The organism is Bacillus sp. MN7755 (assembly GCF_054771475.1).
Genome location: NZ_BTRL01000015.1, coordinates 1 through 53,791, shown reverse-complemented (window position 1 = coordinate 53,791; position 53,791 = coordinate 1). Strand labels below are relative to the sequence as shown.

Sequence of the window (53,791 nt, the reverse complement as noted above, 5' to 3'; positions counted from 1 at the left end):
TGGAGGAGGTCAAGGGAATACAACTCCACCAGCGACAACACAACCAGATACAGGTGGTAATGCAGGAGAAGTCCCTGCTAATAATGGACAATAAGAAAATTTCATGAAAATATTAAAAAGCACTTAAGGTTTGTAAAAATTACAATCTTAAGTGCTTTTTTCATTTAAATACAGTAGCTACGAGATGATGTATTTTAAATATTAAAATGTACCATAGAAGTTTTGGGGAAAAATTGAAGGGGAATGATGAAAAACTTGAGACTGAGGTAGTGGAGGATAACTGTGGCTATGAAAGGTGGTACTACTTGGATGTGCGCCATGATGTCAAAATGAGGGAGTAACTTGATCGGGAATTTGATATTGTTGCCATGTTGCGGGAAGTTCAATTCCTACATCGGAACTAGCAGTATGAACTGCAGGAACGTGTATCCCAGGAGTCGAAGGGACTACGGCAGTTACTCTTGAAGATACCCACATAAAATAATCAATCCTAATTTGTGATAATAAAGTAGTATATTCTTTTCACACATATAAAGGTACATATAGATAGGACTTTAGGCTAAAACATACGTATAAAGTTGTAAGACCAATTTAAAATGATGATGGACCATTTATTATAAAAAGATACGTCTATTTACGGAAGGCAAAGGAACAAAGAAGCTGTAAAATGGAGGTGTTAATTGCAATAACTTACGTGTTTATGGAGGAATTCTAATGGAAAGATTATGGACGAAATCATTTATTCAAATGACTTTCGCAATGTTATTTTTATTTACAGGATTTTATTTACTTGTTCCAACGCTCCCGCTCTTTATTAAAGAGATAGGTGGCAATGAATCACAAGTTGGACTTATGATGGGAATGTTTACAATAGCTGCAGTTGTAATACGACCGGTTATTGGAGGGATGTTAGATCGATATGGTAGAAGATCTTTTATTATTTTCGGACTCATCTTTTTTGGGTTAACGATGTATTCTTATAATTTAGCGTCGACTATTGTCCTTTTAGCTGTTTTACGTGTTATTCACGGAGTAACATGGGCTGTTTCTACAACAGCTGTTGGAACAGCGATAACTGATATGATTCCAGATTCACGCCGTGGTGAAGGCATGGGTTGGTATGGGATGGCTATGACAATTGCAATGGCAATCGGCCCGATGATTGGATTATCGGTTGTACAAAATTATTCATTTCACGGCCTTTTCTTGTTAGCAACTCTTTTATCCTTTATGGCAGTCGTATTATCGTTAATGACGAAAATGCCATTTACAGCACAAAAAGAAAAAGGGAAAATGCAATTGTTTGAAAAATCCGTTTTATCCATTACGATTGTCGTTTTCTTTTTATCATTTGCATATGGAGGGATTACGACGTTTTTACCGCTATTTGCATCGTCAATTGATGTGAATCCTGGGACATTCTTTCTTGTATATGCAGTTGCATTAACAATTATAAGACCAATTTCAGGGAAACTATTAGATAAATTTGGAGAAGTATTCATCATACTCCCAGCATTATGCATTACTATTTTAGCTATCGTTGTATTAACTCTTTCAAATGGTTTGACGGGTGTAATGATTGCAGCGATATTATACGGTATTGGATTTGGCTCAGCACAACCAGCTTTGCAAGCGGCGATGCTTACAATAGTTGATTCGAGCAAAAGAGGGGTTGCTAACGCTTCATTTTTTACTGCATTTGATTTAGGAATTGGATTGGGTGCAATTTTACTTGGAGTTGTTTCGCAAATGTTTGGTTACCGTATTTTATTTGCGGGTAGTGCAATTTCAGGATTAATTGCTTTAATTATTTTTATCGTTCTTGTAAAACAACGATTAAGTAAAAAAGAATTTGCGTAAACTGGAGGAACAAAGATGAAAATTTCAATTGATCATAAAGCTCTACAATGGTTTAAAGAAGAGTTACGTATAAAGCATGGTGAATCTATACGGTTTAATGTAAGATACGGTGGAGATAGCTCGATTCAGCCTGGCTATTCTTTAGGGATTGTTGCGGAGAAACCAGATGGGGGAATCGTGTCAGTTGAGAAAGAAGGCATTCTATTTTTTGTGGATGTTGATGATCTTTGGTACTTTCAAAACTATGATTTAGTTGTAGATTATCATGAGGAAACAGAAGAAATTCAATTTAATTACGTAAAATAATAACTTTATTAAAAATAAATAAATTGTATATGAAAATTATATTTAGAGAATAGTGAAATAAATATAATGCAAAAAACGAGCTGTATATGTTTACAGTTCGTTTTTTTATTTAGTAAAAGGAATTATAGAATAGATATATTTAATGGGATTATATGAATCAACTTTATATTTTGTTTTAAAGATAGATAGAGAGAAGTCTGTCCTTTCTTTATAAAATATGAAAATTATTTTTGAAAAATTGTATTGTTACATCGATAAAAGTATAGGAAACTTATCATTATAAAATAAATTGAAATCTTCTAAAAACTCTGATACATTGAAATAGAAATGTAGTTTCACAACATTGTAAAGGCTTACAGTTATGTGCACGAAGATCTATTAGGATTGGAGGAAATAATGATGAAAGCTGAAGAAAAATTTTCCCCGGGATTAGATGGTATAGTGGCAGCGGAGACGAAGATCTCGTTTCTTGACACAGTGAAAGGTGAAATTGTAATTCAAGGGTATGATTTAATCGAACTCTCAAAAACAAAAGAGTATTTAGACATTGTGCACCTTTTATTGGAAGAACATCTACCGAATGAAGATGAAAAAGCAACACTTGAAAACAAATTAAAAGAAGAATATGCGGTACCAGAAGGTGTATTCAACGTATTAAAGGCATTACCGAAAGAAACGCACCCTATGGATGGATTGCGTACAGGTGTGTCCGCACTAGCTGGTTATGATAATGATATCGAAAACCGTTCATTAGAAGTAAACAAAAGCCGTGGGTACAAGCTGTTAAGTAAAGTACCAAACATTGTAGCGAATAGCTATCATATTTTAAATAATGAAGACCCAATCGAACCTCTTAAGGAATTATCATATAGCGCGAATTTCTTCTATATGTTAACAGGTAAAAAACCAACGGAACTTGAGGAGAAGATCTTTGATCGTTCCCTTGTTTTATATAGTGAACATGAAATGCCAAACTCTACATTTACAGCACGCGTTATTGCATCAACGCAATCTGACTTGTATGGTGCTTTAACTGGTGCGGTTGCATCACTAAAAGGAAGCTTACATGGTGGTGCAAATGAAGCGGTTATGTACATGCTTTTAGAAGCTGGTAATGTTGAGAAGTTTGAAGAGTTGTTACAGAAGAAATTATATAACAAAGAAAAAATTATGGGCTTTGGACACCGTGTTTATATGAAGAAAATGGATCCAAGAGCTTTAATGATGAAGAAAGCTTTAAAGCAGTTATGTGATGTCAAAGGTGATTATACACTATATGAAATGTGTGAAGCTGGAGAAAAGATTATGGAGAAGGAAAAAGGAATTTATCCAAACCTTGATTATTATGCAGCTCCAGTATATTGGATGCTTGGTATTCCAATTCAACTTTACACACCAATCTTCTTTAGCTCTAGAACAGTAGGACTATGTGCGCACGTGATTGAGCAACATGCAAATAATCGATTGTTTCGTCCGCGTGTAAATTATATTGGCGAGCGACATGTGCTTAGTAAATAAGAACAACTGGGGAGTTGTTAGCGCCGCCCGCCAGATGGGTGTTTGACCGACACCCATCATTAATAATAACGAATTTTCGACAGAAAGGGAAGATTAGCATGATTAAAACAAATGAAATTAAACAAAAAGATGCATTATTAGAAGAAATTACGGATTATGTATTAAATAAAGAGGTTACTAGTGCAGAAGCATTTAGTACTGCTCGCTATGTATTATTAGATACACTTGGATGCGGAATTTTAGCACTTCAATATCCAGAGTGTACGAAATTATTAGGACCAGTTGTACCAGGAACAATCGTGCCAAACGGTACACGTGTACCAGGAACGTCTTACGTACTAGATCCAGTGAAAGGTGCATTCAATATTGGATGTATGATCCGTTGGTTAGACTATAACGATACTTGGCTTGCAGCAGAATGGGGACATCCATCTGATAACTTAGGCGGAATTTTAGCAGTTGCAGATTATATTAGCCGAGTTCGTATTTCAGAAGGAAAAGAGCCGTTAAAAGTACGTGAAGTATTAGAAATGATGATTAAAGCTCATGAAATTCAAGGTGTACTTGCTTTAGAAAACAGCTTAAACCGTGTTGGTCTTGACCACGTATTATATGTAAAAGTAGCAACAACTGCTGTAGTTGCGAAAATGCTTGGTGGAACACGTGAAGAAATCTTTAATGCATTATCGCATGCGTGGATTGATAATTCTAGTCTTCGTACATATCGTCATGCTCCAAATACTGGATCACGTAAATCATGGGCAGCAGGTGACGCAACGAGCCGCGGTGTTCATCTTGCAATGACTGCTTTAAAAGGTGAAATGGGTTACCCTACAGCATTATCTGCACCAGGCTGGGGATTCCAAGATGTATTATTTAATAAACAAGAATTAAAATTAGCAAGACCATTAGAGTCTTATGTAATGGAAAATGTATTATTTAAAGTATCATATCCAGCAGAATTCCATGCACAAACAGCTGCAGAATGTGCTGTAAAATTACATCCGGAAATTAAAGAAAGATTAGATGAAATTGACCGAATTACAATTACAACTCATGAATCAGCAATTCGTATTATTGATAAAGAAGGTCCATTAAATAACCCAGCTGATCGTGATCATTGCTTACAATACATTACGGCAATTGGTTTATTAAAAGGAGATATCGTTGCGAATGATTATGAGGATGCAGTAGCAAATGATCCACGTGTAGATGAATTACGTAATAAGATGGTTGTTGTTGAAAACAAACAGTACAGTTTAGATTACCTTGACCCGAACAAGCGCTCAATCGCCAACGCTGTTCAAGTTCATTTCAAAGATGGCACTGTAACAGAAAGCGTGGAATGTGAATATCCACTTGGTCACCGTTTCCGTAGAGACGAAGCAATTCCAAAAGTTGTTCAAAAATTCACTGCAAATATGGCAGGTCATTATTCTAATAAGCAACAAGAACAAATTCATGAAGTTTGTTTAAATGAAGAAAAACTAGAAAATATGAATGTAAACGAATTTGTAGATCTATTCTTAATTTAATAATAGGGGGAATCTAAAATGGCTTGGGTTGTGGATAAACAGTCAACACAAGAAGAGCTTGCGAATCGCTTCCGAGCTTTAGTAGAAGCAAATGAAATTTTACAAATTCCAGGTGCTCATGATGCAATGGCAGCTCTTGTTGCGAAAAATACAGGTTTTTCAGCTCTTTATTTATCGGGAGCTGCTTATACTGCAAGTAAAGGGCTACCAGATTTAGGAATCGTGACGTCTACTGAAGTAGCAGAGAGAGCAAAAGATTTAGTAAGAGCTACAGATTTACCAGTTCTTGTTGACATTGATACTGGATTTGGTGGTGTACTAAACGTAGCGAGAACAGCGGTAGAAATGTTGGAAGCAAAAGTAGCAGCTGTTCAAATTGAAGATCAACAATTACCAAAAAAATGTGGACATTTAAATGGTAAGAAACTTGTTACGACAGAAGAATTAGTTCAAAAGATTAAAGCAATTAAAGAAGTTGCACCAAGCTTATATATTGTAGCGCGTACAGATGCTCGCGGCGTAGAAGGCTTGGATGAAGCGATTGAAAGAGCGAACGCCTATGTAAAAGCAGGTGCAGATGCGATATTCCCTGAAGCGCTTCAATCAGAAGAGGAGTTCCGTCTATTTAATAGTAAAGTAAATGCACCTTTACTTGCGAATATGACTGAGTTCGGGAAAACACCGTATTATAGCGCAGAGGAATTTGCGAATATGGGCTTCCAAATGGTTATTTATCCTGTAACTTCACTTCGTGTTGCAGCGAAAGCGTATGAAAATGTGTTTACTTTAATTAAGGAAACAGGTTCTCAAAAAGATGCACTTTCAAATATGCAAACGAGAAGTGAGTTATATGAAACAATTTCATATCATGACTTTGAAGAACTAGATACTGGAATTGCAAAAACAGTATTATCAGAGGAACAATAGATAAAACAACTAAGGCGATGAGAATACATCTTTGGCAAAACGAACTGCTTGATGTGAAAATTCATCGCCTTCTGTTTTCAAAAATAAGATATTCCACTCATCGTAGACGAGCATATGTAGTAGCAAGTAAGGCCGAAATGATAGGGGGATTCAGATGGAGAAAACGAAGTTACCGTGGGATGAATTTTTTTCACTTAATAAAGATGTGAATCATGCTTTCTTTACGCCAGAAGATTTTTCAGGAGATGAAGATTTAATCGCAAAAACGACAGAACAATTCGTTAAACAAGAAATTATTCCACAAATGGAGAATATTGAACAACATAACTATAAAGTTTCTCGTCAATTATTTGAGAAAGCTGGAGAACTTGGATTATTAAGTATCGAGGTCCCAGAAGAATATGGCGGATTCGAATTAGGAAAGGCAGTTTCAGGGCTTGTAGCAGAAAAAATGGGATACGCTGGTGCATTTAGCGTTTCATTTAATATACACGCTGGTGTAGGTACATTGCCTTACATATATTATGGAACGAAAGAACAAAAAGAAAAATATTTGCCGAAAATTGCATCAGGAGAATGGGTTGGTGCTTATGCTTTAACAGAGCCAAATGCCGGTTCTGATGCATTAAGTGCAAAAACGAGCGCAGTATTGAATGAAGATGGTACTGCTTGGAAGTTAAATGGTGAGAAGCAGTGGATTACAAATGCTCATATGGCAGATGTATACGTTGTTTTTGCGAAGACAAATAAAGGAATGACAGCGTTTATTGTCGAAAGAACATGTGAAGGTGTATCCATTGGACTAGAAGAAAAGAAAATGGGAATTAAGGGTTCTTCAACGGCAACGCTTATTCTAGAAGATGTAGTAATACCTGCTGAAAATGTTTTAGGGGAAGTTGGGAAGGGGCATCACGTAGCTCTTAATATTCTTAACTTTGCTAGACTAAAGCTTGCTTTTGGAAATATTGGAACAGCAAAACAAGCAATTGGTTTGTCGGTTCAATATGGAAAAGAGCGAAAACAGTTCCAAACGGAATTAGTAGATTTTACGATGATTCAAGAGAAAATTGCAAATATGATCATTGCTACATATGGAGCAGAAAGTGCAGCTTATCGTACAGCAGGTGTAATTGATGAAGCAATTCATGAGAGTGATGAAGATCTTATGAAGAAAATGTCTCAATTTGCAGTCGAATGTGCACTGAATAAAGTGAACGCTTCTGAAACACTTGCTTATATCGTAGATGAAGCTGTACAAATTCATGGTGGTTACGGTTATATGCAAGAATATGAAGTAGAACGATTATATCGTGATGCTAGAATTAGTCGTATTTTTGAAGGAACGAACGAAATTAATAGATTAACAGTTGCCAAAATGTTAATGAAGCAAATCGAGCAAATAGAAGATACTGAAGTAGAAATTGATTTAGCGAATGTAGAAAGAAACCATCGTTACATTTTATTAGCGAAAAAATTGTTGAAACAATCTTTGAAAACGCTCTCTAAAACTCCAGGATTAAAAATTGATCAAGAGCAAGAATATTCACGTGTATTATCAAATATGTTAACGGACGTGTACGTCATGGAATCAGCATTTTTACGTATGAGTAAAGCAATTAGTAAAAATGGTGAAGAGAAAGAGCGTACGAAACAAATGATAACTGACGTTATTTGTGAAGAAGGTTATCGCAAAGTAGAAGAAGCGGCGATTTCTATACTTTCAGCGGCTGTCACAGAAGAACAAGATAGACACGTGATTTTAACTGAAATTCGTCAATTATTAGTGCCTTTATACACGAACGTATTTACAAAAAAGAGAGAAATTGCGAAAGCTATTATAAATCGCGGAAAGTATATTGTGTAAATAGGAGGAAAGCGATATGAAAAAGATTGGTTTTATCGGTTTAGGTAACATGGGTCTTCCGATGTCTAAAAATTTAGTTAAATCAAGTTACACAGTATATGGTGTGGACTTAAATAGAGATGCTGAAGCTTCCTTTGAAAAAGAAGGAGGAATTATTGGCTTATCAATCTCAAAACTAGCAGAAACATGCGATGTGATTTTTACAAGTTTACCTTCACCTCGTGCTGTTGAAGCAGTATATTTTGGACAAGAAGGATTATTTGAAAATAGTCACTCGAATGTAGTTTTAATTGATACAAGTACTGTATCTCCACAGTTAAACAAACAGTTAGAGGAAGCTGCAAAGGAAAAGAAAGTAGACTTCTTAGCAGCACCTGTTAGTGGTGGGGTAATTGGAGCCGAAAACCGTACATTAACGTTTATGGTTGGTGGATCAAAAGAGGTATATGATAAAACGGAATCTATCATGAGCGTACTAGGAGCGAATATTTTCCATGTTAGTGAGCAGATTGATAGTGGTACAACAGTTAAATTAATTAATAACCTATTAATTGGTTTTTATACAGCTGGTGTGAGCGAAGCTTTAACATTAGCGAAAAAGAACAATATGAATTTAGATAAAATGTTTGATATTTTAAATGTAAGTTACGGTCAAAGTAGAATTTATGAGCGCAATTATAAAAGTTTCATTGCATCAGAAAACTATGAGCCAGGCTTTACTGTAAATTTATTAAAGAAAGATTTGGGATTTGCAGTCGATTTAGCGAAAGAAAGTGAACTTCACTTACCGGTAAGCGAAATGTTATTAAACGTATATGAAGAAGCAAGTGAAGCTGGGTATGGTGAAAACGATATGGCTGCTTTATATAAGAAAGTTAGTGAACAATTAATTTCTAATCAAAAATAATAGATTGATAAACATCATAAAAAAAGGAGAGAATATAATGATTACAACTGAAATTAAACGAGTGAAAAATCATATTAATGGTGAGTGGGTAGAATCTACTGGTACAGAAGTAGAAGTAGTTCCAAATCCAGCAACTGGAAAAATTATCGCTTACGTTCCACTATCTCCGAAAGAAGATGTTGAAAAAGCGGTTGAAGCAGCAAAAGTAGCATATGAAACATGGTCTAAAGTACCAGTTCCGAATCGTTCAAGACAATTATATAAATATTTACAGCTTTTACAAGAAAACAAAGAAGAGCTTGCAAAAATCATTACGCTAGAAAATGGTAAAACATTAACGGATGCAACTGGTGAAGTACAACGTGGTATTGAAGCAGTAGAACTTGCAACATCAGCACCAAATTTAATGATGGGACAAGCACTTCCGAATATTGCTAGCGGCATTGATGGATCAATTTGGCGCTACCCAATTGGAGTTGTCGCTGGTATTACACCGTTTAACTTCCCAATGATGATTCCATTATGGATGTTCCCACTTGCAATTGCTTGCGGTAATACATTCGTATTAAAAACATCTGAAAGAACGCCACTTTTAGCAGAGCGACTTGTAGAGCTATTCTATGAAGCTGGTTTTCCAAAAGGGGTATTAAACTTAGTACAAGGCGGAAAAGATGTTGTAAATAGCATTTTAGAAAATAAAGATATTCAAGCAGTTTCGTTCGTAGGATCTGAACCAGTAGCTCGATACGTATACGAAACAGGTACAAAACACGGGAAACGTGTACAAGCGTTAGCTGGTGCGAAAAACCACGCGATTGTAATGCCAGATTGCAATCTTGAAAAAACTGTACAAGGTGTAATTGGATCTGCATTCGCAAGTAGTGGAGAGCGCTGCATGGCATGTTCAGTAGTAGCGGTAGTTGATGAAATTGCAGATGAATTCATCGACGTACTAGTAGCTGAGACGAAGAAGCTAAAAGTAGGTGACGGTTTCCACGAAGATAATTATGTTGGACCATTAATTCGTGAATCTCATAAAGAGCGTGTATTAGGCTATATTAATAGCGGTGTAGCAGATGGAGCAACATTATTAGTAGATGGCCGCAAAATTAAGGAAGAAGTTGGTGAAGGTTACTTTGTAGGTGCGACAATCTTTGATGGCGTAAATCAAGAAATGAAAATTTGGCAAGATGAAATTTTTGCTCCAGTATTAAGTATCGTAAGAGTTAAAGATTTAGAAGAAGGTATTAAACTAACAAACCAATCTAAATTTGCAAATGGTGCGGTTATTTATACGTCAAATGGTAAACATGCACAAACATTCCGTGATAACATCGATGCTGGTATGATCGGTGTAAACGTAAACGTTCCGGCACCAATGGCATTCTTCGCATTTGCAGGAAACAAAGCTTCATTCTTTGGTGATTTAGGTACAAATGGTACAGATGGCGTTCAATTCTATACACGTAAAAAAGTTGTAACTGAGCGTTGGTTTTAATAAAGAGTAGAAAGCCAAATCGGTTGTTAAATGAAAAACACCACTCTAAAGATGTGGTGTTTTTCGTCTTGTTAATTACTTTTTTCAAAAGCTAGTTTAATACCAAAACCAATTAAGACGATTCCAGTTAACCCTTGAATATAACGTTGCGTCTTCGGTTTTTTCATAAAAGCACTAATTTTATCAATTAAAAATATATAAAAAGCGAACCATATAACTGTTAAAATAAGATAAGTAAGGCCCATTACGAGAAGTTGGATAAACGTGTTATGATTTGGATTTAAAAATTGCGGTAAAAAAGTTAAAAAGAAGACTGCAATCTTAGGATTTAATAAATTTGTAAGAAACCCTTGGCGAAAACAAGAAGTATGCTCGTTTGCATTATTCAAAGAAATATCGTTCGTATCAACGCTTTCTTTGTTTCTAACTGCTAAAAGGGCTTTAATACCAATATAAATTAAATATAGAGCTCCAACGTACTTGAAAATAGAAAATAAAAGAGCTGATTTTACAATAAGTGCGGAAAGTCCGATTACTGCTGCTAAAGTATGAATCAATAGTGCAACGCATGTACCGAACACTGTTTTCACTCCACCGACTTTACCGGCAACTAATGTATTTTTTGTAGCCATTGCAGTATCAGGACCGGGTAAAATAATAAGACAAATAGACATAATGATGAAAAGAAAAAAATTTTCAATCATAGTCGCTCCTCCTTTTTTATTTTTAGAATATTTGATTAAAATTAGTGTAGCACACATTTTGATTTAATAAAATTAAATTTTATTAAAAAATATTAAATGATAAAGAGGCTATACAGTAGTGGAATTCCACTACTGTATAGCCTCAATTTTATCCCGCATGAACGGACGATTGGTAAGGGGTAATAATAAGTGGGCGATGAATCCCACTTATTAAAGTTTCTCTTTACGCATTAAGTAAGTTAAAGAACCGATTTACATCTTCTTCTGAAACATCACTTAACTGCTTATATTTATAATTCGGATTTTGATCTTTATCAACGACAACGGATCGTACGCCTTCAAAGAAGTCTTCATGTCTCATGAAATTCTTAGCAAGTACCAGGTCAGTAGCGAAACATTCTTCAACGGACTTATCTTGTCCATCAATAAACTGTTTTAATGTTACTTTTAATGAAATAGGGGATTTTGATAATAGTGTTTCTTTCGTTTTTAAAGCAAAGAAACTTTGATCTTTCTCCAATGAATGGATAATTTCCTCAATTGTATCGAAAGCAAAATGTGAATTAATTTCTTCTAATGAAGGAGCAAGCTCGCTTTCTAATTTTGAAGTAGTTGCAAATGTACGAATGACTTCTTTTAAATTAGTATGTACATCGTCTTCTTTATGCCAATTTACACTTTCAAGTTCAGTAAGGAAATTTGGTAATGAATCAGATGTCATAAAGTAATCAGCAGCGTTTATAAATAATACGTCAGCAGCTTTTAAAATAGATGCTGTTAAAGCAACATATCGGCCAGCAAACCCTGGAGCTTTATTTAAGAAATAAGCAGCACCGACGTCTGGGAAGAAGCCAATATTCATCTCTGGCATTGCCCATTTCGTACGCTCAGTTACAATTCGATATTTCGCACCATTTGTAAGACCGACACCACCACCCATTACAATTCCATCTAAACAAGCGATGATTGGTTTTTTATATTGATAAATATATGTATCAATTTCATACTCTTCTTCAAAAAAACGTTCCGCATGTTGCAATGCAACTTCATTTGAACGCGCTTCATAAAGAGTTTTAATGTCTCCGCCTGCACAAAAACCTTTTGTGCCAGCTCCTTTTAATACGATAAGCGCAATTCGCTCATCATTTTCCCACTCTTTCAGTTTTTGCCCAATTGGTTGTAACATGTCATAAGATAAAGAATTAAGTGCTTTTGGGCGGTTTAAAGTAATTGATGCAACGCCGTTTTCACTAACAGAAAATAAAACGTGTTCAGTCATAATTCATCCTCCCTTATATATCTTCTTATTCTTAATTCTTGATACGTACTGAAATGTCCTTTATAAATTTTGTCTAATGTTGACGGTACATGTTAATTTGTCCACTGCATATTTTGACGAGTTATATTTGCAGGATTTTGGAGGTTGAAAATGAATATTACAACATTACTGTAATTGTAATTATTTGAATTTACCATGATAAACACGCTATTATATATGTGTAAATTGTACATCCTCACTTTAAAAAGAGTATTTGAAGTGATTAAAATGAAAGAAAAATTGCTTTTCATTAGAAATAGAGAAAGGAGAAATCGGAATGCCAGTACCTTTACTATTGTCGGTGATTATTTTGTCTTCTTTAATAATAGGGATAACTCAGTATTTTCATCATACAGATACGACAGAGGAAGTGAAGGATAAAGTACGGCTTGTATTTCCGATTTTTATCATATCTCTTTCTTTTTGCATTCTATTAAATAAGGATGGATACATTGTTGCAGTATTTTCATTTTTTGTAGCAATCGTTTTAATTACAGTTTTATATTATGTAATGAAAGACTTTATACAAAAATAAAGATGTCGCAGTAGACATTTTTATTTTTGTAACGAATAAAATTTCACATACCGTATTATATATAAATAAAAAACATTTAGAAATAGAAAAGTATGTACTTTGCCGTGTATTTACTTGTCAATCTTGCATAGCCAATATACTATTAATATTGTAGAGAGAGATTAGAAAAAGGGGTTGTATCTATCATGAAATTTGAGATGCACACAAAAATTATTTCAAATGAAAAAGAAGTAAGATTACATATAGAAGAAAACATATTTCAATTAAAATTGGATGGTTATCACTTATTTACAATTCAAGAAATATTACCTTTATATAAATCAAATGAAGAAAGAATTGGCAGTGCAATGATACAAAAGTTAGAGTGGGAAAACGGGAAAACTACAATTAACTATCAACTTATATCACTAAAATCAGTAAATTAAAAGGAGCAGGAAACCATGAAGTTATTTCATACAGCGGATTGGCATTTAGGAAAGCTTGTTCATGGCGTGTATATGACTGAAGATCAAAAGATTGTATTAGATCAGTTTGTACAAGCTGTTGAAGAAGAAAAACCAGATGCCGTAATTATTGCAGGGGATTTATACGACCGAGCAATTCCACCTACGGAAGCAGTAGACTTATTAAATGATGTGCTGCAAAAAATAGTGATTGATTTACAAACACCAGTTATTGCGGTTGCAGGAAACCATGATAGTCCGGATCGTATTCATTTTGGAAGTAGTTTAATGAAGAAACAAGGATTATTTATTGTGGGACAATTTCAATTTCCGTATGAGCCAATTATATTAAATGATGAATATGGCGAGGTTCACTTCCATCTCGTTCCATATGCGGATCCAAGTATAGTTAGACATGTATTGAAAAGCGAAGACATACGTTCTCATGATGATGCGATGCGTATTTTTATGAATGAGCTTTCTGAAACGATGGATAAAGAAGCTAGACATGTATTTGTTGGTCATGCATTTGTAACTTCTGCAGGAGAAGCGGAGGAGAATACAAGTGATGCAGAACGACCACTTTCAATTGGGGGTGCTGAATACGTAAATAGTCATTATTTTGATAAGTTTCATTACACAGCGCTTGGACATTTACATCAAGCGCATTTCGTACGTAATGAGACAATTCGATATTCAGGTTCGCCACTTGCGTATTCTATTTCTGAAGAAAAACATAAAAAAGGTTATTATATTGTGGAACTGGACGAAACAAGGGAAGTAACAATTGAAAAAAGGTTACTTACACCACGTCGTAAAATGCGAACAGTAGAAGCAAAAATAGAGGAATTATTACAAAATCCAGTAAGTGAAGATTACGTGTTTGTAAAATTATTAGATGAAAATCCTGTCTTGCAGCCAATGGAAAAAATACGCTCTGTATATCCAAATGCAATGCATGTTGAAAGGTCCATTCAAAGACGAGAGTTCACAGAGTCAAATGAAGTAACTGTTTCAAGACATAAAACGGATGATTTATCTCTTTTAAAAGCTTTTTATAAAGAAATGAAAGGCTTAGATTTATCAGAAGAGAAAGAGCGTCTATTTGTAGAAGTATTACAAACAGTGCAAGAACGGGAAGGTGAACGAGGATGAGACCGATTCAGCTAATTATGACGGCATTTGGGCCATATAAACAGAAAGAAGTAATCGATTTTGATGACCTCGGAGAGCATCGTATTTTCGCCATTTCTGGGAATACTGGAGCTGGAAAGACAACGATTTTTGATGCGATTTGTTATGTGTTATATGGTGAGGCAAGCGGAGAAGAACGTAGTGATACGAGCATGCTTCGCAGTCAATTTGCTGATGATAATACGTATACAAGTGTAGAACTAACCTTTCAGTTAAAAGGAAAACGTTATGAAATAAAACGACAACTTGGGCATAAAAAACAAGGGAACAAGACGATCACGGGACATGCAGTAGAACTATATGAAGTGATTGATGAAGAGAAGGTTCCAGCTGTTGATCGTTTCCATGTAACGGATGTAAATAAAAAAGTAGAAGATTTAATTGGTTTAAGTAAACATCAATTTAGCCAAATTGTTATGTTACCGCAAGGGGAATTCCGAAAACTATTAACATCTGAGACAGAAAATAAAGAAGAAATTTTGCGTCGTATTTTTAAAACGGATCGTTATAAGTTAATGCGTGAGTTACTTGATCAAAAACGAAAACAATGGAAAGACGTCTTACAAGAAAAGCAGAAAGAGCGAGAGTTATACTTCCGTAATGTTTTTAAATTACCAATCCGCGATGGAGCATTATTAGAGACATTAGTAGAACAAGAACATGTAAATACACATCAAGTAGTAGAAGCATTAGAGCAAGAAACAAATGCGTATAAGGCAGAGGTTGAGCAATTACAAGTAGAACAAGATGTTCAATCAAAGCAATTAAAGGATGCTGAAACACGTTTTCATGCAGCGAAATCTGTAAATGAGAAATTTATAGATTTGCAACAAAAGAATGAGAAATATAATACTTTACAAGAAAACCGTACAGTAATTGAAGTGAAAGAAAAATCTTTTAAACGTGGGGAACAGGCGAAGCGCTTATTACCATTTGAACAATGGCACGAAGAAGCAATGCAAAATGAGCAGAAGGCTGAAGGTTTATTAAAAAAGATAATCGCTAAAAAAGAAAATATAATGAATAGCTTTGAACTTGCTCAGGAGAAATATGAAGCAGTAAAGAATAAAGAACCTGAGAGAGAAGATGCAAAAAAACTAGTTCAAAGATTAGAAGAGTTACAACCGATTATTGCATCATTAGCTAAGAAACAGTTGAATTTACAAAATGCGGAAATTCAAATAGGGAAATTAAAGGAAAGTATGCAAAACTTAGATCGACAATTAGATGAGCATACAAATCAAAAACAGCTAATGTCTGGTGAATTACAGCAATTAGAACGAGCACTTGAGCAATATGTAGCTAAAGTAGAAGAACTAACGAATATGCGAGAAGATGCAAAAGTTTTAAAGCAAGCATATGATGTTTGGCAAGAGAAACAAAAATTTGAACAAGAAAAAGAAGCGGCATATTATAAGATGCAATTGGCAGTTAATGCATATGAAAGTATGGAACGCCGCTGGTTAAGTGAACAAGCTGGAATATTAGCCCTTCATTTACATGATGGTGAATCTTGTCCAGTATGTGGTAGTACGGACCATCCGAAAAAAGCTACAGAGCAAAGTGATGCGATCGATGAAAAAGAGTTAAGTGATTTAAGAGACAAGAAGAATATTGCTGAAAAATTACATGTCCAATTAGAGGAGAAATGGAATTTCTATCATCTTCAATATGAACAGGTAATAGAAGAAGTTAAGAAGCGAGGCTACCACTCGGAAGAATTAGTTGAAACATACAGTGCGCTTGTTCAAAAGGGAAAACAATTAGCAACTGAAGTGAATACGTTAAAAGAAAGTGAAGAAACGCGTAAGCAAATTGCTGTGAATATAAAAAGCGTAGAAGAAAAAGTAGATGCACTCCAGAAACAAAAGCGTGAAGTAGAAACAGTGCAGCACCGTACAGAAATGGAGTGTATGCAGCTTCGTACGTCATATGAACATGATAAGAAAAATATTCCAGATAACTTACAAACAGTACAAGCTTGGAAAGTACAGTTTGATCAAGCTACGCATGAACTCAGATTAATGGAAGACGAATGGAAGAAAGTGCAGGAAGCGTATCAACATTGGCAAAATGAACATATACGTATTCAAGCAGAACAGGAAAGTGCTTCTAATCAATTTGAAAGTGCAAAATTGAAGAAAGAAGAAACTTTCGCACGCTTTATGAAAGAGCTTGAGCAGAGCGGATTTACAGATCAAATTACGTATAAAGAAGCTAAATTAAGTAATGTCGAGATGGAGATGTTACAAAAAGAAATTCAAGGTTATTATTCATCTCTTGAAGTGCTTGCAAAACAAATTGAAGAGTTACATGCGGAATTAAAAGATAAAGAGTATATGGATATTACAGCGTTAGGTGAACACATAACAGAATTACAAATTAATCTAGATATCATTAAAGAAAAACGTCAACGTGCACAAACTGCGGTAACATATATTTCTGATTTACATGAAAATATTAGACGAATTGATGAGCAAATTCATGAGGAAGAAAAAGCTTTCCAAGAACTTGTTGATTTATATGAAGTAATGAAAGGTGATAACGAAAGTCGTATATCATTTGAACGTTACATCTTAATAGAGTATTTAGAACAAATTGTTCAAATTGCAAACGAACGATTACGTAAATTATCAAACGGACAATTTTATTTAAAACGAAGTGAACGAGTAGAAAAGAGAAATCGTCAAAGTGGATTAGGGCTAGATGTATACGATGCATACACTGGTCAAACACGCGATGTAAAAACATTATCTGGCGGCGAGAAATTTAATGCATCCCTTTGCTTAGCACTTGGAATGGCAGACGTCATTCAAGCGTATGAAGGTGGTATTTCCATCGAAACGATGTTTATCGATGAAGGATTTGGTTCATTGGATGAGGAGTCATTAACAAAAGCAGTTGACGCTTTAATTGACTTACAAAAATCAGGCCGATTTATCGGTGTCATTTCACACGTTCAAGAGCTGAAAAACGCAATGCCAGCTGTATTAGAAGTAACGAAGCAGAAGGATGGGTGTAGTCAGACGCGGTTTGTGGTGAAGTAACACCTTTAATCTGTCTAATTTATCCAGCATTTTTAACGATATTTTAGGCCTGAGTCACACTGGCGGTCACATTTTTCGAATACTTCGCTGAGTTTTTCAATTACAGAATGTTGCATATCGGGTGCTACGAGAATCGAACGTGGAAGGAAGAGTTAGGTTGAAGTCGGTGTATTTATCACTAGCGTTTTCTTTTTCGTATTCTATAAACTTACGATGAGACTTTAGTTCTTCAACCAAAATTGGCGGAAAGTAAATTGTACTTATACTAGTAATAAAATAAAAACAAGCTCTCCATACTGAGAGCTTGTTTTTATTTTTACGATTGTGAAAATAAGAATTCAGGGAATTCAACTGAATCAGGTGAATTCCTTACATGTTTTTGGATAGCACCAACTGCTTTAAGAAAATAATAATTTGCCCCTTCACCTTTAGCTGGTTCTAATTCTACAGATTTTTTTTCTAGTTTATTAAATTGAATTTTCCCTGCTTTTTCTTCATCTTCACAAGGGAAAAAACGATAAACGACTTCCTCTTTATTTTCATACTCTTTAAATAAGTCTACACAAACTCCCATATTATCAATCTCCTTATTGGTTAAAATTATAAGATAAAAAGAAAAAGTGTAAATACAGAAATTTTAGATTAGTGCAATGATATTTATGTAAAATAAAATCTACCTTATTGTAAATAAAGCCTATGTATACGCGAAATTTTTACAATTCTTCCGATAGTACTTATGTGAACGATCGTAATAATAGTTTGACATATTAAGCGCGTACCTCCTTTTTAGTACATGCTATGCGGAGAATGAAAGCTGTGTTTGGGCAGTAAAGTGTGATGTGTAGATAGGGGAAAAGAATCATGCTCAAAGTATTGTTTATGATTTTCTAGTATAGAACTTATTATAATAAAATAAATGCCACCTCTTTATAGAGGAGGCATTTATTTGTTATTTAGAATTAGATAACTCACTTAGGAGTTATCTGTAGAAGGCGGTGTATTCTCCAAACGATTATAAGCTTTAAAAGCCGAATTTGCTGATATAACACCACCCACTAAAAATAAAGCTGACCCACTGACCAATATGATATGACTAACATACGTTTCACGTGATTCTTCAACTTCTTCTTGTAACATTGTTGGCATTTGAATTCCCTCTAAACAACATTTATTTTGTAGATATTATATACAAACGCCTAAAATATGTTAAAATCACTGGATAGTGTTAGGAGGAAGTATATAGTTAGAGGTGAATTGTTTGGAAAATCTTCATTACAAATTTATGCTAACTTCACATAGAGCACATATTAACATTGTATTATGTATATGTACCAAATAAATAAAGTGAATTGAATGTATTTCTGTTTTTAAAAATTTAAAATTCTATTATTTTTATATAAAGGTTTCACATCGGAGTTTTAAATATTTTGGAAATAGATCTAAATAAAAGGAATTCATATAAAAGGGGAATGTCTTATGACAACATATACGAGTGAAATGAGAAAAGGTTCAGTTTCAGAAGAAGATGTAGATATTTTAAAAATTATGGCACACCCAATCCGTTTACAAATTGTAAATGAATTAAGTACGAGAAAAACTTGTAATGTAACGCAATTAACAGAATTACTGAATATTCCACAATCGACTGTTTCGCAACATTTATCAAAAATGAAAGGTAAAGTGTTACGAGCTGAGAGAAGAGGTTTAGAAATTTATTATCACATTAACAATTTAAAAGCGAGTAAGATTGTAAGTGTTTTAGGATATATAAACTAATGAAGTGTTTTCATATAAAATAGCCGCTGCTGGTAAGCAGTGGCTATTTTTTGTTGTATTATGTATTCGTATTTAAAATTTTATAGTTTTTATGATTTACAATTGTTCGATCAAATTCAAAAGTACCACCGCTTACATCTGTAATTTCAACTAAGACCGATTCAGTATATAGTTTTAGTACAGATCCTGTAATCTTTAAATTATTTCGTTGAAAAAGTATAGTATCCCCTACGTTTGCTTTCATAGTACCTCCTCATTAAAGACAGAAATATTTTTTTATTATATATATTAAACCACGTATAGGTATATTAGTGAATATTTAGTTTTATTTATCAAAAAAATATTTGTGGTTTTTTTAAATAAAGTACATCGTAGTGTGAAAAAAATTTTCTGTTTGTATGGGAAACTTAAAGTTTTACAATCTAGCAATGGTATAAAATGAGACATAATTTTTATAAAAGAAGATGATAAAAAAGTTGTAAGTAGCATTGAAGCTAACCATTATAAAAACTACTTACGTATTTAATCAGTAGTTTTTTGTATTTCGTCCTTCGTTTTCTGTAACTGATTCCATGTTTTTGACGCTCTATCTTGTAAGTGCTTACATAATCGGGAACATCTTATACAATGAAGGTGTTAAATCAAAAGAGGTGACCAAAATGAACATAAAAAAACAAGACTTAGCGAAAAGCATTGAAATAGAAAGAGGAGGCGGAAAGGTATGAAAAAATCAACTGTTAATCCATGGCTTGTTGTCCTTGGCACAGTCATAGTACAAATGGGGCTTGGAACGATATATACATGGAGTTTATTCAATCAGCCTTTAGTTAGTAAATACGGTTGGAGTCTTAACGTAGTTGCTATAACTTTCTCAATTACTAGTCTTTCCTTAGCATTTTCAACTTTATTTGCGAGTAAATTGCAAGAAAAATGGGGACTTCGTAAACTTATTATGGTAGCTGGACTAGCATTAGGACTAGGATTAATACTTAGTTCACAAGCTTCCTCATTAATATTGCTTTATGTACTAGCAGGAGTTGTTGTAGGGTATGCAGATGGTACAGCATATATCACTTCACTATCCAATTTAATAAAGTGGTTTCCAAAGCGAAAAGGTTTAATTGCTGGTATTTCTGTCTCTGCATATGGTTCAGGTAGCTTAATCTTTAAATACGTTAACGCACAGTTGATTGAATCAGTTGGTGTATCACAAGCGTTTATATACTGGGGTTTGATTGTTACAGCTATGATTGTAATTGGCGCTTGCTTAATCCATCAAGCTTCAGATCAAGGAGCAGTTCATGAAACGAAAACTCAGGAATATACAACGAAAGAAATGTTAGGCACAAAACAAGTATACTTATTATTTATTATGTTATTTACATCATGTATGAGTGGCTTATACTTAATTGGTATGGTAAAAGACATCGGTGTTCAACTTGTAGGACTTAGCGCAGCAACAGCAGCTAATGCAGTGGCTATGGTTGCAATATTCAACACATTAGGTCGTATTATTCTAGGACCATTATCGGATAAAATTGGCCGTTTAAAAATCGTTACTGGTACTTTTGTTGTTATGGCGAGTTCAGTCTTAGTTCTAAGTTTTGTAGATTTAAATTATGGTATTTACTTCGTATGTGTAGCAAGTGTAGCGTTTTGTTTTGGTGGAAATATCACTATTTTCCCAGCTATTGTTGGTGATTTCTTCGGTATGAAAAACCATAGTAAGAACTACGGAATTGTGTATCAAGGATTTGGATTTGGGGCGCTTGCAGGTTCCTTTATCGGTGCACTTCTAGGTGGATTCAAACCAACCTTCATGGTGATCGGTGTATTATGTGTCGTGTCATTCATTATCGCAATTTTAATTCAAGCACCTAAACAGAAAAAAGAACAAGAAGAAGAGTATCGCAGCGTAGCATAAGTATATAAATCTTCTATAACACTATAATTACGAAAAAGCATCCTGTTAAATAGGGTGCTTTTTTTGAGTTATTTTAACAAGGTTAAATTACTTTTTGGTTTTTTTTGCATATGAAAGCGAGTGAAATATCCATTTGGATTATACTGGAATATAATAAATCGATACATCGTATTTGAAATATGTATTAAATCTTAAATAATAAAGAAAACATTCATTGATGTTTGCAAGATATATTTTCAGAAAAATATTGAGAAAATAAATACTTGAGTTTTTCAGAAAGCATTATAAATAAACGTATCTATAGTTTATATTCTTCAATTTTAAAATGAGGAGTTTGAATTTTATTTATAATGTAAGTACTTATCAATACTTTTAGATGTAATTGTATTGAAAATCACTAAAATATTTTATCTGAAAAATAAAAATAGGTTGACAAGTTCATTGAGAAAGATTATCATTTCGATGTAAGAACGTTAAATGAAAAACATTATCAATGAATAATATTTTAATGAAAAGTACACTTGACCAATTAGTTTAGTAAGTGTATTATTTTTTACATCGATAACGATAATCATTATCATTATTTGTTTAATTAGATTAATTTTCAAATGAAAGGATAGAGGAAATGAACTTAGGGGAATTTGATGGGAAAACTGTTTTAGTAACAGGTGCAGCTCAAGGTATAGGTAGTGTTGTTGCCAAAATGTTTTTAGAAAGAGGAGCTACAGTTATTGCGATTGATCAAAATGAAGAGGGGTTAAACGTACTTTTTAATAAAAATGAATTAAATGAAACACGTATGAAAACACTTCGTTTAGATGTGAGTGATAGTACCGCTGTTGAAGGTATAGTAAAGCGTATTGAAAATGATATAGCACCAATAGATATATTAGTAAATGTTGCTGGGATTTTACGTATGGGAGCGATTCACTCTTTAAGTGATGAAGATTGGAATAAAACATTCTCTGTAAATTCTACGGGAGTTTTCTATATGTCCCGGGCAGTAAGTAAATATATGATACAAAGAAAGTCAGGGGCAATTGTTACAGTTGGTTCAAATGCAGCAAATACCCCGAGAATGGAGATGGCAGCGTATGCTGCATCAAAAGCTGCCACGACGATTTTTATGAAGTGTTTAGGTTTAGAACTTGCAGCGTACAATATTCGCTGTAATTTAGTATCACCAGGTTCTACTGAAACTGAGATGCAAAGATTACTATGGGCTGATGAGAATGGAGCTAAAAATATAATTGCTGGTTCTCAAAATACATATAGACTCGGAATTCCATTACAAAAAATCGCACAACCTTCAGAAGTTGCTGAAGCAGTGTTATTTTTAGCTTCAGATAGAGCAAGTCATATTACAATGCATAATTTATGTGTCGATGGCGGTGCTACGTTAGGAGTTTAATAAAAAATTCAGGAGGTAATTATACTATGAATGAACATACAGCTGTAAAGGAATTGTCAGAAAAACTTTTAGAAGATTATAAGACTGAATCTTCATTCTTTTTTGCTTCACCAACTCGAACGATATTAGCAGAAGGAGAGTTTACTACAGTAAAGCATCCTGAAATTGAAAGTTTCCCAGAGCTTGTGCAAGCGACATTAAGTAATGCGAAACAAGCTGGAAATCCAAATCCTATCGTTGTGGGTGCTTTGCCATTTGATCGTAGAAAAGAAGTCCAACTTATCGTACCAGAATATAGCAGAATTTCTGAGCGTTTACAATTGGATACAACAAATCAGCTTGAAATAAATGAGAACTTAACATTTGAAATGACGCCAGTACCAGACCCTGAAGTGTATATGAAAGGTGTGAAGAAAGGAATTGAAAAAATACAGGACGGTGATTTAAAGAAAATCGTTCTATCTAGATCGTTAGATGTTAAATCTTCCGAAAAGATTGATAAGCAAAAACTTCTTCGAGAATTAGCAGAACATAATAAGCATGGTTATACATTTGCTGTGAATTTACCGAAAGATAAAAAAGAGAACAGTAAGACGTTAATTGGAGCAAGCCCTGAATTACTTGTTTCACGTAATGGTATGCAAGTTATTTCTAACCCGTTAGCTGGTTCAAGGCCACGTAGTGAGGACCCAGTAGAAGATAAAAGAAGAGCAGAGGAATTACTTTCTTCTCCAAAAGATTTACATGAACATGCGGTAGTAGTTGAAGCGGTTGCCGCTGCACTTCGTCCGTATTGTCATACATTACATGTTCCAGAAAAGCCATCAGTTATTCATAGTGAAGCGATGTGGCATTTGTCTACAGAAGTGAAAGGTGAACTTAAGGATCCAAATACTTCTTCTTTACAATTAGCAATTGCCCTTCATCCTACGCCAGCAGTTTGCGGAACTCCGATGGAAAAGGCAAGAGAGGCTATACAGCATATTGAGCCATTTGACCGCGAGTTCTTTACAGGAATGCTAGGGTGGAGCGATTTAAATGGAGATGGTGAATGGATTGTTACAATTCGCTGTGCTGAAGTGCAAGAAAATACACTTCGATTATTTGCAGGAGCGGGAGTTGTTGCTGAGTCAAAACCAGAAGATGAGTTAGCAGAAACCTCTGCTAAATTTCAAACGATGTTGAAAGCTTTAGGGTTAAATGATAGTTCACTTAATGAAAAATAGGGGGAAGAAAAAATGTTAGAAGGTTATACGGAATGGCCAAAAGAATTTGCAAATCGTTACCGAGAAGAAGGCTGTTGGCTTGGAGAAACATTTGGTTCGATGTTAAAAGAGCGTGCTGAAACATATGGAGATCAAATTGCAGTTGTAAGTGGTAATACGCATATAACGTATAGTGAGCTGGATAAAAAGGTAGATCGCTTAGCTGCAGGCTTACTGAATTTAGGAATAAAGAAAGAGGACCGAGTTGTAATTCAGTTACCTAACATTATCGAGTTTTTTGAAATATGTTTTGCGCTATTTCGAATTGGAGCGCTTCCTGTCTTTGCACTGCCTTCACATCGAAGCAGTGAAATTAGTTATTTTTGTGAGTTTGGCGAGGCGAGCGCTTACGTTATTTCAGATAAGGCTCTCGGTTTTGATTATCGAAAACTAGCAAGAGAAGTGAAAGAGAAAGTGCCAACTTTACAACATGTAATTGTAGTGGGAGAAGAAGAAGAGTTTGTGAACATAAATGATCTGTATATGGATCCCGTCTCATTACCAGAAGTTCAGCCAAGTGATGTTGCATTTCTCCAATTATCAGGAGGGACAACCGGTCTTTCTAAATTAATTCCTAGAACACATGATGACTATATTTATAGTTTACGTGTTAGCGCTGAAATTTGTAATTTGAATGCAGAAAGCGTCTATATGGCAGTTCTTCCAGTAGCACACAATTACCCAATGAGTTCTCCAGGGACATTTGGAACTTTCTATGCGGGTGGAAAAGTGGTATTGGCAACTGGTGGTAGTCCAGATGAGGCATTTGCTCTTATCGAAAAAGAAAAAGTTACAATTACAGCGCTCGTTCCGCCATTAGCAATGATATGGCTTGATGCTGCATCTTCTCGTAATAACGATTTATCGAGCCTAGAAGTAATTCAAGTAGGTGGTGCTAAATTTAGCGCTGAAGTTGCAAAACGTATACAACCTACATTTGGATGCAAGTTGCAACAAGTTTTCGGTATGGCAGAAGGGTTAGTAAATTACACAAGATTAAATGATCCGGAAGAAATCATTATTCATACACAAGGTAGACCGATGTCTATATTTGATGAAGTAAGGGTCGTTGATGAAAATGATAACGACGTTAAATTAGGTGAAATAGGTAGTTTATTAACACGAGGGCCATATACAATTCGTGGCTATTATAAAGCAGAAGAGCATAATGCAAGATCATTTACAAAGGATGGATTTTATCGTACAGGTGATCTTGTAAAAGTAAATGAACAAGGTTACATCATTGTAGAAGGAAGAGATAAAGATCAAATTAACCGTGGTGGTGAGAAAGTAGCTGCGGAAGAGGTTGAAAATCATCTATTAGCACATGATGCAGTACATGATGTAGCGATTGTATCTATGCCTGACGATTATTTAGGAGAACGTACTTGTGCATTTATTATAGCTCGTGGACAAGCTCCGACTGTAAGTGAATTAAAAATGTTTTTAAAAGAACGCGGTATAGCAGCTTATAAGATTCCAGATCGAATTGAATTTATTGAATCATTCCCGCAAACAGGAGTCGGAAAAGTCAGCAAAAAAGAACTACGTAAAGTCATTGCTGAAAAACTTACTACAGTAAAACAATAATAAAAACCGGAAGGAAGTGATTAGATGGCTATTCCATCTATTTCAGTATATAAAATGCCAATTGAATCAGAACTACCAAAAAATAAAGTGAATTGGACACCAGACCCGAAACGTGCAGTACTTTTAATTCATGACATGCAAGAATATTTTCTTGATGCATATAGCGATAAAGAGTCACCGAAAGTAGAACTCATTTCAAATATCAAGGTGATAAGAGAAAAATGTAAGGAACTTGGCATACCAGTTGTTTATACAGCACAACCTGGTGGACAAACGTTAGAACAACGAGGGTTATTACAAGACTTCTGGGGTGACGGTATTCCTGCTGGACCAGATAAAAAGAAAATTGTCGATGAACTTACTCCTGACGAGGATGATATATTCTTAACAAAATGGAGATATAGTGCATTTAAAAAGACAAACCTATTAGAAATTTTAAATGAACAAGGAAGAGATCAACTCATTATTTGCGGTATTTATGCGCATATTGGCTGCCTTTTAACAGCTTGTGAAGCTTTTATGGATGGAATTCAGCCGTTCTTTGTAGCAGATGCAGTTGCTGATTTTTCACTAGAGCATCATAAACAAGCATTGGAGTATGCATCTAATAGATGTGCAGTAACGACATCAACAAACCTACTATTAAACGATTTACAAAGTGTAAAAGGTGATGAGAGTGAAGGAATCACTATACAGGAAGTGCATGAACTAGTTGCACAACTACTTCGTGAGCCAGTAGAGAGTATTGATATTGATGAGGACTTACTAAATAGAGGGCTTGATTCGGTCAGAATTATGAGTTTAGTAGAGAAGTGGCGTCGTGAAGGGAAAGAAATCACTTTTGCAGATTTAGCAGAACGCCCAACTGTTTCCGATTGGTACAGTTTACTATCTTCACAAACAGCACAGGTGCTGTAACAAATAGACTACATAATAAAGGGGTAGTAAAGAATGCCTAACAGTCAAAAGATTCGTCATTCGTTATCATCTGCGCAGTCTGGTATGTGGTTTGCGCAACAATTAGATCCGCTTAATCCAATTTATAATACTGGGGAATATGTAGAAATAAACGGAAATATTCATCAAGAAATTTTCGAACTAGCTGTACGTAAAGTTGTAATGGAAGCAGAAGCACTTCATGTTCGCTTCGAAGAGGATGAAATTGGCCCATGGCAAGTTATTGAAGAATCACAGTTTCATATGCATTTTATTGACGTTCGTAAAGAAGAAAACCCTGAAGAAGCTGCTAAAGTATGGATGAAAAATGATTTATCTATGCCAGTCGATTTGAAAAAAGATACTTTATTTACTGAAGCACTTATTCAAGTTGAAAATAATCGTTTCTTTTGGTATCAGCGCATCCATCACATTGTGATGGATGGCTATGGATTTTCACTTCTTAGCCAAAAGGTAGCGAATGAGTATACATCACTTATTGAAGAAACAAACAAGAATGAAAAGCCATTTGGTTCTCTTGCAAAAGTTGTGCAAGAAGATATTGCGTATCGTGAATCTAAACAATTTCAGGAAGATCGTGCTTTTTGGTTAGAGAAGTTTGCAGATGAACCGGATGTCATAAGTTTAGCAGAACGAGCACCGAGAACAACAAATGGATTTTTACGAGAAACAGCTTATTTATCTAGTTCTAGTACGAAAACTTTATTAGAAGATATCAATATTTCGTTAACAAGTTGGCCGGAATTCATTGTCGCTGTAACAAGTATTTATATGCATAAGTTAACAGGTGCAAATGATATTGTTTTAGGTTTACCGATGATGGGACGTCTAGGTTCTGTATCTATTCATACACCAAGTATGGTAATGAATTTAGTACCACTGCGCCTCACTGTAACTCCAAATATAACTCTTGCGGAATTATTACAGCAAGTTTCTAAAGAAATCCGAGATGTACGTCGCCATCATAAATACCGTCATGAGGAATTAAGAAGAGACTTAAAGTTACTAGGTGAAAATCAAAGGTTGTTTGGACCGTTAGTGAATGTTATGCCTTTTGATTACGGGCTTAATTTTGCTGGAAATCGTGGTATTACGCATAACTTATCAGCAGGACCTGTAGATGATTTATCGATAAATGTATATAAACGTTTTGATCAAAATGAGCTAATGATTCATTTTGATGCGAATCCCGAAGTATATAATGACGCGGAGCTAGCAGTGCATAAAGAAAGATTTATGAATCTATTTGAATTAGTAATAAATAATTATGAGAAAAACGAGTCGATTGGAAAAATAAACATTACTCTGCCTGAAGAAAATCATAAAGTTTTATTGGAATGGAATGAAACGAAGGAAGACGATGAGTTAATCAGTCTACCTATATCATTTGAAAAACAAGTGCAAAAAAATCCAAATAAACTAGCGATTACTTGTGACGGTGTAAACCTTACGTATAAAGAGCTAAATGAACGAGCGAATGAACTAGCACATTATTTAGTAGAAGAAGGAATACGACCAAACCAGTTTGTAGCTTTAGTGTTCCCTAGATCAATAGAAATGGTAGTTAGTATGCTAGCAGTCTTAAAGGCTGGTGCAGCATATTTACCAATAGATCCAGAATACCCAGCAGAAAGAGTTAATTATATAGTAAATGATGCAAAACCAGTTTGTATCATAACACATTCATCTGTTTCATCTAAGTTAGTTATAGAAAATGATATGAAAAAAATTGTATTAGATGAAGAAGAAACGAAACTAGCGTTACATACATATTCTCGCATGAATATAGCATGTAAGAATGATGTATCACTTTTAAACCCAGCCTATACAATATATACTTCAGGCTCAACAGGAAACCCAAAAGGTGTAATTGTTTCTATGAGAGGTTTAAGTAACTTTTTAATGGCTATGCAACAAAATTTTTCATTAAATGAAAATGATCATTTATTAGCAGTTACAACGTTTGCGTTTGATATTTCTGCTCTAGAAATTTATTTACCTCTTATTAGTGGTGCAAGTTTAACAATTGCGCAAAAAGAAGACATACAAGAGCCTTCTGCATTAACGACACTTTTACAAGAAGAAAGAGTGACCATTATGCAGGCTACACCGACGCTTTGGCAGGCGTTAGTAACTGATTATCCAGAAAAGCTACAAGGGCTAAGCATACTTGTTGGTGGTGAAGCTCTTCCAGCGCATTTAGCAAATAAATTAAAAGAATTAGGTTGCTCAATAACTAATTTATATGGACCAACTGAAACGACGATTTGGTCTACTTTTATGAACATTGATGAAGGTGAAAAGGGTATACCTCCTATTGGAAAGCCAATTTGCAATACAGAAGTGTATGTATTGGATGCAGGGTTACAACCAGTTCCACCTGGAGTTATTGGTGAACTATATATTGCAGGGGAAGGACTTGCAAGCGGATATTTAGGAAAACCTGAGTTAACAGCTGAACGGTTTGTTGCAAATCCTTATGGAGAATCAGGGAAGCGCATGTACCGTACAGGAGATCTTGTGAAATGGCGTAATGATGGTGCGTTAGAGTACATTAGTCGCGCAGATCATCAAATTAAAATCCGTGGATTCCGAATTGAATTAGCTGAAATTGAAACGGTATTACAACGACATGAAAGTATTCAACAAGCGGTAGTAATGGTACGAGAAGATCGCCCAAATGATAAACGCATCATTGCGTATATCGTTGCAGAAGAGGAACCGATTAATCTTTCAGAAATTCGTTCTTATGTTTCAAAAAGTTTAGCGAATTATATGATACCATCGGCATTTGTTGTGCTAGAAGAATTACCATTAACGCCAAATGGTAAGGTTGACAGAAAGAAATTACCTGCTCCTGATTTTAATGGAATGAACAATGAGAGGGTTGCTAGAAATCCGAAAGAAGAAATATTATGTGATTTATTTGCAGAAGTACTTGGTGTTTCTCGAATTAGCATTGATGATAATTTCTTTGAAATGGGTGGACATTCACTTCTCGCATCTCGTTTAATGGCAAGAATTCGTGAAACGTTAAGTGTGGAATTAGGAATCGGGAAACTATTTGAATCACCAACTGTTGCCGAACTGGCGAAACAATTAGACTATGCAAAAAGCGCAAGACCAGCTATTCAGAAAGCAAGTAGGCCAAATGAAGTTCCACTTTCATTTGCACAGCGCAGGTTATGGTTCTTAAATTGTTTAGAAGGTCCAAGTCCTACTTATAATATTCCGCTAGTCATTCGTATGAATGGAATATTGAATCGAGAAGCATTACAAGGTGCTTTTTATGATGTAGTTGAGAAACATGAAACACTTAGAACAATTTTCCCTAACGTATTAGGTAGTTCCTATCAAAAAATTTTAGATATGGAAAACTTAAATCTAGAAATGGTTATAACTAATACATGTAAAGATGAATTAGAAAGTGTACTTTCAGAGGCGGTAAGATATAGTTTTAACCTCGATTTTGAGCCGGCAGTTCGTTTGCAACTTTTTACAGTGAGTGAAAACGAACATGTATTATTAATTCTATTACATCATATTGTAGGTGATGGCTGGTCATTACAGCCGTTAACGAGAGATTTTACAGGAGCGTATAAAGCACGATGTCAAGGTGACAGAGTTCAGCTGGAGACACTTCCAGTTCAATACGCAGATTATGCACTTTGGCAACAGCAATTGCTAGGTGATGAAACGACACCAGAGAGTCTTATTTCAACACAATTAGATTTTTGGAAAGAAGAACTTAAAGGTTTACCAGACCAAATGGAATTACCTACAGATTTCCAGCGTCCAATTGAGACAAGTTACCGTGGGGAAACAATTCATTTTCATATAGATGAAGGTATGCATAGTAGGTTAGTAGAGCTTGCACGTAAAAATGGAGTTAGTTTGTTTATGGTGCTACAAGCAGGGCTTAGTGCACTATTTACAAGATTAGGTGCAGGCACTGATATACCAATTGGAAGTCCGATTGCTGGAAGAAATGATGATGTACTTTCAGATATTGTTGGTTTATTTGTAAATACATTAGTGTTACGTACAAATACTTCAGGAGATCCAAGTTTTAAAGAATTATTAAATAGAGTGAAGCAGGTAAATCTTGCAGCTTATGAAAATCAAGATGTTCCATTTGAAAGACTTGTTGAAGTGTTAAATCCAGTACGTACTCGAAATAGCCACCCGTTGTTTCAAGTTATGTTAGCTTTTCAAAATACACCAGAAGCAACGTTTAATGTACCAGATTTAGAAGCGAGCCTTGAAATTCAAAGCGTCGGTTCTGCAAAATTTGATTTAACATTTGAAATTAGTGAGAGTAACGGGGGTGATGGTACTCCAAACGGTTTACATGGATTACTAGAGTTTAGTACCGATTTATATAAACGTGAAACGGTTCAAAAACTAATAGAACGATTCATTTTGTTATTAGATGATGCGGCGACAAATCCGGATCAATCCATTGGCAGATTAGAAATATTAACTTTAGCAGAGAAAAATACAGTATTAGAAAAGTGGAATGGTGGTTTTCAAATTGCACCAGAAATGATATTGCCACAATTATTTGAAAAGCAGGCTCATATAAATCCAAACTCTATTGCTGTTGTCTTTGAAGATAAGAAATTAACTTATGAAGAGTTAAATAAAAAAGCAAATAGAATAGCTCGTTTGTTAATAGCAAAAGGAATCGGTCCTGATCAACTCGCTGCTTTAGCAATGCCGAGGTCTTTAAATATGGTTGTGAGTTTACTTGCGGTTCTTAAAGCAGGAGCAGGTTATCTTCCATTAGATCCAGATTACCCGTCTGATCGTATTTCATTTATGCTCCACGATGCGAAACCATCATGTGTTTTAACAAATTCAAATGTGGAAATTGAATGTGATGAGGAACTGAAAATTTTAGTTGATGATGTAAAAGTAATAGAAGAAATTGAGAAATATAGTGAAGACAATATTGATGAAATGGAGCGTGTGAAGCCGTTAACTCCTTCACATATTGCTTACGTTATTTATACGTCAGGTTCAACAGGTAGACCGAAAGGCGTTATGATACCTCATCAAAACGTAGTGAGACTTTTAGGAGCAACTGATCATTGGTTCCAATTTGACGCAGACGATGTTTGGACGATGTTCCATTCATACGCTTTTGATTTCTCGGTTTGGGAAATTTGGGGGCCTTTGTTATATGGAGGGCGTCTAGTCGTAGTACCACATACTGTAAGTCGGTCGCCGAAAGAATTTTTACAACTTCTTGTTAAAGAAAAGGTAACTGTTTTAAACCAAACTCCATCAGCGTTCTATCAATTGATGCAAGCAGATCGTGAAAATGAAGAGATTGGCCAAAAATTATCTTTACGATATGTTGTTTTTGGAGGAGAAGCACTTGAGCTAAGTCGATTAGAAGATTGGTATAGTCGACATTCTCATAATGCACCAAAGCTTATTAATATGTATGGTATTACGGAGACGACAGTACATGTTAGTTATATTGAATTAGATGAAATAATAGTCTCTTTACGAGCAAACAGTTTAATTGGGTGTAGTATACCTGATCTTAAAGTGTATGTGTTAGACAACTATTTACAACCAGTGCCACCTGGAGTAGTTGGAGAAATGTATGTTGCAGGTGCAGGGCTTGCTCGTGGATATTTAGGAAGAGCAGGCTTAACTGCAGAACGGTTTATTGCAGATCCATTTGGGAAGCCAGGTACAAGAATGTATCGTACTGGAGACTTAGCGCGTTGGGGTCAAGATGGGACGCTAGATTATATAGGACGTGCAGATCACCAAATAAAAATTCGTGGATTCCGAATTGAGTTAGGGGAAATAGAAGCGTTAATAATGAAACATCCTAAAGTTGAACAAGTCGCCGTTATTGTAAGGGAAGATCAACCAGGGGATAAACGGTTAGTTGCTTATATCGTTGCATCAAATAATGAAATGATTGATACGAATGAAATGCGTCAGTATGCTGGTGGTAGTTTACCAGATTACATGGTTCCATACGCTTTTGTTATAGTAAATGAGTTGCCTTTAACTCCAAACGGTAAATTAGATAGAAAGGCATTGCCAGCTCCAGAATTTATCGCATCATCTTCTAGTCGTGGACCAAGAACACCGCAAGAAGAAATGCTATGTGACTTGTTTACAGAAGTTTTAAGTGTGCCTCAAATTGGAATTGATGACGGATTCTTTGATCTAGGTGGCCATTCACTTCTTGCAGTACAGCTTATGAGCCGTATTAAAGAAGCACTTGGGGTTGAACTAAATATCGGAACTTTATTTGCAGCACCTACTGTTGCAGGTCTTGCTGAAAGACTTGCAGTGGGAAATGGACAAAGTGCACTTGATGTGTTGCTTCCATTACGAGCAAGCGGAGACCAATTACCACTATTTTGTGTACACCCAGCAGGTGGATTAAGTTGGTGCTATGCAGGACTTATGAAATCTTTAGGTACAGACTATCCAATCTACGGTGTACAGGCACGTGGTATTGCTAAAAATGAAGAACTTCCAAAAAGTTTAGAGGAGATGGCAGCGGATTATTTAAAACACGTTCGTGAAGTACAGCCTCACGGACCATATCGTTTACTCGGTTGGTCGCTCGGAGGAAATGTTGTTCATGCAATGGCAGCGCAACTACAAAATGAAGGGGAAGAAGTAGAATTACTCGTTATGCTAGATTCTTATCCTGGCCACTTCCTACCGAATACGGAAGCACCAACTGAAGAAGAGGCGTTAATCGCATTACTTGCTTTAGGTGGATATGATCCAGATAACATGGATGGTAAACCACTTACGATGGAAAGTGCAGTTGAAATACTTCGTAAAGATGGAAGTGCATTAGCAAGTCTTGAGGAAGAGACTATTTTGAACTTGAAAGAAACATATGTAAATTCGGTAGGGTTGTTAGGGAAGTATGTACCGAAAGTTTATAACGGAGATATTTTATTCTTTAGATCTACTGTTATACCAGACTGGTTTGATCCTATTTCTCCAAATACGTGGCTAAATTACTTAGATGGGAAAATTGTACAACACGATATTGATTGTAGACATAAAGATTTATGTCAACCAGGACCACTTACAGAAATTGGACAAGTATTAGCGAAATATTTGCAGAATAAGAAAGGGGTAAGTACAGTATGACGAATCCATTTGAAAATGATAATTACACATATAAAGTATTAATGAATGAGGAGGGCCAGTATTCTCTCTGGCCTGCCTTTCTCGATGTACCTATTGGATGGAATGTCGTACATGAAGAAGCTAGCAGACAAGTTTGCTTACAATATGTTGAAACTAACTGGAAAGATTTGAATCCAAAAAGTTATCAAGCTGGCGAAAAAATATTAGTAGGAAAACGATAATGAAGGTAAAAATAAATCCAAAAGTAGTTGTAAGTATCGTTTATATTACAGCGATGTTTATGGCTGCAATGGATGCAACAATTGTAAATGTAGCATTACAAACGATAAGTAAAGAACTACAAGTGCCGCCATCCGCGATGGGGACGGTTAATGTTGGGTATTTAGTTAGCTTAGCTGTTTTCCTTCCAATTTCCGGTTGGTTGGGAGATCGCTTCGGTACGAAAAGAGTATTTCTAATCGCTCTTTTCGTATTTACAACTGCGTCTGCATTATGTGGAATAGCGAACGATATTACTTCATTGAATATTTTTCGTATCATTCAAGGTGCTGGCGGGGGGCTTTTAACACCAGTTGGGATGGCGATGTTATTCCGAACATTTTCGCCAGAGGAAAGGCCGAAAATTTCACGGTTTATTGTATTGCCAATTGCTGTTGCACCGGCAGTAGGACCAATTATTGGCGGTTTTTTTGTAGATCAAATGTCTTGGCGCTGGGCATTTTATATTAATTTACCGTTTGGAATCGTAGTGTTACTATTCGGTCTTCTATTTTTAAAAGAGCATATTGAAAAGTCAGCTGGTCGTTTTGATTCTCTCGGTTTTGTTCTTTCAGCACCAGGATTTGCGATGATAATTTATGCACTTAGTCAAGGACCATCAAAAGGCTGGGTTTCTCCAGAAATTATGAGTACTGGGATAGCTGGGATTGTATTTATTACATTGTTCATCGTTGTAGAACTTAGAGTAAAGCAACCGATGTTAGATTTACGATTATTAAAAGAACCAGTCTTTAGAAAAATGAGCCTTATTTCATTGTTTTCATCCGCTGGTTTACTAGGAATGTTATTTGTTTTTCCACTTATGTATCAAAATGTAATAGGAGTTTCCGCACTGGAATCAGGCCTTACGACATTTCCAGAGGCGATTGGGTTAATGATATCGTCACAGATTGTGCCATGGTCATATAAGAAATTAGGAGCTCGAAAGGTAATTTCTATTGGATTAATTTGTACGGCGATTATCTTTGTTTTATTAAGTTTTGTAAATCACGATACGAACGCATGGCAAATTCGGGCATTATTGTTTGGCATCGGTATTTTCTTAGGTCAGTCTGTTGGAGCAGTTCAATTTTCTGCATTTAACAATATCGCACCACCTTCTATGGGGAGAGCGACTACTATATTCAATGTGCAAAATCGATTAGGTTCAGCGATAGGAGTTGCTGTTTTAGCTAGTATACTAGCCGGTTTTGGAAATAACAGTGCACAACATAATGCTCATTCAGATTTCTTGCCATATCAAGCGGCATTAATTGGATCAGCAATATTTTTACTTGTAGCATTACTATTTTCTTTACGTATTTCTGATAAAGAGGTAATGTCAAAGAAGAAAGAAAAAATGTTATCCGTATCAAAAAAACAGAAAGCACTTGTCAATGAATAACAATTGATATTCGTTGTATAAAGGAGAGTTTACATGATAGAAAGTAAAGTTGTAGATTCTATACCAACTTTGAATGAGAATGATTGTCAAATATGGTGGGGAAGAATTTCAGATTTACAATCATGGCATTACAATTTACTAAATGACGTTGAACGAGAGAAAGCAAATTCATATCATCATTCGGCAGATCGTGCCCGTTTTATAATAGGTTGCGTAATTAGTAGATTAGTTATTGGGAAGATACTTTCTATGTCGCCAGTGCAAGTGCCGATTGATCGAATGTGCCCAGTATGTAAATTACAACATGGCAGACCGCAATTACCAGAAGGAATGCCACAAATATCGGTTTCACATTCAGGTGAGTGGGTTGTTGTTGCATTTACAAAGTCTGCACCTGTAGGCGTTGATGTTGAACAAATGAATCCAAATGTAGATGTTATGAAAATGGCAGAAGGCGTATTAACAGACATTGAAATAGCGCAAGTTATGAAATTACCTAATGAACGGAAAATAGAAGGTTTTTTAACATATTGGACTAGAAAAGAAGCAGTGCTCAAAGCGACAGGTGAAGGACTAATGATTCCACCAGTGGATATTACTATCTCAGCTCCAAATGATCCTCCAAACTTGTTAGTTTTTAAGGATAGACATGAGTTAGTAGAAACTACAATGATTGAAGATATAAGACCAAGTGTAGATTATATGGCTTCAATTGCAATATTTAGTAAAGAAGTAACTAAAATCACACAGATAGACGCAGTAGAGCTTTTAAATTATAAATAAGTTTAATAAAATATCTTATAGAAGAGGTGTTCCTCATGTTAGTAGCGGAAAATAGAACAAATGAATTCACTTATAATGTACAAGCAATTAAAAATATTTTATTTGCTGGAGATACATCATCTATTCATGCTTTAGAAAAGTTATTGAATGATACAGTTCAGTTTGATGTCCTCGAACAAGAGGTACTTGATAGACAATACATCCCGAAAGAAGCAAAGAATTTCTTTGATAAAAACGGAACATTTCTTTACCGTGTATCTCATGTTAGTTATAAAGGAAAAGTGTTATCTGAAAATCTAATTTTTGCGGACACTTCGTTTTTACCAAATACAATTAAGAGTGAATTAGAGAGTGGAAACATTCCAGTTGAAAAACTTATAGAAAGGATGAAAGTAAGAAGAAACGTATTATACGAAGGGTATCAGCCTTCTGGAAATATTATTGAATTATTTGATGGATGCTCTGTTGCAGCGAATGTGTATCCAACAAGAAAATATCAAATTGTAAGTAACTGCAAATGTATATTTTATATTTGTGAAGTGTATCATGCAGAGAATATAAAGGAATTACTAAATTAAAACAAGAAACCAGCCTATAAAATGGCTGGTTTCTTGTTTATTTCACAGCTTCTTTTAACTCTTTACCTGCTTTAAATGCAGGAACTTTACCAGCAGCGATTTGAATTTCTTCGCCAGTTTGTGGATTACGTCCTGTACGAGCAGATCTTTCACGCACTTCAAAAGTTCCAAAGCCGATTAATTGAACTTTATCGCCAGATTGTAATGCAGTAGCAATTGTGTCAAATACAGATTGTACAGCTGCAGAAGCATCCTTTTGAGAAATATCAGCTGATTGTGCGACATTTTTAATTAATTCTGTTTTGTTCATGTTTTCACCTCATAAAAAAATTTTTTGGAATGAATGATTTAGTATAATAGTTAGTAAAGATAAAGCTATTTATATTGTTAGAAAGAATGCTATATAGTTATGTTAATTTCGTTGCAAGAAACTGAATCCCTGCTAATAATTAGGGATTAATTAAGAATTGATGCATAGAAAACGTTGTAATATGAGGATGAGGGGGAGTATACGGATGATTTTTCGTGAAAAGGATGAGAAAGAAAGTATATTAATTCGTCAACATGATCATGGTTTTTTAGCTGGAGAGATTGCGAAGCATATAAAAGAAGATTTTTTTGAAGATGACACATATTTAAAAGAGACAATTGATGCAATATATGAGCATGATAGAGGATGGATAGAACTTGATAAAGTACCAATTTTGAATGATGCTAAAAATATCCCATATACATTTATGGATTGTCCAAGTTCATTACGCTTTGTCTTTTATACGATTGGTTTGAATGAAATTGAAGATTCCAATCCATACGGAGCATTACTTTGTAGTAAGCATTTTTTATCATTTCCATTAAATGAGGAAGATGAAGAGATGATGTCATTTTATACAGGGGAATTGGAACGACAAAAAAGAATATTGAAAACACTAACAAAAGAACAATTTGCGATGTTCGATAAACATTATAGATTATTAAAGTTTTGCGATGAACTTTCTTTATATGTCTGTATGAATAAACCAGGGGTAGAAAAGAAAGATGAAATTGATTTGTTTAAAGATGGTTTTGAAGGAACAGAAATGTTTAATAGTAAAGAGGGGAAACCTATTCAAGCTGAATGGATAGATGAGGAAACAATTCGGATTACACCGTTTCCATTTCAAACGGAATTTCATACGTATGTAAAATATAAAACTATAGATAAACGTGAAATTGAAGAAAAAGGAATTGTAAAGGCTGATAGAGAATCAGAAATGAAGAAACAAACTATTCGTTTCATACAATAAGGAGGCGATTTCGATTGAAAGAGTACATGTTAAAACAGGTGGATTACCATGCTTGGGCTAATATACGATTATTCAATCGACTAAAAGAATTACCAAATTATGAGACTATTTTTAATGAACAGATACAGAGTGTATTTCCATCAATCAAGGAGACATTTGCGCATATTTATATTACAGATCAAGTGTGGTTACACATATTGCATGGTAAAAGTATGAATGAAGCAATACAAGACCGAGAAAATTTACGAAAACAAATCGAAACTAAATCGTTACATGAATTAGAAAAAATGTTTGAAAATATGACAAATCAATATAAAGACTTTTTAAGTACAATACAAGACGTGAATGCTGTATTTGTTATTGAGAATCCATATGTAGGGAAATTAGAAACTTCAATTTTAGAGTTGGTACAACATGTCGTAAATCATGGTACATATCATAGAGGAAATATAACAGCGATGCTTCGCCAACTTGGGTATTCGTCGACAATGATGGATTTTGTACTTTATTTACATATGGCGCAGAAAGAGGGAGAGTAATATAATTTGTAAGAAGGAGAGACTTTAATTGTAAAAGTCTCTCTTTCAATTTTATCCCGCTTTAATGGTAGAACGACTGATTAAAGTTTTACTTTATTTCTTAAGAGGCTTTATTTTCTTGTAATTGCTTAGCGTATTGTACCGCCTTATATGCATTGACTCTACCATTTTTCCAGTACGTACCTGTACCGCTAATTTTATCAGAAGTTGACTCAATAATTTGGCGAATTTGTGTATTGCTATAACCTTGATTCGCTAAAAGAGAAGCGACTCCTGCAACGTGAGGTGTTGCCATAGACGTACCACTTAATGATTGATACGTGCTACCTTTATATGTGGAATATATATTTGAACCTGGAGCTGCAACATCTACCCAGCTACCATAAGTAGAAAATGAAGATTTTCTATCTAATTGGTCTGTAGAAGCAACTGCAATTACTTCGCTGTAATATGCAGGGTAATTTGCTTTTGTATTTCCAGCATTTCCAGCAGCTGCAACAATAACAGAGCCTTTATTCCATGCATATTGAACAGCTTGTTGTAATGCAGTCCCACCATTTGGAGCTCCTAAACTTAAACTAATTACTTTTGCACCTGAATCAGCAGCTTCTCGAATACCTTGCGCTACTGAATCAAGAGTCCCACTTCCTTGATTATCTAATACGCGGACAGCATAAATTGAAGTTTGTGGGGCAACACCAGCAATTCCGACACTATTATTCGTAAGTGCTCCAGTAATTCCAGCGCAATGTGTACCATGACCATTACCGTCATCAGAAACATTGTCGTTATCAACATAATCATGCCCGTAAATTACTTTCGAAGCTAAATCAGGGTGTGAACCTTGTACTCCTGTATCAATAATAGCTACTTTTACACTAGAATCACTTCGTTGACTATCCCAAGCTAGTGGAGCTTGAATTTTTTGTAATCCATATTGATTTTTATAATATGGATCGTTCGGAGTCCAGAAGGAGTGAACGTAGTAATTCGGCTCTGCATATTCCACATCTGGATTGTTTTTATAACTTTTTATCTTTTCTTTTACAGTACCTTTCGAAAATTGAACGACTTCAAAACCTAACTTATCATCTTTAGATAAAACATTAGCACCAACAGACTTATGAAAAGATTGCACATTACTTAAAGATGCATTTTGTTTGAACTTAACGATCAATTGGTTAGGGACGTAATCAGTAGATGATGTTTCAGCACTTGAAGTATTTGTGTTAAAAAAGAAACCACCGATAATAAATGATAAAACAGATAGGAAAACAATGATTTTGTTTTTCAAAAGATTTTTCCTCCCTTTTGTTGGATAAGTTTTTCAGCGACGCTTTAATGTCGCATTCCTTTTCAACTATATAGTTAGACCATACGATTTATGTCATTTATGTGAAAAACTTTTAGTGGAATAAAAAAGGGAAAGATTGATATAAATATATTTTTAATGATATTTACTGAGTAAGAAAACGAAAAAAGGAATGCCCATTATGTATGAGTCATTCCTTTTTTATAGATTAACTTGCCTGTTTTTTATGACTTTCTTTTAATTTCTCTGCCTGTAAAAAGCGATTCGTTTCTGCGACAACAATACCACTTAACCCAATAAGACCAATTAAGTTTGGAATCGCCATAAGTCCATTTGCAATATCAGCGAATGTCCATACGATGCCTAGTTTTAAATTAGCTCCAATAGCAATCATGACGATAAAGATTGCTTTATAATATTTAACAGCACTTTCTCCAAATAAATAAGCCACGCATTTCTCTCCGTAATACGACCATCCTAAAATAGTAGAGTAGGCGAATAATATAATTGCGATACCGAGAATCATACTACCAGCAGTGCCAAATACAGATTGGAACGCTAGTGTTGTAGCTTCAACGCCAGTTTTACCTGATTTCCATGCACCTGTAGTAATTAATACAAGTCCTGTAATTGTACATACAATAAACGTATCTAGAAAAGTACCAGTCATAGAAACTAAAGCTTGCTTTGCAGGCGAATCAGTTTTGGCAGCCGCCGCGGCAATAGGGGCACTCCCTAAACCAGCCTCGTTCGCAAATACACCGCGCGCCATTCCAATTTGAATAGCTGATGCAACTGTTGCTCCGATAAAACCACCAGCAGCTGCAGTACCAGTAAATGCACCAGAAAAAATAAGTGAAAATGCTTCTGGAATTTGATCGTAGTGATAGAAAATAATAATAAGACCAGCAATGATATAAAAGAAAGCTTTAATAGGAACGATATATCCTGTCACTTTCCCGATTTTTTTAACTCCGCCTAAAATAACAATAGCGATTAAAAACGACATTAATATACCAGTTAGAGCAGGAGGGAAAGAGAAATTAATCCGCATTGCCTCTGCAACTGAGTTAGATTGCACCATATTACCGATACCGAAAGAAGCAGTTGTACCGAATATGGCGAATAAAACAGCAAGCCATTTCTTACCTAAACCACGTTCTAAATAGTACATTGGTCCACCCGAATATTCGCCATTTTCATTACTAACACGGTATTTCACCGCAAGAATTGCTTCGGCATACTTTGTTGCCATCCCGAATAAAGCAGTAATCCACATCCAAAAGATTGCACCAGGTCCACCAATCGTCACAGCAGTTGCAACACCAGCTATATTTCCCATACCAATCGTTGCCGCCATAGCTGTCATAAGTGCTTGGAAGTGGCTAATATCTCCAGAGGAAGATGTATCTTCTGATTTTTTAAAAGCTAGTTTGTGAGCGTATAATAGTTTACTAAACTGTAAACCTTTTAAACGCACTGTGAGAATGATACCAGTACCAACGAGTAACAACAAAGTTGGTAATCCCCACACATAATGGTTAATTTGTTCTAATGCTTTACCTACTGTCTCCATCTTTATTCTCCTTTTTTAGAAAAAATAAAAACCACTTCAAGTAAATGAAATGGTCTCTGGAGAAACAAGGAATAGAAAAATAAACCGATACAAATCGGCATTTTCTTTCGCTTGTCTCTGTCCTTTTTACCTGAGAGATTATCCGCTAAAATAACGGATTTGCTCCTTCGGCGCTCGTTTTCCTCCGCGCTATATATAAGCGAGAGGGAGTCTCTCCAGAGATTCGTCCCCATGCAGTTCTACTTGTAACCAAGACCTGAGAGTTTCAAAGTTGATTCAGCAACTTTTTGCCCCGTCGGTAGATCAATAGATCTTCTCCTGAATGGTTCATCCGAATTATAAAATTAATAACTTATACGCATTGAATGTGTATAGAATCAATAAAAACATTATAGATATACAATTAGTAAAATGCAATCATTTTTTATTTTAAAATAGTAAAGAATTCTATTTTTTCGAAATTCCTAATTTTTCTTCAACTTCAGATAAAGTTGATAAAGCGATGACAATATGCTGATCCGCAAGTCCTAAAGCATGTCTAGTATTTTCAATTGTTTCATTGGATGGAGTAGAGGTGTTTGCTCCGTCTATAATTAAATCCGCCGTGTTTTTCATAAATTTAGAAGCAGTTCTAAATTCAGTTGTGAAATAAACTAGTTGTTCTTGTATTTGTACTTCCGATATATTTTCTTTAATTTTCAAAGTGTCTATTTCGTTTATAATGTTTTCATATTGTTTGGAAACAGCAGTCATTGTAACTAATAGTTTATCTCTGTCTACTGAATCTCCGCTCGTGTTAATTTCTTCCCAAGCAGGCAACCAATCTTTTTCGATGATGTCATTATAATTATTAGTTAATTCATTAATTTTAGGTTGCAATTTAGTTTTGAATGTTTTTGTATCAATTGTTTCTGCAGTAGTTTTTTCGTTATTATTTTTATCTTTAATTGTGTAGAAAATCGTACTGGCAATGATAAAAATAGCAATAACTACTGTCCATTTATTTAAAAGCCATGTCTTCAAAGTGTAACGCCTCCATTTTAAAAAATCTTATAATTATAATATAAAATAATAATGTTATTGAAGGTAGGTAATATAGGCTAGAATTAATTAAATATATTTTATTTATCTGTACGTAAATAATCAAAATTAGTAAAATGATGAAAGCAATATGTAAGAAAAGAGGGTTTTTAGTGAAACTGAATAGAAGAAAACTAGTTTCAAATATTTCAATGGCTATGTTATTAGTTGGTTTAATTGCATTCATATTTATGAATAAAGAATCTAAAATTAAAGATTTTCCAGTGCCAATGTCAGCAATTCATATTAACGATGATAATGAAGAGGATTATAAATATATAAGTGTAATGCCTATTACAAAGGCAAGTGGATGGGAGAACTTAGGTGAAAACGGGCATACTGTTAGTTTTAAAAAAGGGGAAAGGAAGGTAACGATATTACATTATCCGGGAGAAATTACGTATTATATATTTGAAAAATAATTGATAATAAAAGAGATAGGAAGTGAATGATATTGTAGGATTGTTTACTTCCTATCTCTTTTGATTTTTAATTCTGAATTATTTAAATTATAATTACTATGTGTATAGTATAAAATAATATTTAGTATGGAGATGAGTTGATAATTTGCCAAGTATAAAAAAAATAGGACGTTTTTGTCCTACAGATGATGAAGGGTATATTATAAATGATGCACATATTGACAAAGTGCAACCTATGTTTATGGAGGTAATACAAGAAGTGAAAAATACTTGTTGTGAATTGTTACAGAGTGATTTACACAGTGTTTATATAAGAGGTTCAATTCCAAGAGGGATTGGAATTGAAGGAGTTGCTGATATAGATGTAATTATATTAGTACGAAAGGATCCAAAATTAATAGATCTAAGTTGGCGAAAGAAGCTAGAACATCAAAGTTTACAAAAGTTTAATTGTATATCAGGAGTGGAGTTAAGTTTTTACAGTGAAAAAGAAGTGACCAATCTCAATCGTTTTTCTTTTATAAGCTTTATTATACAGACACATGGTATTTGTATACTAGGTGAAGACGTAAAATTGTCTTTACCTAAATATAAAGTAAGTCAGGAGTTAGCCTATGAACATCTTTTTCAATTGCGGAAACAAATTGGACAAGCTCGTAAAGAGTTAATTCATAATAAAGGCGTGGATGATATAGCGGATAGTTGTCGTTGGGTTATGAGGATAATAATCAGGTCAGGTCTAGCATTGACAATTGAGAGAGAGAAGGACTTTACTCCAGAGACTTATATCCTGCATATGAATTATTTAGTAAGCATTTTCCCGAACAAGAAAAAAATATGAGTAAGGCATTACAATATGTAATTGAGCCGATAAATGATATAAATGAAATTTTATTATCTTTAAGTACGTTTGGTGAATGGCTGATAGAAAGAGCGGCTGATTTTTTGAATACTATAGATAACTAGGATAATATAATTATATTATGTAAATAAAAAGGGATAGAGAGTGAAATTAATGTTAGTGTAGGTGGAAATGTAGAAAGTGTTGCAAATGGGAAATGGAATGTAAGATGAGGGGGAATTAAATATGTTACTAAAAACAATCTACTGTAAAGTAGAAGAGAAAAAGGAATTGTTTTCAAAAGCACAAGAACAATGGTGTGATATAAAGTATTTAGATGGTTTTCATGGACAATTTGGCGGATGGTATGAAGATGAGGCATGTGTATTTACTTTATGGGAAGATAGAAGTGCGTATCAATCATTTATGAATGGTGCTCACGATACAATTTATGTAAATAGTAATCAAGAGGATACGTTTGTTTCATGTGAAATTGAATTATTTCAAACGTTGTATGATGTTACTGATACGCCTTTGAAAGACGTTGTTATAGAAGGATCATTCGTAAGAGTTGCCATATGTGATGTAAAGATCGAAATGGAAAAGCATTTTTTACATAAGCAAGAAACAATTTGGAATAAAGGAATGGAAAATGCAAAAGGGATGTTAGGTAGAGTACTTGGAAAGTCTTTGAAAAATGAAAATCGTTACATCGTGTTAACTTATTGGAAAGATGAAACGGCGCATCGAAATTATGTAGAAGAGATCTTCCCTGAGTTGTATAAACTAGCTAATATTCATGAAGACATAGAAGATATAAGAGGTAAACAAGTTGTATGTAAGGAAGAATGGCTTGTATATTAAGCACAGAAAAAGTGTATAAATGAATGTATAATAAAGATAATTTCTTATAAACAAGAAATTAATAGAAGACGTTATATACCCTTTCATGTTAATATATTTAAGTTATAATAGGAGGCTTACCCTTTTGTATTGTACGGTAGAAGCAGTGTGAGCTTGAAATTTTTTTAGAAAAGGATGTGCCTAATTTGCGTATCAATAAATTTATTAGTGAAGCTGGAAAAGCGTCTCGACGTGGAGCAGATAAATTAATTAATGAGAGAAGAGTAATTATTAACGGTAAGGTTGCAAAAATTGGTGACCAAGTAAATCCAGGTGATGATGTGCGCGTAAATGGAGAGCAACTTCGTATTGCTCGAGATCACGTATATATCGCTTTAAATAAACCAGTAGGTATTACATGTACGAGTGAAAAAGCTGTAAAAGGTAATATTATTGATTTAGTGAATCATCCTTTACGAATTAGTCATATTGGACGTCTCGATAAAGACTCAGACGGTTTAATTTTGTTAACGAATGATGGTGATATTGTTAATGAAATTTTACGTGCTGAAAACAAACATGAGAAAGAATATATCGTTTCAGTAGATAAGCCGATTACGCCTGATTTTCTTGAGCAAATGGCAGCTGGTGTGAAAATTTTAGGAACGAAAACGCTTCCGTGTGAGATTACACAGTTATCAAAATATGAATTCAAAATTATTTTAACACAAGGATTGAATCGCCAAATTCGTCGTATGTGTGAAGCTTTAGGTTATCAAGTATACACGTTAAAACGTACGAGAATTATGAATATTGAGTTGAATAATTTACCGGTTGGACAGTGGAGAGATTTAACGAAGAAAGAGAAGCGACGTCTATTTTCGGACTTAAATTACGAACCACAAGATTGGTAAAATTGAGAAGGGGAAACCAAAAATCTATTTTTGGTTTCTTTTTTATTAAATAAAAAATATTTTTTAACACTTGCAAAAATAAAATGAATAAGATATAGTAAATAACAATAAATGGATGTACTTTTAAAAGCAAAGAAAAGGACACGAGTTATTTTCCCCGGTTATACAGAGAAGGAAGGAAAGCTGAGAACTTCCTAACGCAGAAAAATAACTTACCACCTTAGAGCTGCACTGGGGAAATCAAGTATCTAGTGCCGTGTATGCGACGTTATCGCAAAAGAAGCCATTGCATTTTGTAATGGGAATCTGGGTGGAACCACGGATATAAGCATATTCGTCCCTATTTTAGGGATGGATATGCTTTTTTGTATTCAATTTCATAATAAGCGAAGAAAAGGACACGAGTTATTTTCCCCGGTTATACAGAGAAGGAAGGAAAGCTGAGAACTTCCTAACGCAGAAAAATAACTTACCACCTTAGAGCTGCACTGGGGAAATCAAGTATTCAGTGCCGTGTAAACGACGTTACCGTAAAAGAAGCCATTGCATTTTGTAATGGGAATCTGGGTGGAACCACGGGTAAAAGCACGCTCGTCCCTATTTTAGGGATGAGTGTGCTTTTTATTATGAAATGGAGAGATGAAAAATGAAAGAACAAATGATTGAAATTAAATTTCCAGATGGTAGCGTGAAAGAATTTGTAAAAGGAATTACTTTAGAAGAAATTGCGGGATCCATTAGCAGTAGTTTGAAAAAGAAAGCAGTTGCGGGGAAAGTAAATGATGGGTTATATGATTTACGCCGTAATATTGAAGAAAATGCGGAAGTAGAAATCATTGCTCTAGATTCAAATGAAGGTGTAGAAATTGCTAGACACTCGGCGGCACACATTTTAGCGCAAGCTGTAAAGAGAATGTATAGTAATGTAAACCTTGGTGTAGGACCGGTTATTGAAAATGGTTTTTACTATGATATGGATCTTCCGAGTAGTGTAAACATAGAAGATTTATCGGAAATCGAAAAAGAAATGAAAAAGATTATAAATGAAAATGTAAAAATTGAAGGTGTTGAGGTCTCACGGGAAGAGGCAAAAAAACTGTTTCAAGAAATGAACGATCACCTGAAATTAGAACTGTTAGAAGCAATTCCAAATGGGGAAAGTGTAACACTTTATAAACAAGGTGAATTTGTAGATTTATGTAGAGGACCACATTTACCGTCAACAGGCTATTTGAAAGCTTTCCAATTATCTCACGTTTCAGGTGCATATTGGCGAGGTGATAGTGATAATCAAGTGCTTCAGCGTATATATGGTGTTGCATTCTCATCTCAAAAAGAATTAGAAGAGTATTTGCATTTCGTTGAAGAAGCTGCAAAAAGAAACCATCGTAAGTTAGGCAGTGAGCTTGAGTTATTTATGTTTTCTGAAGAGGCTCCGGGAATGCCGTTTTATTTACCGAAAGGCCAAATTGTTCGTAATGAATTAGAATCATTTTTAAGAGGAATTCAAAAAGAATACAATTACCAAGAAGTACGTACTCCATTCATGATGAACCAAGAAGTATGGGAGAGATCAGGGCACTGGGGACATTATAAAGATAATATGTATTTCTCAGAAGTGGATAATAAAAGTTTTGCATTAAAACCGATGAACTGCCCAGGGCATATGCTGATGTTTAAAAACAAATTGCATTCTTATCGCGAATTACCGATTCGCATGTGTGAATTTGGTCAAGTACATCGCCATGAATTTAGTGGTGCGTTAAACGGATTATTAAGAGTACGTACTTTCTGCCAAGATGATGCACATTTATTTGTAACTCCAGAACAAATTGAAGATGAAATCAAATCCGTAATGGCGCAAATTGATTACGTATATAAAACTTTTGGATTCGAATATGAAGTAGAACTTTCTACTCGTCCAGAAGATTCAATGGGTGATGATAAATTGTGGGAGCAAGCAGAGGCAGCATTAGCAAATGTATTACAATCATTAAATTATAAATATAGACTAAATGAAGGTGACGGTGCATTCTACGGACCGAAAATTGACTTCCATATTAAAGATGCTTTAAATAGAAGTCATCAGTGCGGAACAATTCAGCTAGATTTCCAAATGCCAGAGAAATTTGATTTGAATTATATAGATGAGAAGAATGAAAAGAAAAGACCAGTTGTCATTCACAGGGCAGTATTAGGATCTTTAGACCGCTTCTTAGCAATATTAATTGAGCACTTTGGAGGAGCGTTCCCTGCTTGGGTAGCACCAGTTCAAGTGAAAGTTATTCCAGTATCGAATACAGTCCATGTACAATATGCAGATGAGGTTACAGATAAGTTAGCTCAAGCTGGCATTCGTGTGGAACGTGATGTGCGAGATGAAAAATTAGGATATAAAATAAGAGAAGCACAAATGCAAAAAGTTCCTTATGTTCTTGTTATTGGAGATAAGGAAATGGAGAATGGAGCTGTAAATGTACGTAAATATGGGGAAGAAAAATCAGAAGTTGTTGAACTAGGTGTATTTGTGAAAAGTATAAAAGAGGAAATAAAAAATAAGAAATAGAGAATGATAATAAAATACACCATTAATATGTATTACTGAATTTAAAGTAAATAAAGAAACATAATAAATGATGAAGGGATAGCTTAATCGTTATCCCTTCATCATTTATTGCCATATACTTCATCTCAAACTGTTAAATCATTTTCTGATTGTATATGAATGGCTTCTTGTAAGAGCTTTTGGAGAACTGCAGCAAAAATTGCAATCACGATAGAGCAGAAAATAATGATCAGTCCAATTGGTATAAAACTTGGAGGGTCAATTTTTTTTGCCATAAGATAGTAGAGTGGCATACCTAGCAAGTATATGGTACTAATCGTGAGAGCACAGTATTTTATATTTTTTAAAGCCTTTACTGATAATTCCGAGAACGCTTTGTTCTTATCAATATAGCTTAAAAGTTTAAACGCTTGATACAGAGCGAAGTAAAAAGGTATCGCTGCTACGTACATATCGATTAAAACGAGAGATTTCATATAAGCAATAGCTGGATACAATTCTCCAGCGAAATTCCCGATTTTAGGTATTAAAAATATGCACAATGCAAGTACTACTATACCTATAAAAACAATAGCTAGCTTTAAAAAGAGTGTTGTAACTTGTTTCATAAAAAGCACCTCGTTTTATTTAATGACAACATGATTTTATCATATAATTTATCGTTTTAAAATAAAATTATATTGTTTTTTAATTTATTATTATTGTTATTTATGTATCCTTTTAATATTTAAAAAATAAAATGCTTTTCTCATTACAAAGAAAGTCCCCTTGTGAAATGGTCTGTAATATTTTTTACCTTACAAAAATGTAAGGTAAATGTAAGCGAAATCGAAGGAACGAGTTGTAGAAAAATGAGAATATGAAGTAGGAAATAGGTTCATGTAACCTGTAGGACTCTACTTGAATGAATAATTAAAAAATTCTTAAGGATTCACATGAGAAAAAGATAAGAAATATGTGAGAAATTAAATTTATACAAAAGGGATGGAGTGAAAGAGATGTCAACAAATGTAGTTACTGTAGAAAGTGTAGAAAAAACGTATGGGAAAAGAAATGAGAATCAGTCAAAAGCACTAAGGGGCGTATCATTAAATATTAAGGAAGGGGAATTCGTCGGGATTATGGGTCCTTCTGGATCTGGCAAAACGACTTTACTTAATGTGATTAGTACACTGGATCAAGCGACAGGTGGTAGTGTAACCATAGCTGGTACAAATATTACTTCAATGAAGGGGAATGCATTATCAGATTTTCGATCTCAAAAATTAGGGTTCATTTTTCAAGATTTTAACTTACTTGAGAACTTATCAATTTATGAAAATATCGCTTTACCACTTTCTCTGCAAGGCGTACCTTCAAGTGAGATAACTGGAAAGGTAAATGAGGTTGCGAAGAAATTAGGGATTACTGAAATTTTAACAAAATATCCAACTGCTGTTTCTGGTGGACAAAAGCAAAGAACAGCGGCAGCACGAGCTTTAGTACATAATCCAGCAATTGTATTAGCAGATGAACCGACAGGAGCGCTTGATAGTAAAAATGCAAAAAGTTTATTAGAAGCGATGCAAGATTTACATGAAAATCACAATGTAAGTATTTTGATGGTGACACACGATGCATTTAGTGCGAGTTACTGTGAACGAATATTATTTATCCAAGACGGTCTTCTTTATAAAGAATTAAAGCGTCAAGGAACGCGAGAGAATTTCTATCAAGACATTTTAGGTGTGCTCGCTCATATGGGCTCAGCTGCTGAGTCTAAGTAGGGGGGCGAGACTATGTTATTTAAATTATCACGTCATAGTATGAAAAAGATGTTAAAAGATTATATGGTTTTACTTATTGGTCTCGTTATTAGTATTAGTATCTTTTACATGTTCCAAACGATGGCGATGAATAGTGAATTTACGAAGGATAATAGTCTGATTAGTAGTATTAGACTCGTATTCTGGGTAGGTGCAATACTATTATCTTTCATTACTGTATTTTATATTATATATGCCAATTCTTTCTTACTCACATTAAGAAGAAAAGAACTCGGTATGTACATGATGCTCGGTGCGAAAAAGAAAAAAGTAGCACAGTTATTATTTATTGAAACATTTGGTATGGGTATTGTCAGTATTATTATCGGGATTTTAGTAGGGATGTTACTTGCAAGTGTAGCAGGAAACTTTTTAATGAATGGCATGGAGATTTCAGCAAAAGGTAGTTATTCATCTGTATATACACCAGCAATCTTAGTTACAGCTATATTCTTCTTAATACTATTTTTTATTACTGGTTTAATGAATAGCATTCGATTGTTACGTAAAACAGAACTAGAGTTAATTCGTGAAGATGAAACACTAGATGAAGTAAAGAAAAGTAAAACTCGCATTATTATAATGACCGTACTTGGTATATTACTAGTAAGTATAGGGTACTATTTTATGATCAATGTAAAAATATATGCTGAATTAGGTTTTATTATAGCGACCATCGTTACAACACTTGGAACATATTTTATCTTTAGTTCATTGCTCCCATTTTTTGTGATGAAAATTAAAGGGAATAAAAAACGAAATGAAACGGGCTTAAATAGTTTTACATATGCTCAGCTACGCTTTCGAGTAAATAGTTTATCGAGAGTATTAGGAACTGTAGCGATGTTAATTGCATTAGGTGCAGGGGCAATGACAGCAGGTATGGCATTTCAAAAAAATGTAGGCATTATGACAGATTCCTCACGTGTATATGATGTCGTAATTCATGATCCAAATGATCAAGATACAGCAGCATTAAAGGAAATGGAAATAGTTGAAGAAAGCAAGTATAAGTATAAAGTAGATGGAGAAGCGGTGTATTACTTACGTGACGATTTAACTACGAAACCGCCACTTATTTCCGACCGCTTTGATATGGAAACTTTAAAAGAGCCTGCGCGTAAACGGGTGGCTGAACCTTTAACTGAACCTGTATATTCTGCATTGGAAGCTCCCGAAGCAGCGAATAAGCTTCCTCGTATGCCAAAAGATTGGGAAGATGCGGTTGTAAGAGAAATACAAATTACACATAATCAATTTAACGGAAAGCCTGTAAGAATTGCTGATGAAGAGCATTATAAAGGAATTCAAGGAACAGAACATACTGTAACATTAGCAAAAGTAGATGATATGAAAAAATATAAACCATTATTGATCGAAATAGACAAGAGACAAAAAGAACAAATTGAAAAAACAACAGGTACAAAAGTAGACATATTTACGAAAATGACAATTTATCAGTTAACGAACAGTCTCATGAGTGGAACAATGTTTATGGGGTTTTTCCTCGGAATTGCCTTTCTAGCAATGATGGCAAGTTCGCTTATGTTCAAAATATTAACGGGTGCTTCTCGTGATGTACGCCGTTATGAGATGTTACGAAAAATCGGTGTGAGACGTAGTATGCTGACAAAAAGTATATATAAAGAAATTTCATATTTATTTATCTTCCCAGCAATCATTGGAATTTCCCACGTTTTAGTAGGGCTTAACTTATTCAGCTTCATATTAGTTGACCCGTTTGTAAAAGTGTGGGTGCCAATAGGGATTTTCTTAGTCATTTATTTCATCTATTACTGGATAACTGTCCAATTGTATAAAGGAATGGTAATGCCGAAAGAAGAAGTAGCGAAATAGTTTAAAAAAGAGTCCTTGTTTTGAAAACAAGGACTCTTTTTATTTGTGATACCTTGTGATTTAGTATTGCTATGATTAACGTATTGAAAATTAAGAAAATATTAAAGGTTTATATAGCTGAAAGTTAAGAAATATATGGGATATTAAGAATGTACAAAAAATCAAGATGAAATTGGAAATTGTAATTGTTGTACATTCATATTTTTTGAGGTAGTTTTACAGAACTAAATTGATGTTTTATAAATTTAAAAGAAAGGAAACTACTTATGAAGAAGATAAGAAAATTAATAAAACTTATTGGTGCCATCACTATACTACTATTAATCGTAGCACTAGTATTTCCTACATGGACTTCGCAAATAAAGGGGGAAAATAGTATAAGTACATTAGAGCAAGTAAAGATAAATGGAAGTGGTCATGAAATTATGATACGCGGTAAAGATAAGAACAATCCGGTAATTATTTTTGTACATGGTGGACCAGGTTCTTCAGAAATACCATATGCTCAAAAATATCAAGACTTATTGGAAGAGAAATTTACAGTTGTTAATTATGATCAAAGAGGAAGCGGGAAGTCGTATCATTTCTTTGAAGGTTATTCGAATCTTACATCAGATTTACTTGTAGAGGATTTATTAGCTTTGACAGATTATGTTTCAAAACGTCTTGGTAAAGAAAAAGTAATATTAATTGGCCATTCTTACGGTACATATATTGGAATGCAAGCTGCTAATAAAGCTCCTGAAAAATATGAAGCATATGTTGGGATAGGGCAAATGAGTGATACAGTAGAGGGTGAGATGGATAGTTTAAAGTTTGTTATTGATCAAGCGAAAAATGCAGGAAATGAAGATGAGGTTTCCTATTTAAATGGATTAACTAAAAAAATTAAAAATGGCGATACATACACTCCTCGAAATTATGTTGCGAAATATGGTGGAACATCAAGACTCATTGAAAATCCAGATGGTGATAACATCGGGATGTTACTCAGTAATGAATATAACTTGTTAGATGTAATTCGTTATAACGTTGGATTGTCACATTCTCAAACTGTTTTATTAGAAAAGGATTTAAAGAATCCATTGCCTACTAAGGTGACTAAAATGGAGCTACCGTTTTATTTCCTTATGGGGGAATATGACTATAACACTTCATTTCATGCAGCAAAAACATATTTTAATACTATTGAAGCAGATCAAAAAGAATTTATTACTTTCGAGAAATCAGCTCATTATCCACAATTTGAAGAGAAAGAAAAATTTTACAAATGGATGTGCGATACATTCGTAAAATAAATAAAGTGTATCCGAACTATATAGAATTAAAAAGTTAGCGAGATATATCATTACATGAAGCGAAGTTAAATAAAAAAGACTCTTGTATAGATAACTAGAGTTTTTTTATATTGTTCTTTATACAGAAGGAAAAGATTGGATAACGGTCGGAAAATATAATATAACTTCCGAGAAATGACTAAAATAATACTATTTTGTCGAGAGAAAGGTGGTGAAAACAATGGCTAGAAAGAAAGCGGTGAAAGTATTACGAAAACAAAAGAAAAGAGAAAACATACAACGATTCACTCAGAAACAGAATATTGGACGAGCATGCTTGACTGCAAAAGAATTTCGCTTACTGCAACGCATGTCGCATAGTTCAAAAGCATTGCGAAATGTTGGATTGTATACCATTAAACAAAGTTATTTGAACAACAACAGGATGGCTACTATAAAAGAAGTGGACACAGCCATGCAAGCCGATATGAACTACTGGGGCATGCAATCAAACTCTGTTCAAGCGATTCGTAGAGCTCTATTTACAGAAGTGAAGAGCTTTTTTAAGGCGTTAGAACAGTGGAAGAAAAAACCTGAAACATTCACAGGGCGTCCTAAGTTTCCGAATTATTCTCGTTCCACTGACAAACGAATTATTGAAATCTATCAAGTGCCAAAAGTGGATGAGAACGGATATTGGATCATTCCGATGAATGTGGCATTC

42 protein-coding genes, 3 pseudogenes, 1 riboswitch and 2 other annotated features are annotated in these 53,791 nt (G+C 34.6%); of the genes and pseudogenes, 34 read left to right on the top strand and 11 right to left on the bottom strand.

Annotation, left to right across the window (positions count from 1 at the left end):
• Positions 1 to 201: 201 nt before the first annotated feature.
• A pseudogene (locus tag ACYVEC_RS16885) lies at positions 202 to 477 on the bottom strand (hypothetical protein).
• A gap of 237 nt (positions 478 to 714) precedes the next feature.
• Between ACYVEC_RS16885 and ACYVEC_RS16880 the strand changes: the two are divergent.
• The 8 genes from ACYVEC_RS16880 to ACYVEC_RS16845 all read left to right on the top strand — a co-directional run bounded on the left by ACYVEC_RS16880 (position 715) and on the right by ACYVEC_RS16845 (position 10,415).
• Positions 715 to 1,860, top strand: a complete 1,146-nt coding sequence (locus ACYVEC_RS16880; RefSeq protein WP_063223393.1) for an MFS transporter — start codon at positions 715 to 717, stop codon at positions 1,858 to 1,860.
• Positions 1,861 to 1,875: 15 nt separating this feature from the next.
• The gene (locus ACYVEC_RS16875) at positions 1,876 to 2,166 is read left to right on the top strand and encodes a HesB/YadR/YfhF family protein (protein WP_063223392.1); all 291 of its coding nucleotides are present in this window, start codon (positions 1,876 to 1,878) and stop codon (positions 2,164 to 2,166) included.
• Between the two features lie 396 nt (positions 2,167 to 2,562).
• Positions 2,563 to 3,684 carry a citrate synthase gene (gene mmgD, locus ACYVEC_RS16870; RefSeq protein WP_142332849.1) on the top strand — a complete coding sequence of 374 codons (1,122 nt, stop codon included), beginning with the start codon at positions 2,563 to 2,565 and terminating at the stop codon, positions 3,682 to 3,684.
• A 98-nt stretch (positions 3,685 to 3,782) separates the two neighbouring features.
• Positions 3,783 to 5,219, top strand: a complete 1,437-nt coding sequence (prpD, locus tag ACYVEC_RS16865; protein WP_063223390.1) for a 2-methylcitrate dehydratase — start codon at positions 3,783 to 3,785, stop codon at positions 5,217 to 5,219.
• 18 nt (positions 5,220 to 5,237) lie between these two features.
• Positions 5,238 to 6,146 carry a methylisocitrate lyase gene (gene prpB, locus ACYVEC_RS16860; protein WP_199677595.1) on the top strand — a complete coding sequence of 303 codons (909 nt, stop codon included), beginning with the start codon at positions 5,238 to 5,240 and terminating at the stop codon, positions 6,144 to 6,146.
• Between the two features lie 154 nt (positions 6,147 to 6,300).
• Positions 6,301 to 8,010, top strand: coding sequence for an acyl-CoA dehydrogenase family protein (locus tag ACYVEC_RS16855; protein WP_063223388.1), 1,710 nt, complete (start codon positions 6,301 to 6,303; stop codon positions 8,008 to 8,010).
• A gap of 16 nt (positions 8,011 to 8,026) precedes the next feature.
• Positions 8,027 to 8,917 carry an NAD(P)-dependent oxidoreductase gene (locus ACYVEC_RS16850; protein ID WP_063223387.1) on the top strand — a complete coding sequence of 297 codons (891 nt, stop codon included), beginning with the start codon at positions 8,027 to 8,029 and terminating at the stop codon, positions 8,915 to 8,917.
• A gap of 37 nt (positions 8,918 to 8,954) precedes the next feature.
• Positions 8,955 to 10,415 (top strand): CoA-acylating methylmalonate-semialdehyde dehydrogenase, encoded by a 1,461-nt coding sequence (locus ACYVEC_RS16845; protein ID WP_063223386.1) that lies wholly within the window; start codon positions 8,955 to 8,957, stop codon positions 10,413 to 10,415.
• Positions 10,416 to 10,486: 71 nt separating this feature from the next.
• Here ACYVEC_RS16845 and ACYVEC_RS16840 read toward each other — a convergent pair whose 3' ends face one another.
• Both ACYVEC_RS16840 and ACYVEC_RS16835 read right to left on the bottom strand, forming a co-directional pair.
• Positions 10,487 to 11,119, bottom strand: coding sequence for a LysE family translocator (locus ACYVEC_RS16840; RefSeq protein ID WP_063223385.1), 633 nt, complete (start codon positions 11,117 to 11,119; stop codon positions 10,487 to 10,489).
• Positions 11,120 to 11,342: 223 nt separating this feature from the next.
• On the bottom strand, positions 11,343 to 12,398 hold the full coding sequence (locus ACYVEC_RS16835; RefSeq protein WP_063223384.1) for an enoyl-CoA hydratase/isomerase family protein: 1,056 nt from the start codon (positions 12,396 to 12,398) through the stop codon (positions 11,343 to 11,345).
• Between the two features lie 316 nt (positions 12,399 to 12,714).
• Between ACYVEC_RS16835 and ACYVEC_RS16830 the strand changes: the two genes are divergently transcribed.
• The 4 genes from ACYVEC_RS16830 to ACYVEC_RS16815 all read left to right on the top strand — a co-directional run bounded on the left by ACYVEC_RS16830 (position 12,715) and on the right by ACYVEC_RS16815 (position 17,656).
• On the top strand, positions 12,715 to 12,972 hold the full coding sequence (locus tag ACYVEC_RS16830) for a hypothetical protein (RefSeq protein ID WP_063223383.1): 258 nt from the start codon (positions 12,715 to 12,717) through the stop codon (positions 12,970 to 12,972).
• Positions 12,973 to 13,157: 185 nt separating this feature from the next.
• A complete protein-coding gene (locus ACYVEC_RS16825; RefSeq protein WP_063223382.1) occupies positions 13,158 to 13,397 on the top strand; it encodes a DUF2584 family protein in 240 nt (79 codons plus the stop codon).
• A gap of 15 nt (positions 13,398 to 13,412) precedes the next feature.
• Positions 13,413 to 14,570: an exonuclease SbcCD subunit D gene (locus tag ACYVEC_RS16820; RefSeq protein ID WP_098556939.1), complete on the top strand. Its 1,158-nt coding sequence runs from the start codon at positions 13,413 to 13,415 to the stop codon at positions 14,568 to 14,570.
• Entirely contained in the window at positions 14,567 to 17,656 is a 3,090-nt protein-coding gene (locus ACYVEC_RS16815) for an AAA family ATPase (protein WP_460507385.1), read from the top strand. The genes ACYVEC_RS16820 and ACYVEC_RS16815 overlap by 4 nt, the downstream gene beginning before the upstream one ends.
• Positions 17,657 to 17,972: 316 nt before the next feature.
• Here the strand turns inward: ACYVEC_RS16815 and ACYVEC_RS16810 are convergent, their stop codons facing one another.
• Together ACYVEC_RS16810 and ACYVEC_RS16805 are read right to left on the bottom strand one after the other, a co-directional pair.
• Positions 17,973 to 18,230 (bottom strand): hypothetical protein, encoded by a 258-nt coding sequence (locus ACYVEC_RS16810; RefSeq protein ID WP_063223379.1) that lies wholly within the window; start codon positions 18,228 to 18,230, stop codon positions 17,973 to 17,975.
• Positions 18,231 to 18,628: 398 nt separating this feature from the next.
• On the bottom strand, positions 18,629 to 18,802 hold the full coding sequence (locus ACYVEC_RS16805) for a hypothetical protein (RefSeq protein WP_063223378.1): 174 nt from the start codon (positions 18,800 to 18,802) through the stop codon (positions 18,629 to 18,631).
• Between the two features lie 330 nt (positions 18,803 to 19,132).
• Between ACYVEC_RS16805 and ACYVEC_RS16800 the strand changes: the two genes are divergently transcribed.
• Positions 19,133 to 19,432, top strand: a complete 300-nt coding sequence (locus ACYVEC_RS16800) for an ArsR/SmtB family transcription factor (protein WP_063223377.1) — start codon at positions 19,133 to 19,135, stop codon at positions 19,430 to 19,432.
• 58 nt (positions 19,433 to 19,490) lie between these two features.
• On the opposite strand, the gene ACYVEC_RS16795 is transcribed toward ACYVEC_RS16800, so the two are convergent.
• Entirely contained in the window at positions 19,491 to 19,676 is a 186-nt protein-coding gene (locus ACYVEC_RS16795) for a YkvS family protein (protein ID WP_000646788.1), read from the bottom strand.
• 477 nt (positions 19,677 to 20,153) lie between these two features.
• Between ACYVEC_RS16795 and ACYVEC_RS16790 the strand changes: the two genes are divergently transcribed.
• The 10 genes from ACYVEC_RS16790 to ACYVEC_RS16745 all read left to right on the top strand — a co-directional run bounded on the left by ACYVEC_RS16790 (position 20,154) and on the right by ACYVEC_RS16745 (position 36,752).
• A complete protein-coding gene (locus tag ACYVEC_RS16790) occupies positions 20,154 to 21,356 on the top strand; it encodes an L-lactate MFS transporter (protein WP_063223376.1) in 1,203 nt (400 codons plus the stop codon).
• A 625-nt stretch (positions 21,357 to 21,981) separates the two neighbouring features.
• The gene (gene dhbA / locus ACYVEC_RS16785) at positions 21,982 to 22,767 is read left to right on the top strand and encodes a 2,3-dihydro-2,3-dihydroxybenzoate dehydrogenase (protein WP_063223375.1); all 786 of its coding nucleotides are present in this window, start codon (positions 21,982 to 21,984) and stop codon (positions 22,765 to 22,767) included.
• Positions 22,768 to 22,793: 26 nt separating this feature from the next.
• The gene (gene dhbC / locus ACYVEC_RS16780) at positions 22,794 to 23,993 is read left to right on the top strand and encodes an isochorismate synthase DhbC (RefSeq protein WP_063223374.1); all 1,200 of its coding nucleotides are present in this window, start codon (positions 22,794 to 22,796) and stop codon (positions 23,991 to 23,993) included.
• 12 nt (positions 23,994 to 24,005) lie between these two features.
• Entirely contained in the window at positions 24,006 to 25,622 is a 1,617-nt protein-coding gene (locus ACYVEC_RS16775) for a (2,3-dihydroxybenzoyl)adenylate synthase (RefSeq protein ID WP_063223373.1), read from the top strand.
• A gap of 24 nt (positions 25,623 to 25,646) precedes the next feature.
• On the top strand, positions 25,647 to 26,540 hold the full coding sequence (locus ACYVEC_RS16770) for an isochorismatase family protein (RefSeq protein WP_063223372.1): 894 nt from the start codon (positions 25,647 to 25,649) through the stop codon (positions 26,538 to 26,540).
• A gap of 33 nt (positions 26,541 to 26,573) precedes the next feature.
• Complete coding sequence (locus ACYVEC_RS16765; RefSeq protein WP_460507375.1) at positions 26,574 to 33,728, top strand: amino acid adenylation domain-containing protein; 7,155 nt, start codon at positions 26,574 to 26,576, stop codon at positions 33,726 to 33,728.
• Positions 33,725 to 33,949, top strand: a complete 225-nt coding sequence (locus tag ACYVEC_RS16760; protein ID WP_063223370.1) for an MbtH family protein — start codon at positions 33,725 to 33,727, stop codon at positions 33,947 to 33,949. Before ACYVEC_RS16765 ends, ACYVEC_RS16760 begins: the two co-directional genes overlap by 4 nt.
• On the top strand, positions 33,949 to 35,391 hold the full coding sequence (locus tag ACYVEC_RS16755; RefSeq protein ID WP_460507372.1) for an MDR family MFS transporter: 1,443 nt from the start codon (positions 33,949 to 33,951) through the stop codon (positions 35,389 to 35,391). Before ACYVEC_RS16760 ends, ACYVEC_RS16755 begins: the two co-directional genes overlap by 1 nt.
• A gap of 33 nt (positions 35,392 to 35,424) precedes the next feature.
• Positions 35,425 to 36,174: a 4'-phosphopantetheinyl transferase Sfp gene (gene sfp / locus ACYVEC_RS16750; protein ID WP_063223368.1), complete on the top strand. Its 750-nt coding sequence runs from the start codon at positions 35,425 to 35,427 to the stop codon at positions 36,172 to 36,174.
• 35 nt (positions 36,175 to 36,209) lie between these two features.
• A complete protein-coding gene (locus ACYVEC_RS16745) occupies positions 36,210 to 36,752 on the top strand; it encodes a hypothetical protein (RefSeq protein ID WP_063223367.1) in 543 nt (180 codons plus the stop codon).
• A gap of 37 nt (positions 36,753 to 36,789) precedes the next feature.
• Here ACYVEC_RS16745 and ACYVEC_RS16740 read toward each other — a convergent pair whose 3' ends face one another.
• Positions 36,790 to 37,062 (bottom strand): HU family DNA-binding protein, encoded by a 273-nt coding sequence (locus tag ACYVEC_RS16740; RefSeq protein ID WP_001043907.1) that lies wholly within the window; start codon positions 37,060 to 37,062, stop codon positions 36,790 to 36,792.
• Positions 37,063 to 37,267: 205 nt separating this feature from the next.
• Here ACYVEC_RS16740 and ACYVEC_RS16735 point away from each other — a divergent pair, with 205 nt between their 5' ends.
• Both ACYVEC_RS16735 and ACYVEC_RS16730 read left to right on the top strand, forming a co-directional pair.
• Positions 37,268 to 38,035: a DUF3891 family protein gene (locus ACYVEC_RS16735; protein ID WP_063223366.1), complete on the top strand. Its 768-nt coding sequence runs from the start codon at positions 37,268 to 37,270 to the stop codon at positions 38,033 to 38,035.
• A gap of 14 nt (positions 38,036 to 38,049) precedes the next feature.
• Positions 38,050 to 38,574, top strand: coding sequence for a DinB family protein (locus tag ACYVEC_RS16730; protein ID WP_063223365.1), 525 nt, complete (start codon positions 38,050 to 38,052; stop codon positions 38,572 to 38,574).
• Positions 38,575 to 38,674: 100 nt separating this feature from the next.
• Here the strand turns inward: ACYVEC_RS16730 and ACYVEC_RS16725 are convergent, their stop codons facing one another.
• The 3 genes from ACYVEC_RS16725 to ACYVEC_RS16715 form a co-directional block, all read right to left on the bottom strand.
• The gene (locus ACYVEC_RS16725) at positions 38,675 to 39,868 is read right to left on the bottom strand and encodes a S8 family peptidase (protein WP_063223364.1); all 1,194 of its coding nucleotides are present in this window, start codon (positions 39,866 to 39,868) and stop codon (positions 38,675 to 38,677) included.
• Positions 39,869 to 40,094: 226 nt separating this feature from the next.
• Positions 40,095 to 41,462, bottom strand: coding sequence for an alanine/glycine:cation symporter family protein (locus ACYVEC_RS16720; protein ID WP_063223363.1), 1,368 nt, complete (start codon positions 41,460 to 41,462; stop codon positions 40,095 to 40,097).
• A gap of 107 nt (positions 41,463 to 41,569) precedes the next feature.
• Positions 41,570 to 41,691: riboswitch (glycine riboswitch) on the bottom strand.
• 218 nt (positions 41,692 to 41,909) lie between these two features.
• Complete coding sequence (locus ACYVEC_RS16715; protein WP_063223362.1) at positions 41,910 to 42,485, bottom strand: hypothetical protein; 576 nt, start codon at positions 42,483 to 42,485, stop codon at positions 41,910 to 41,912.
• Positions 42,486 to 42,619: 134 nt separating this feature from the next.
• Here ACYVEC_RS16715 and ACYVEC_RS16710 point away from each other — a divergent pair, with 134 nt between their 5' ends.
• The 5 genes and pseudogenes from ACYVEC_RS16710 (at position 42,620) to thrS (ending at position 48,128) form a co-directional block, all read left to right on the top strand.
• Positions 42,620 to 42,964, top strand: a complete 345-nt coding sequence (locus tag ACYVEC_RS16710) for a hypothetical protein (protein WP_063223361.1) — start codon at positions 42,620 to 42,622, stop codon at positions 42,962 to 42,964.
• A 145-nt stretch (positions 42,965 to 43,109) separates the two neighbouring features.
• Positions 43,110 to 43,930 (top strand): annotated as a pseudogene (locus ACYVEC_RS16705) (nucleotidyltransferase).
• A gap of 121 nt (positions 43,931 to 44,051) precedes the next feature.
• Entirely contained in the window at positions 44,052 to 44,669 is a 618-nt protein-coding gene (locus ACYVEC_RS16700) for a YdbC family protein (RefSeq protein ID WP_063223360.1), read from the top strand.
• A 185-nt stretch (positions 44,670 to 44,854) separates the two neighbouring features.
• Positions 44,855 to 45,562: a 23S rRNA pseudouridine(2604) synthase RluF gene (rluF, locus tag ACYVEC_RS16695; RefSeq protein WP_063223359.1), complete on the top strand. Its 708-nt coding sequence runs from the start codon at positions 44,855 to 44,857 to the stop codon at positions 45,560 to 45,562.
• Between the two features lie 123 nt (positions 45,563 to 45,685).
• Positions 45,686 to 45,907, top strand: a binding site (T-box leader).
• Positions 45,908 to 45,942: 35 nt separating this feature from the next.
• Positions 45,943 to 46,164 (top strand) — a binding site (T-box leader).
• Between the two features lie 44 nt (positions 46,165 to 46,208).
• Positions 46,209 to 48,128, top strand: a complete 1,920-nt coding sequence (gene thrS, locus ACYVEC_RS16690) for a threonine--tRNA ligase (protein ID WP_063223358.1) — start codon at positions 46,209 to 46,211, stop codon at positions 48,126 to 48,128.
• Between the two features lie 125 nt (positions 48,129 to 48,253).
• Here the strand turns inward: thrS and ACYVEC_RS16685 are convergent, their stop codons facing one another.
• Entirely contained in the window at positions 48,254 to 48,736 is a 483-nt protein-coding gene (locus ACYVEC_RS16685) for a DUF2975 domain-containing protein (protein ID WP_063223357.1), read from the bottom strand.
• Positions 48,737 to 49,126: 390 nt separating this feature from the next.
• Here ACYVEC_RS16685 and ACYVEC_RS16680 point away from each other — a divergent pair, with 390 nt between their 5' ends.
• The 4 genes and pseudogenes from ACYVEC_RS16680 to ACYVEC_RS16665 all read left to right on the top strand — a co-directional run.
• Entirely contained in the window at positions 49,127 to 49,894 is a 768-nt protein-coding gene (locus tag ACYVEC_RS16680) for an ABC transporter ATP-binding protein (protein WP_061679087.1), read from the top strand.
• 12 nt (positions 49,895 to 49,906) lie between these two features.
• A complete protein-coding gene (locus ACYVEC_RS16675) occupies positions 49,907 to 51,790 on the top strand; it encodes an FtsX-like permease family protein (RefSeq protein ID WP_098557439.1) in 1,884 nt (627 codons plus the stop codon).
• A gap of 266 nt (positions 51,791 to 52,056) precedes the next feature.
• Entirely contained in the window at positions 52,057 to 53,088 is a 1,032-nt protein-coding gene (locus tag ACYVEC_RS16670; protein ID WP_063223355.1) for an alpha/beta hydrolase, read from the top strand.
• 220 nt (positions 53,089 to 53,308) lie between these two features.
• A pseudogene (locus ACYVEC_RS16665) lies at positions 53,309 to 53,791 on the top strand (RNA-guided endonuclease TnpB family protein); the annotation flags it as partial.

Bases quoted from the DNA above. Each gene is read 5' to 3' on its own strand.
- ACYVEC_RS16845 (WP_063223386.1), top strand. From the start codon at position 8,955: ATGATTACAACTGAAATTAAACGAGTGAAAAATCATATTAATGGTGAG.
- mmgD (WP_142332849.1), top strand. From the start codon at position 2,563: ATGATGAAAGCTGAAGAAAAATTTTCCCCGGGATTAGATGGTATAGTG.
- ACYVEC_RS16805 (WP_063223378.1), bottom strand. From the start codon at position 18,802: ATGCCAACAATGTTACAAGAAGAAGTTGAAGAATCACGTGAAACGTAT.
- ACYVEC_RS16790 (WP_063223376.1), top strand. From the start codon at position 20,154: ATGAAAAAATCAACTGTTAATCCATGGCTTGTTGTCCTTGGCACAGTC.
- ACYVEC_RS16755 (WP_460507372.1), top strand. From the start codon at position 33,949: ATGAAGGTAAAAATAAATCCAAAAGTAGTTGTAAGTATCGTTTATATT.
- ACYVEC_RS16820 (WP_098556939.1), top strand. From the start codon at position 13,413: ATGAAGTTATTTCATACAGCGGATTGGCATTTAGGAAAGCTTGTTCAT.
- ACYVEC_RS16770 (WP_063223372.1), top strand. From the start codon at position 25,647: ATGGCTATTCCATCTATTTCAGTATATAAAATGCCAATTGAATCAGAA.
- ACYVEC_RS16735 (WP_063223366.1), top strand. From the start codon at position 37,268: ATGATTTTTCGTGAAAAGGATGAGAAAGAAAGTATATTAATTCGTCAA.
- ACYVEC_RS16800 (WP_063223377.1), top strand. From the start codon at position 19,133: ATGACAACATATACGAGTGAAATGAGAAAAGGTTCAGTTTCAGAAGAA.
- prpD (WP_063223390.1), top strand. From the start codon at position 3,783: ATGATTAAAACAAATGAAATTAAACAAAAAGATGCATTATTAGAAGAA.
- ACYVEC_RS16740 (WP_001043907.1), bottom strand. From the start codon at position 37,062: ATGAACAAAACAGAATTAATTAAAAATGTCGCACAATCAGCTGATATT.
- ACYVEC_RS16745 (WP_063223367.1), top strand. From the start codon at position 36,210: ATGTTAGTAGCGGAAAATAGAACAAATGAATTCACTTATAATGTACAA.
- ACYVEC_RS16880 (WP_063223393.1), top strand. From the start codon at position 715: ATGGAAAGATTATGGACGAAATCATTTATTCAAATGACTTTCGCAATG.
- ACYVEC_RS16760 (WP_063223370.1), top strand. From the start codon at position 33,725: ATGACGAATCCATTTGAAAATGATAATTACACATATAAAGTATTAATG.
- ACYVEC_RS16675 (WP_098557439.1), top strand. From the start codon at position 49,907: ATGTTATTTAAATTATCACGTCATAGTATGAAAAAGATGTTAAAAGAT.
- dhbA (WP_063223375.1), top strand. From the start codon at position 21,982: ATGAACTTAGGGGAATTTGATGGGAAAACTGTTTTAGTAACAGGTGCA.
- ACYVEC_RS16700 (WP_063223360.1), top strand. From the start codon at position 44,052: ATGTTACTAAAAACAATCTACTGTAAAGTAGAAGAGAAAAAGGAATTG.
- ACYVEC_RS16685 (WP_063223357.1), bottom strand. From the start codon at position 48,736: ATGAAACAAGTTACAACACTCTTTTTAAAGCTAGCTATTGTTTTTATA.
- dhbC (WP_063223374.1), top strand. From the start codon at position 22,794: ATGAATGAACATACAGCTGTAAAGGAATTGTCAGAAAAACTTTTAGAA.
- thrS (WP_063223358.1), top strand. From the start codon at position 46,209: ATGAAAGAACAAATGATTGAAATTAAATTTCCAGATGGTAGCGTGAAA.
- ACYVEC_RS16875 (WP_063223392.1), top strand. From the start codon at position 1,876: ATGAAAATTTCAATTGATCATAAAGCTCTACAATGGTTTAAAGAAGAG.
- ACYVEC_RS16835 (WP_063223384.1), bottom strand. From the start codon at position 12,398: ATGACTGAACACGTTTTATTTTCTGTTAGTGAAAACGGCGTTGCATCA.
- ACYVEC_RS16825 (WP_063223382.1), top strand. From the start codon at position 13,158: ATGAAATTTGAGATGCACACAAAAATTATTTCAAATGAAAAAGAAGTA.
- ACYVEC_RS16680 (WP_061679087.1), top strand. From the start codon at position 49,127: ATGTCAACAAATGTAGTTACTGTAGAAAGTGTAGAAAAAACGTATGGG.
- ACYVEC_RS16765 (WP_460507375.1), top strand. From the start codon at position 26,574: ATGCCTAACAGTCAAAAGATTCGTCATTCGTTATCATCTGCGCAGTCT.
- ACYVEC_RS16775 (WP_063223373.1), top strand. From the start codon at position 24,006: ATGTTAGAAGGTTATACGGAATGGCCAAAAGAATTTGCAAATCGTTAC.
- ACYVEC_RS16855 (WP_063223388.1), top strand. From the start codon at position 6,301: ATGGAGAAAACGAAGTTACCGTGGGATGAATTTTTTTCACTTAATAAA.
- prpB (WP_199677595.1), top strand. From the start codon at position 5,238: ATGGCTTGGGTTGTGGATAAACAGTCAACACAAGAAGAGCTTGCGAAT.
- ACYVEC_RS16795 (WP_000646788.1), bottom strand. From the start codon at position 19,676: ATGAAAGCAAACGTAGGGGATACTATACTTTTTCAACGAAATAATTTA.
- ACYVEC_RS16670 (WP_063223355.1), top strand. From the start codon at position 52,057: ATGAAGAAGATAAGAAAATTAATAAAACTTATTGGTGCCATCACTATA.
- ACYVEC_RS16810 (WP_063223379.1), bottom strand. From the start codon at position 18,230: ATGGGAGTTTGTGTAGACTTATTTAAAGAGTATGAAAATAAAGAGGAA.
- ACYVEC_RS16720 (WP_063223363.1), bottom strand. From the start codon at position 41,462: ATGGAGACAGTAGGTAAAGCATTAGAACAAATTAACCATTATGTGTGG.
- ACYVEC_RS16710 (WP_063223361.1), top strand. From the start codon at position 42,620: ATGATGAAAGCAATATGTAAGAAAAGAGGGTTTTTAGTGAAACTGAAT.
- ACYVEC_RS16815 (WP_460507385.1), top strand. From the start codon at position 14,567: ATGAGACCGATTCAGCTAATTATGACGGCATTTGGGCCATATAAACAG.
- ACYVEC_RS16850 (WP_063223387.1), top strand. From the start codon at position 8,027: ATGAAAAAGATTGGTTTTATCGGTTTAGGTAACATGGGTCTTCCGATG.
- ACYVEC_RS16840 (WP_063223385.1), bottom strand. From the start codon at position 11,119: ATGATTGAAAATTTTTTTCTTTTCATCATTATGTCTATTTGTCTTATT.
- ACYVEC_RS16830 (WP_063223383.1), top strand. From the start codon at position 12,715: ATGCCAGTACCTTTACTATTGTCGGTGATTATTTTGTCTTCTTTAATA.
- sfp (WP_063223368.1), top strand. From the start codon at position 35,425: ATGATAGAAAGTAAAGTTGTAGATTCTATACCAACTTTGAATGAGAAT.